At 62.5% G+C, this 48,688-nt stretch carries 38 protein-coding genes and 1 riboswitch; of the genes, 19 read left to right on the forward strand and 19 right to left on the reverse strand.

What is annotated here, in order from left to right:
* Positions 1-173 precede the first annotated feature (173 nt).
* On the forward strand, positions 174-329 hold the full coding sequence (locus tag AC27IO_RS04655; protein ID WP_498737554.1) for a hypothetical protein: 156 nt from the start codon (positions 174-176) through the stop codon (positions 327-329).
* A gap of 493 nt (positions 330-822) precedes the next feature.
* On the opposite strand, the gene AC27IO_RS04660 is transcribed toward AC27IO_RS04655, so the two are convergent.
* Positions 823-3,201, reverse strand: a complete 2,379-nt coding sequence (locus AC27IO_RS04660; protein ID WP_498737556.1) for an AAA family ATPase — start codon at positions 3,199-3,201, stop codon at positions 823-825.
* A 241-nt stretch (positions 3,202-3,442) separates the two neighbouring features.
* A complete protein-coding gene (locus AC27IO_RS04665; protein WP_498737558.1) occupies positions 3,443-4,444 on the reverse strand; it encodes a site-specific integrase in 1,002 nt (333 codons plus the stop codon).
* A gap of 468 nt (positions 4,445-4,912) precedes the next feature.
* On the opposite strand from AC27IO_RS04665, the gene AC27IO_RS04670 reads away from it, so the two are divergent.
* From AC27IO_RS04670 to AC27IO_RS04690, 5 genes are all read left to right on the forward strand, one after another.
* Complete coding sequence (locus tag AC27IO_RS04670; RefSeq protein ID WP_498737560.1) at positions 4,913-6,787, forward strand: hypothetical protein; 1,875 nt, start codon at positions 4,913-4,915, stop codon at positions 6,785-6,787.
* Positions 6,784-8,319, forward strand: coding sequence for a hypothetical protein (locus AC27IO_RS04675; protein ID WP_498737562.1), 1,536 nt, complete (start codon positions 6,784-6,786; stop codon positions 8,317-8,319). Before AC27IO_RS04670 ends, AC27IO_RS04675 begins: the two co-directional genes overlap by 4 nt.
* The gene (locus tag AC27IO_RS04680; protein WP_498737563.1) at positions 8,313-13,727 is read left to right on the forward strand and encodes an FtsK/SpoIIIE domain-containing protein; all 5,415 of its coding nucleotides are present in this window, start codon (positions 8,313-8,315) and stop codon (positions 13,725-13,727) included. Before AC27IO_RS04675 ends, AC27IO_RS04680 begins: the two co-directional genes overlap by 7 nt.
* Complete coding sequence (locus AC27IO_RS04685; protein ID WP_498737565.1) at positions 13,724-14,542, forward strand: DUF262 domain-containing protein; 819 nt, start codon at positions 13,724-13,726, stop codon at positions 14,540-14,542. The genes AC27IO_RS04680 and AC27IO_RS04685 overlap by 4 nt, the downstream gene beginning before the upstream one ends.
* 496 nt (positions 14,543-15,038) lie before the next feature.
* The gene (locus AC27IO_RS04690; RefSeq protein ID WP_498737567.1) at positions 15,039-15,932 is read left to right on the forward strand and encodes a protein kinase domain-containing protein; all 894 of its coding nucleotides are present in this window, start codon (positions 15,039-15,041) and stop codon (positions 15,930-15,932) included.
* Positions 15,933-15,942: 10 nt separating this feature from the next.
* Here the strand turns inward: AC27IO_RS04690 and AC27IO_RS04695 are convergent, their stop codons facing one another.
* From AC27IO_RS04695 to AC27IO_RS04710, 4 genes are read right to left on the reverse strand one after another with little or no spacing between them, the layout of a single operon-like run.
* Positions 15,943-16,785 (reverse strand): phosphoadenosine phosphosulfate reductase domain-containing protein, encoded by an 843-nt coding sequence (locus tag AC27IO_RS04695; RefSeq protein ID WP_498737568.1) that lies wholly within the window; start codon positions 16,783-16,785, stop codon positions 15,943-15,945.
* Entirely contained in the window at positions 16,778-20,107 is a 3,330-nt protein-coding gene (locus AC27IO_RS04700; protein WP_498737570.1) for an ATP-binding protein, read from the reverse strand. Before AC27IO_RS04700 ends, AC27IO_RS04695 begins: the two co-directional genes overlap by 8 nt.
* Positions 20,100-21,062, reverse strand: coding sequence for a DUF4007 family protein (locus tag AC27IO_RS04705; protein ID WP_498737572.1), 963 nt, complete (start codon positions 21,060-21,062; stop codon positions 20,100-20,102). Before AC27IO_RS04705 ends, AC27IO_RS04700 begins: the two co-directional genes overlap by 8 nt.
* Before the next feature lie 57 nt (positions 21,063-21,119).
* A complete protein-coding gene (locus AC27IO_RS04710) occupies positions 21,120-21,533 on the reverse strand; it encodes a hypothetical protein (RefSeq protein ID WP_498737574.1) in 414 nt (137 codons plus the stop codon).
* 42 nt (positions 21,534-21,575) lie between these two features.
* On the opposite strand from AC27IO_RS04710, the gene AC27IO_RS04715 reads away from it, so the two are divergent.
* The 4 genes from AC27IO_RS04715 (at position 21,576) to AC27IO_RS04730 (ending at position 23,607) form a co-directional block, all read left to right on the forward strand.
* A complete protein-coding gene (locus AC27IO_RS04715; protein ID WP_498737576.1) occupies positions 21,576-21,884 on the forward strand; it encodes a hypothetical protein in 309 nt (102 codons plus the stop codon).
* Between the two features lie 142 nt (positions 21,885-22,026).
* A complete protein-coding gene (locus tag AC27IO_RS04720) occupies positions 22,027-22,416 on the forward strand; it encodes a type I restriction endonuclease subunit M (RefSeq protein ID WP_498737578.1) in 390 nt (129 codons plus the stop codon).
* Positions 22,406-23,149 carry a hypothetical protein gene (locus AC27IO_RS04725; RefSeq protein WP_498737580.1) on the forward strand — a complete coding sequence of 248 codons (744 nt, stop codon included), beginning with the start codon at positions 22,406-22,408 and terminating at the stop codon, positions 23,147-23,149. The genes AC27IO_RS04720 and AC27IO_RS04725 overlap by 11 nt, the downstream gene beginning before the upstream one ends.
* Positions 23,146-23,607 carry a hypothetical protein gene (locus AC27IO_RS04730; RefSeq protein WP_498737582.1) on the forward strand — a complete coding sequence of 154 codons (462 nt, stop codon included), beginning with the start codon at positions 23,146-23,148 and terminating at the stop codon, positions 23,605-23,607. The genes AC27IO_RS04725 and AC27IO_RS04730 overlap by 4 nt, the downstream gene beginning before the upstream one ends.
* A gap of 12 nt (positions 23,608-23,619) precedes the next feature.
* Here the strand turns inward: AC27IO_RS04730 and AC27IO_RS04735 are convergent, their stop codons facing one another.
* A complete protein-coding gene (locus AC27IO_RS04735; RefSeq protein WP_498737584.1) occupies positions 23,620-24,084 on the reverse strand; it encodes a helix-turn-helix domain-containing protein in 465 nt (154 codons plus the stop codon).
* Positions 24,085-24,142: 58 nt separating this feature from the next.
* On the opposite strand from AC27IO_RS04735, the gene AC27IO_RS04740 reads away from it, so the two are divergent.
* From AC27IO_RS04740 to AC27IO_RS04750, 3 genes are read left to right on the forward strand one after another with little or no spacing between them, the layout of a single operon-like run.
* Positions 24,143-25,270 carry a hypothetical protein gene (locus AC27IO_RS04740; protein WP_498737585.1) on the forward strand — a complete coding sequence of 376 codons (1,128 nt, stop codon included), beginning with the start codon at positions 24,143-24,145 and terminating at the stop codon, positions 25,268-25,270.
* 37 nt (positions 25,271-25,307) lie between these two features.
* Positions 25,308-26,351, forward strand: a complete 1,044-nt coding sequence (locus AC27IO_RS04745) for a dienelactone hydrolase family protein (protein ID WP_498737587.1) — start codon at positions 25,308-25,310, stop codon at positions 26,349-26,351.
* On the forward strand, positions 26,348-27,520 hold the full coding sequence (locus tag AC27IO_RS04750; protein WP_498737589.1) for a serine hydrolase domain-containing protein: 1,173 nt from the start codon (positions 26,348-26,350) through the stop codon (positions 27,518-27,520). Before AC27IO_RS04745 ends, AC27IO_RS04750 begins: the two co-directional genes overlap by 4 nt.
* A 23-nt stretch (positions 27,521-27,543) precedes the next feature.
* Here the strand turns inward: AC27IO_RS04750 and AC27IO_RS04755 are convergent, their stop codons facing one another.
* On the reverse strand, positions 27,544-28,764 hold the full coding sequence (locus tag AC27IO_RS04755; protein ID WP_498737591.1) for a tyrosine-type recombinase/integrase: 1,221 nt from the start codon (positions 28,762-28,764) through the stop codon (positions 27,544-27,546).
* A gap of 537 nt (positions 28,765-29,301) precedes the next feature.
* Here AC27IO_RS04755 and AC27IO_RS04760 point away from each other — a divergent pair.
* The gene (locus tag AC27IO_RS04760; RefSeq protein WP_498737593.1) at positions 29,302-30,942 is read left to right on the forward strand and encodes a jacalin family lectin; all 1,641 of its coding nucleotides are present in this window, start codon (positions 29,302-29,304) and stop codon (positions 30,940-30,942) included.
* Between the two features lie 327 nt (positions 30,943-31,269).
* Positions 31,270-31,650: a hypothetical protein gene (locus tag AC27IO_RS04765; protein ID WP_317354213.1), complete on the forward strand. Its 381-nt coding sequence runs from the start codon at positions 31,270-31,272 to the stop codon at positions 31,648-31,650.
* A 105-nt stretch (positions 31,651-31,755) separates the two neighbouring features.
* Here the strand turns inward: AC27IO_RS04765 and AC27IO_RS04770 are convergent, their stop codons facing one another.
* The 5 genes from AC27IO_RS04770 to AC27IO_RS04790 form a co-directional block, all read right to left on the reverse strand.
* The gene (locus AC27IO_RS04770; RefSeq protein WP_284428752.1) at positions 31,756-31,935 is read right to left on the reverse strand and encodes a hypothetical protein; all 180 of its coding nucleotides are present in this window, start codon (positions 31,933-31,935) and stop codon (positions 31,756-31,758) included.
* A gap of 284 nt (positions 31,936-32,219) precedes the next feature.
* Positions 32,220-32,666: a hypothetical protein gene (locus AC27IO_RS04775; protein WP_284428751.1), complete on the reverse strand. Its 447-nt coding sequence runs from the start codon at positions 32,664-32,666 to the stop codon at positions 32,220-32,222.
* Positions 32,667-33,464: 798 nt separating this feature from the next.
* Complete coding sequence (locus AC27IO_RS04780; RefSeq protein WP_317357458.1) at positions 33,465-33,884, reverse strand: RNA-binding S4 domain-containing protein; 420 nt, start codon at positions 33,882-33,884, stop codon at positions 33,465-33,467.
* The gene (locus tag AC27IO_RS04785) at positions 33,881-35,341 is read right to left on the reverse strand and encodes a sensor histidine kinase (RefSeq protein WP_498737596.1); all 1,461 of its coding nucleotides are present in this window, start codon (positions 35,339-35,341) and stop codon (positions 33,881-33,883) included. The genes AC27IO_RS04780 and AC27IO_RS04785 overlap by 4 nt, the downstream gene beginning before the upstream one ends.
* Complete coding sequence (locus AC27IO_RS04790) at positions 35,338-36,021, reverse strand: response regulator transcription factor (RefSeq protein ID WP_272563980.1); 684 nt, start codon at positions 36,019-36,021, stop codon at positions 35,338-35,340. Before AC27IO_RS04790 ends, AC27IO_RS04785 begins: the two co-directional genes overlap by 4 nt.
* Positions 36,022-36,151: 130 nt before the next feature.
* Between AC27IO_RS04790 and AC27IO_RS04795 the strand changes: the two genes are divergently transcribed.
* The 3 genes from AC27IO_RS04795 (at position 36,152) to AC27IO_RS04805 (ending at position 39,323) form a co-directional block, all read left to right on the forward strand.
* Positions 36,152-37,111 carry a Bug family tripartite tricarboxylate transporter substrate binding protein gene (locus tag AC27IO_RS04795; protein WP_272563979.1) on the forward strand — a complete coding sequence of 320 codons (960 nt, stop codon included), beginning with the start codon at positions 36,152-36,154 and terminating at the stop codon, positions 37,109-37,111.
* A 134-nt stretch (positions 37,112-37,245) separates the two neighbouring features.
* Positions 37,246-37,812, forward strand: coding sequence for a tripartite tricarboxylate transporter TctB family protein (locus AC27IO_RS04800; protein WP_498737599.1), 567 nt, complete (start codon positions 37,246-37,248; stop codon positions 37,810-37,812).
* Positions 37,812-39,323, forward strand: coding sequence for a tripartite tricarboxylate transporter permease (locus AC27IO_RS04805; protein ID WP_284403549.1), 1,512 nt, complete (start codon positions 37,812-37,814; stop codon positions 39,321-39,323). Before AC27IO_RS04800 ends, AC27IO_RS04805 begins: the two co-directional genes overlap by 1 nt.
* Here AC27IO_RS04805 and AC27IO_RS04810 read toward each other — a convergent pair.
* From AC27IO_RS04810 to AC27IO_RS04820, 3 genes are all read right to left on the reverse strand, one after another.
* Positions 39,313-40,503, reverse strand: a complete 1,191-nt coding sequence (locus tag AC27IO_RS04810) for a PepSY-associated TM helix domain-containing protein (RefSeq protein ID WP_498737601.1) — start codon at positions 40,501-40,503, stop codon at positions 39,313-39,315. The genes AC27IO_RS04805 and AC27IO_RS04810 overlap by 11 nt on opposite strands.
* A gap of 34 nt (positions 40,504-40,537) precedes the next feature.
* Positions 40,538-42,748, reverse strand: a complete 2,211-nt coding sequence (locus AC27IO_RS04815) for a TonB-dependent receptor (protein ID WP_498737610.1) — start codon at positions 42,746-42,748, stop codon at positions 40,538-40,540.
* A 114-nt stretch (positions 42,749-42,862) separates the two neighbouring features.
* On the reverse strand, positions 42,863-43,084 hold the full coding sequence (locus AC27IO_RS04820) for a hypothetical protein (protein ID WP_284428745.1): 222 nt from the start codon (positions 43,082-43,084) through the stop codon (positions 42,863-42,865).
* Between the two features lie 306 nt (positions 43,085-43,390).
* On the opposite strand from AC27IO_RS04820, the gene AC27IO_RS04825 reads away from it, so the two are divergent.
* A complete protein-coding gene (locus tag AC27IO_RS04825; protein WP_498737603.1) occupies positions 43,391-45,526 on the forward strand; it encodes a D-(-)-3-hydroxybutyrate oligomer hydrolase in 2,136 nt (711 codons plus the stop codon).
* Between the two features lie 129 nt (positions 45,527-45,655).
* On the opposite strand, the gene cysC is transcribed toward AC27IO_RS04825, so the two are convergent.
* Genes cysC through cobM form a run of 3 tightly spaced genes read right to left on the reverse strand, consistent with a single transcriptional unit; the run spans position 45,656 to position 47,879 of the window.
* The gene (cysC, locus tag AC27IO_RS04830; protein WP_498737605.1) at positions 45,656-46,228 is read right to left on the reverse strand and encodes an adenylyl-sulfate kinase; all 573 of its coding nucleotides are present in this window, start codon (positions 46,226-46,228) and stop codon (positions 45,656-45,658) included.
* 26 nt (positions 46,229-46,254) lie between these two features.
* The gene (gene hemH / locus AC27IO_RS04835) at positions 46,255-47,061 is read right to left on the reverse strand and encodes a ferrochelatase (protein ID WP_498737607.1); all 807 of its coding nucleotides are present in this window, start codon (positions 47,059-47,061) and stop codon (positions 46,255-46,257) included.
* The gene (gene cobM / locus AC27IO_RS04840; RefSeq protein WP_317356926.1) at positions 47,058-47,879 is read right to left on the reverse strand and encodes a precorrin-4 C(11)-methyltransferase; all 822 of its coding nucleotides are present in this window, start codon (positions 47,877-47,879) and stop codon (positions 47,058-47,060) included. Before cobM ends, hemH begins: the two co-directional genes overlap by 4 nt.
* A 132-nt stretch (positions 47,880-48,011) precedes the next feature.
* Positions 48,012-48,244, reverse strand: a riboswitch (cobalamin riboswitch).
* Positions 48,245-48,688 lie beyond the last annotated feature (444 nt).

Raw genomic sequence — 48,688 nt, forward strand, 5'->3', positions numbered from 1 at the left:
CATCACATCAAGGCCCGTTGCACTGGTTGCGGTCGATGCACAACAGGCTAACACCCGATCTCGCCGTCGCCGGCAACACCTGAGGCTATCTCTATCGTTGTTCGAGGGAGAGGAACCTGCTGCGTGATATCGCCCCAGGCACTCAGAATAAAGTGGTTAGTTCGTAGACGAAAATGAGTCCGGAGCGCATTAAAGAGCGCATCTCTAACGATCTCTCTATTCCGAAATGGGCTTTGAATCTTGAGACGCAACCACAGGTCGATGGAGATGTCGAACTTGCTATCCCGGAGGGGAAATTTTTCGATCTGGAATCGCTGCATGCCGAATGAATCGAGGTTGAACATTAGTCCAATGGTAGTTTTAGGTCGATGGCTCAATAGGCTACTTATTGAAAGCAGTCTTTGAGGAGCCAAAACCTGATGGCCTCTCATGGCGGGTAGTGCGAGTGCATAAATGCGCCAGGAAGCAGAACCCCCGATACACAAGCCCGGCCGGAGAAGTCAGCTGTCAGCGAGGTTCGCAAACTGGCGCTACCGCTCGGGAACGGCCACTCGCCATCGACTGCTTGTTCGAACCTCCTTACCCACGCTCATCGCCGCTGAAGATTGATACAGAGGTCGGCAGCGACGATGACGACGCTGCCGTTGATGGCGTCGGCCATCGCGCGAGTAGTCTGACGCTCAGCAAGTTGAACAAAGTAGCGTCAAACGCCTCGGCTGCCATACCGGCCGTGCTGCCGCCACGGATAAAGGGATCGGTCAACTGCCGTTGAAGGACGCAGACCTGTCGAAGGCTTGAGGCCGCGATCTGATCGGGTAAGGGCTATTGAGAATCCGTCAGTCGGTATCGACCGGTATCGATCTTCACCAGTAGCTTCTGCCCGCACAAGCTGCTGATCGTGCGGCCCGCGAGGCCCTCGATGGAGTCATCCAATTCGCTGGCCACCAACACTTCTTGCAGCCATTGCCCAATCTGGGATTTTGTGGCAACTGTCGCCCCGCGGCGCATCCGAAACTCGACGATCGTGGTGGCGAGGGTCAGAACAGGCACTTCGGTCATCCCACGCACAGTGTCATTCGAGCGCGGAAACTCGAAATCGCCAACCAATGCCGCCACGTTGATCAGTGATTGCCCTCGCGTACTCGATCGCACGACACCCAGTTCGGCCGCCTGCAGAACGATCGCTGAGGTCCTAGCCTCGTCCAATGGCAAGGCCAGGCAAGTCAGACATGTGCCACGCGCGTCATGCGGTGTCGTGGTGTCGCATTCGGCGCAAGGGTGGAGATAGCAGTCGGTCGGCTCGTTGCGCACCTGATCGATCCCGGAGATGGAAAGGCTTGTTGATAGTGAGAGCCACCAACCCCAGAACTGAACTCCGCGGTTAGTCCACCGGGTGCCGCCTTCATATACCCATCGCCTCCATCGACTTGCGTAGAAAAATCCTCCGCCGAAGATTTCGTGCCTTCCGATTGCACCTGCGAATTTCGGCACCTTGTTGGCGATGAATCGCGGGTCAGGATCACAGGCATCCTGATCGAGCACCCTTGCGCGATCGCTCCTCTCCAAGCCCTTGCGCAGGAAATCCGACTTCACGCCGCTCAGACCCACGAGCAATTCGATGGGTACGATGATGTAAGCGCGCGTGGTGGCCCGCCCGAGTGCGCAAGCCAATGTGGTGTCGTCCATGTCGAAGCCCGCCACGACGACGACCACGGGCTTCTCCATGCCTCGATACGCCGAGATCGTGGATCGAGAGACATCGATCCCCTCAAGCGACCAGGAGAACTGACTGAGCACGATCATGTCCTGTGCCATGACACCGGCCTTCGAGAGCTCCGCCGTTAGGGTCTGGATGCTCTTGGAGACATCCCTGCTGATGCTTCTGGACAAGTCCTTGCTGGAGATCGGGCGAGGGCAGTTCACCTCATGTCGTGGTGGCCGCATCTCCATCATCGTCTGAGTGATGCCTCCGGGATTCCGGTAGACCGTCGCCAGATAAAAGAATCGCTCGTCGTAGGTGTCCTCCAGGAATCGATAGGAACTTCCCTTCTCGATACCAGGAAGCACCTGGAGCTCATCGGCAAAGACGAACTTGCGCGCGTTGGCGAAATGGTCGCGCAGTGCCAGGTGATCGGCCTCGTTGAGCGCCTGGGCCTCATCGACGATGAGCACCCCGTACTGGTGATCCACCTTCCCACGCAGGGCCAGGTGATGCTCGTCATAGTTGGGCTCGCCAACGGTGCCGTCCCTGTTCCGCGTGCCCAGGGACTCGCAGTAGGAATGGAAGGTCTGAACCGTGACCGACCGGCCGAGATGGCTCAATTGAAGGGCCACCTTCTGCGTGATCTGGCGGTTCTTCAGAAGGAAGAGCACCTTGAGGTCCCGGGCCGCGAACTGCTCGGCAAGGGAACGCGCAATGAGCGTCTTGCCGCTGCCCGAGAACCCCGCGATCAGCCTCCGATCGGTGTCGAGGCATAAGGCCACCTGATTCGCCTGCTTGTCGTCCAATTGAAGCCACAACTCGCCGTCCGCGACGATCTTACGTCCGAGATGCCCGTCCCGGGCTTCCCGCGGCCAGACGGCCCCGAGGAATCGATCGATCTCACGGCTAAATTCGTGCTGGTTGCCGTAGTTCAGTGCGGCCTTCCAGTGCGCCATCAGTTGCACGATGCGCGAGGGCATGTCCCGACGATGTTTCTGCAGGATCAGGATGCCGTCGGGGAGCGGTCGGTCGAGCGGCACGTACGCGCTGGCGATCTGCGAGCTCTCCAGATCGAAGTCCGGAAAGTGCACCGCGTAGCCGACTGGGCACTTCACCTGCCACGACCGCAGCATCTCGTCGAGGACGAAGGTGTTGTCCTTGACCTGATTCAGGGGATCGATTTCGTATCCGTCACGTTCGTGGATGAACCGAAAGCCCAAAGGCTTGTACAGACCCGACTTCGTTTCGATGCAAAGCATGCCCAGTTCCGCATGCAGGATCACGAAGTCCACCTCGCCGGACAGATGCTTCCTCGCCAAGGAGACCCGCAGGTACTCTTGCAGCTCCTGCGAGTACACCCGCTTGGTCTTGCCTCGCAGCCAAGGCAGCGAGTGGATGACGGCGAACCCATCGTCGAGTGCCGCCAGTTCCTGAAAGAGGGTGAATTCGCCTTTGCTGCGGAATTCCGAGTGATCGAGTGTTGGAAAGAACTTGGCCATGAACGGAGGAAACGCTGTGTCGGTTCAAAGTATCCAGTATGTTGCCGATTGCTTTGGCACAGCAGCTCCAACCGCCTCGGGGCCGGGCTATGGAGGACTAGCTACGCCCTGAGGTACTTGGATTTGGTGATAGTGGCGCTGCGCAGTGCTGCCCCGTCTGCGGTTTGGCGTTGCAAGCCTGGGGCGTGGGGATTTCTGCACGTCACCAATTGAAGATGGGGCGAGCGCAAGAGTTGAGCCATCAAAGCAAACTCGGAATCTTTCTTCGTGCTATTGGGCGTATGTATTTCGCGAGTGTCACATCCGACTTGTGCCCTGTCTGTTCCCGTATCTGCCATGGCTGCAAGCCCTTCTCCGCAGCACTGGTGCAGTAGCCAGCCCTCAGGCTGTGGCCGCTGACTTTCTTCGAGTCACCGCCCACGCGCGCGACCGACGCTTTCACCACCAGCGCGACAGACTGTGCAGACAAACCATGCCGTGCAACGCGGTCGTGGCGGCTGACGGCGCGAAACACAAACCCCTCATTGATTTCAGAAACCTCCAACCAGTGCATCAGGGCACGCACTGGGCAACGCTCTCCGTTGGCGTGTGGGATGAACACTGTGCGGCCCTGAGCCTCTTGGTCAGTCTTGCTGGATCGTAAGAAAATGTCCACCCCGCTGGGCAAGTGCGTGAGATGCTCCACTTGAACAGCCACAAGCTCAGACCTGCGCATGGCCGACGCAAACCCAATGAGCAGCAAGGCTCGATCACGTGCCGCTTTGATGGGCATCTTCTGCCGATCAATCATCACCAACGCTGCCAGCAGATCGTCTTTGACCATCGGCCGAACTTGCCGCTGCTTGGTGCCCAGCGTCCGGCGAATGCCCTGCATCACGCGCTTCACAGTTTCGCTGCGGGCTGGTGATTTCAGTTTCTTTTCCAAGTGCGCCTTGTGGATTGCTGTCACTCGTCGCTCCAAGGTGGCAACTGACAATTTTTCAGCGCATCGGGCCAGGTATTCGGCGAGAACAGTCGGGCTGGCTGGAACACTCCCACCGTCGGCAAAAAAATGTTTTAGATCAGAGGCGTACGCACGCTTCGTAGCTGCCGACTGGCTGGCTGCTATGAACTGCTCGGCGGTGGCCGATAAAACGCTCAAAACGCCCTCTGGCGGTGTTTGCGGTGTTCGGTTGGATGTAGTGGTGCTGCGAGCAGACAAAGCTGCGCCAGCGCCCTCCAGTGGAGTGCGAATTTTCTTCATGGTGAGTCCTATGGACGGGTTTGAAAAACAATAAAAAACGGCCCGCGAAAGGGGCCGCTTTGGTGGTTATCTGGCAGTCGATAACTGTGTCTTATCGCTACCTTAAAATGGAAGAAAGAACCGACAGCACATACACGCGCCGCGAAGCTGCGCATGAATGGTCGGTAGATGAGAAAGAGGTCATGCGGGCATCTCTGATACTAGAGAGATTGGATGCTTGATAGCACCGCCCATGTGAAGGAGCAAGAAAAAAAATCGCTTCATCCACACGATTGTCTCAGGAAATTTTCCTGTGGACAACGGGACTGAAATGCATCGAACTGGAGTATTTCGAACCGGCTTGCCAAAGGTCCACAAGGCGATTTGTTCTTTGCAAAAATAGCCTTGTCCTAGCTTATGCTCCAACAGGAAAGTATGTAACTACTGTTCTTTCTTGGGGGGTGCCAGTTGTCAGATCAGCACACAGGAGTGACCGAAATCGGCATTCCGCCATCAAGCGCTTGGGTGCGTTTCCTGCGCAGCTACGGTCCGACGCCGAACAACCTGACGATGTTCGACGAATACGTGGCCGGAGCAGTGGGCCGGGCCAAGGTGCAGCCCATCGCGCTGAGCACGCCGATGCTCGAGCCGATGAAGGCGCATGTGGCCTCAGGAAAGCCAGGCTCCATGCTGATCGCGGGCACGGCTGGCGACGGCAAGACCTACCACTGCCGCGCGCTCTGGACCTCTATGGGCGGCGATCCGCGCGTGTGGGCCGCCAAGGGCAACATCAAAGAGCATCGCCTGGCCGACGGCCGCTTGGCCGTCTTCATTAAGGACCTCAGCGAGTTCAACGGCGAGGAAAGCGACGCTCCCCTGGCGCGGCTCGAAAAGTCGGTGCTCGAGGGCGACGACAGCGAGATCGTTATCCTGGCGGCCAACCACGGCCAAGTGCTCGACCGGCTTCGCGACCTTGGGCGCAGGCAAGGGCGCAGCCACCCGCTGCGCAAGCCGCTGCAGGAGTTCTTCTTGCAGGCGGGCCAAGAGCCAGATCGCCTGGCCGTTTTCGACCTCAGCCGCAGCGTGGGCCGCATGGCGCTCGAGGAGGTGGTTGCCGCCGTCGCCAAGCACGCCGAATGGGACAACTGCGGCCGGTGCTCGCTGAAATCGGGCGACAAGGTGTGCCCGATCTATGAGAACCGCCAACGGCTTCTTGGGACTGGGGATGGCGCGCAGCTCGGACGTCGGCTGGGCGACTTGGTGGAGATTGCCAGGCTCAATGGGCAGCATTTGCCGGTTCGAGACTTGCTCGCTCTGTGCGCTAACATGATTTTGGGCCATCGCGACGCTAAGGACGGCTTGATGTCCTGCGCCGAGGTCGCGTTGATTCAGGAGCAAGGGGCCGTGGACCGCGGCAGCGTTTATGGCAACGCCTTTGGCGCGAACCTGCCCAAGCGGCGCCTCGCCGAACGGCCGGTCTTCAAAGCGATGGCGGCCTTCGGCGTGGGCGATGAGACCACCAACGGAGCTGACGGCTTGTTGGTCTACGGCAAGGACGATGTGAAGCTCGCGCCGGCATTTGCCCGCTTGATCGCCAGCGACCCGGTCTACGGCGCCACGCCACGGCTGCTGAGCGCCCAGGACAAGTATCTTGAAGGCGAAGAGGCCGCCCGCATCGACGGTGGAGCCGCCGACTTCATGGACCTGCTGCAGGAGCAGCGCCGCCGCCTCTTCTTCACGCTGCCGCCGGGCGAGGAGGGCTACCCCTTCTGGTCGATGACGGTATTCCGCTTCGCTGGCGAATACTTGGAGATGCGCGCGGCATTGCTTGACAAGAAGCCTGTCGCCGAGACAGTGCGCGGCCGGCTGGTGCGAGGCCTCAATCGCGTGATGACGGGCCTCTTGATCGACAACGTGGACCGCATCTTTGTCGCCAGCTCCGGCGGCTTCACGCAGTCGCGCGTCAGCGTGCTGTGCGATACCGAGGCGCCTTCGCGCCGTCTCAATGGCGTGGGCATGGCGGTCAAACTCGAGGCGAAGGCGGGTCGCCCCTGTCTAGACGTGTCCCTGGCTCGAGGCGCTGGAAATTCCGTGGCCTTCGATCTCACGCCCGTGCGCTTCGAGTTCCTGTCGCGGGTGGCCGAAGGCGCGCTACCAGGCAGCTTCTCCAACGAGTGTCTGGAGGACATGTTGGCGTTCAAGGCCAAGCTGCTGCGCAAAGCTGAGCTTATCCGGGGACGTAGCCAGCAGGACGACGACGAGGAGGCCGGCGCCGACAGTGGATCGCTCACGCTCAACTTCATCGATATTGAACAAGGCGGCCACGGGTTCTCTCGGCCCATCACCGTGAGGATTTCGGAATGAGGCAGCGCATTGACATCGACCGCGTCGATTTCGCCGTCGATGAACATATTTGGGGGCACCGCCTGTATGACGAGCAGTTGCCGCATTTGACGGTGCTGGAGTTCCTGGGCGTGCTGGGGTCGAACTTGGACAGCCCGTTGGTTGCCACGCCCAGCGACAAAGTCCGATACCGGCCGCAGCATCAAATTCGCTTGCGCGGCCTGCTCTTCAACAATCCCTTTGTCGAGGCGATCCGCGAGCGGTCCCTCACCGATGATGAGAAGTGGCGCGAGTGGAGCGCCTTGTTCGCCCAGGACGCGACCAAGCTTGGCGATGAGGAAATGGGCTATCTGCGTAAGGCGTTCTCCAGCTTCGACGACTTCGCCAAGGCCATCGAGCTGCTGCGCTCCTCAGCGTTCGAGGCTCGCAGCAACAAGCGCTGGAGCTCCAAGTTTGTCTTTCCCTTCGGCCCGGACGCTTTGTTTGAGGACTTGCGGATCGACTCGGGCGGCGCTAGCAACGACAGGCGATTCTTCGCCCGCACGGGCGAGCTGCTGTATCTCATGCTCAGCCGCGCGGCTCGCGGCCCAGAGCTTGGTGCCCAGCTGTCACACCGCCTATTCAATCGGGCGGCGCCGATGAATCGCTTGGTGCGCGCGCTGCAAGGTGAGCCCCAGCTTGCGTCAAATTCGCGCGACGTGGGCTATCTGCCCCACGCGTCCCATCCTCGTTTTGACCAGCTCTGCGAGGATTGGCTGGCGATCTTGGCCAAGGACATGCCGATCTACGACGCTTTGGAGCACCTGATCGCGTCGACGGGCCTCAATCTACTGTTGTATTTCTTGGAGCAGGCCAAGATCCAAGCCGGCGACGCCGAGCCCGTCGAATTTGTCTGCGAGATAGTCTCCAAAGAACGCACCAAGATCCGGGCTCTGTCGGGCGACAGCTATCAGCTCAACCAAGGCCTCTCAGCAAAAGCTGTTCGCGCGTCCATTGAGCAAGCCCGCCTGTTGCCCGAGTGGGAGGTGGCCTCGAAGTCGGACTACCCCGACGCGGCGCAAGCCAGCGTCATGCGCGAACTCTTTCAGTGGCCGTCGGCAGATTCGGATGACGAAGCCGACTACACGCGCATGTCTGGCGACAAGCTCATCGAGAGGCTGGTTGAGTTGGCCACCGCCCGCCACGAGCAGCACGTCGGAAAGATTCACGCGTCATGGTCGCGCGCCATTGGGCTGAGCTCCAGACGCCTCGCGCGACGCACGCGCTATGCCCCCAACGACCGGCTCATCAAGACGCTGGTGGTGGCCATCGTCGACGACCGGATGCAGTTCGATGAGTTCTTGGCCGAGGCCAAGCGGCGCTATGGGATGGTCATTGGCGACGCGGAAGGATCGCGTCTCGTCGCGGAGAAGAAGGTGGACCAGGAAGTGCTCAGCGAGAACCGCGCCAACCTCGAAGCGCGACTGGTTGGACTTGGGCTCGTGCGTCGGCTGTCCGACTCCTGCTCGTTCGTGGAGAACCCGTTTGGATTCAAGGGAGAAGAAAATTGCTGACCGATCGGATCATTGGGCGCGTCGGCGCTGACATCCTGGCCAAGCGCATCAATGACGCTCGGCAGGCCGACGGCTCGGCGCAGGATTCGGCGGCGCTGTTTCGCCTCGACAAGCTGTCCTCGTCCCAAGTCGCTTCGGTTGCGCGCGCCGTCCTCGCCAATCACGACCTCGCCGCCCGCGTCGATCTTATGATTCCCGAGGCCTTGGTCGAAGGCCAAGGTCTGCCGCCCGAGGCCCTGATCCAACACAACGCCGGTTTCGTGCGCAACAACGCGCAGACGAGCAAAGAGGTGATCCTCACCGCCAACGGCAACGAGCACAACCTGGCCGACACCCTCGGTCACGTCACCGCCTTGGGCGCCAAAGAGCTGCGCGCAAATGAGGAAGCGTGGGTGAACGCTACATGCCATGTCGCCGGCATGGCGCCGGTGCCTGACGACCGCCAGGTGTTCCGCTCGGCCCTCAAGGGCCTGATCTTCTCCAACGACCTCTCCCTCGTGCAGCTCGGCGACTTCTGCTCCCACATCACCGAAGCCATGTCGGCCACGCGTGGCTTGCCGATCCGCGATGCCATCGGTTGGTCGCTGCCCAAGGTGGGGCTGCCTAGGGACACCTCGTTCTTCGCCAGCGCGAAGACCTATGGGGCGTCTTACAAGCCTTGGCGCAAGGCCTTCGAGAAGCTTTTCGCGCACCGCGCGCCGTTGCTGCTGCGCCTTCGGCCCAATGGCCAGCTGCTGGACCCCGACGAGATGCGCCAACGCTTGGATGACAACGCGGCCAACATCACCGACGCCGCCCGCGTCGCCTTGGAGGCTTTCATCAACGCTCCGATGGGCGACAACCAGTCCGCGGCCGACGTGGCCGAGCTCGAGTGGGAGACCGACGGTGTTTGCCACATCTTTGACAAGCCCAAGGAGAAGCTCCAAGGCCTTGCCGAGCACACGCTGAGATTCTTCGAGCACGACTGCGACGATGCTGAAGCCCTTGATGAGAAGTGGAAGCGGCACCTTGAAGACCTCAAGGCGCGTGAGAAGCGCTCCGAGTGGAACGACGACGACAAGGTTTTCTTTGAGCTCCACCGGCGCTTCATGGAGCCTTCGCGGCAGCTCCATGCCCGCTGGGAAAAGGCGATCTTCGGCAAGGCCATCGAGTGCACTGACTTCCTCGACGGCTTCGCGAGCGTGGCCCACCATCTATTGGCCGGCGCCGACGACATGGCTGGCGAGCGGTTCCTGCGCTTCACTGTCAACAAAGGGAGGACCGAGTGGCGCACGCGCTTCAACCATGACGTGGGGTGCTATTTCTCGGCCATGTATCGCGGCATCCAGGAGCTGATGGGCTCGCGGGTGAAGTGGGAAGTCAAGGGCATGGGGGTGGGCAACCTTCCCGACCCGCTCTTTCACTACGAGAAGTTCTTCGCCAAGGAGAGGGAGCTTCGCGGCCCGACTCTCAAGCCGGTCTCTTCGCTGGCTCGCAATGCGGTGCAGATCAAGTTCGACGTGGCGCTTGTGCAGCGCGTCGGCGACCGCGAGACGGTCATCGACAAGACGCAGCTTGTGTGGAGCTACCGCCCCGAGTCCATCGGGCTGGCATTGGTGTCGGACATGCGCCGTCTGCTGGAAAAGGGCGCTGTCGGCTGCACAGAGGTTCCGCGTCGCTTGGTCAGCAAGAAAGGCGGCGTGCAAAGCGTCTCGCTGCTCGACACAGGCACGCTTGAAGCCACTTTCTCGCGCGATGCCGGCTCGCTGGTCCCGCCGGCCAACAAGCTTCGCAGCTTGCGCGCCGAGATCAAAGACCGCATCAAGGAGCTTGCGGCCGAGGGCCGTCTGACCAAAGAGCAGCGCGACGAGCTGCGCGCGGCATGGGATGCCTTCGAGGCCGACTACATCTTGGCGATGAAGGACTTCATCGATACGGGGCTGCAAGGCGAATCCGTCTTGCGCCAGGCCGAGTCGTTCTCTGCGCTGCTCAACGCCTTGAGGGTGCATGCTCGCGGCGATGTGTGCCGCGCCCGCTTGGTGGCCGAAGTGCTCTCCATTGGCACCGCCCGCATTTCAGGCGAGCAGCCGTCGCTGATCATCCCGCCATGGCACCCTGAGCGAATGAAGGCGTTGGCGGTGAAGACCCGCCGTGTAGCTGGCCTGGCGACCCACTTGCTGAACAGCGACAGCGTGCTCTTTGGGCATCGCGACATCTTCTTCCGGGAGTTTTCCGAGGAGCTGGCGCACCCTTTCTATCCGGAGATCGCGGTCATGCAACGAGGCAGCGAGCCGCTATTGGTCGCCGAGAGCAGCACCGTCAATGGATATAGCTTGCTTGAGCGGCCGGTCCGCGGCGAAGAGGACTCAATGACCGATGTCGATCCGACCTCCGCCGCTAAGCAGGCGCGTGAGCTCTTGGAGCGATACATTGGCCTGCAGCCCCACGAGGCTGCCAATCTGAGCGTCTTGCTCTACAACGCCGACGCGGCCGAGCTGCCGCTGGCCACCGTGCGCGAGCTCGCTGGGCTGCAAGCTGAAGATGACTTTCAATGCAGCGTGTCGGTCAGGCATAGCGACCCGGCCAAGCTGCGTCGCGTCTATGCGGAGCTGGTCAACAAGGCGGGCGATGACCCCGACCTGCCGGTGGTCAGCGAGACCTCGGATAACTTCATCTCCAAGCTCCGCATCGCGGTGACGCCAGCCTCGGCCACGCCGGGGCAAGGCGAGGGCGGCTTCAAGCCCTTTGACGTGGCCTTCCTGCACGACGTGGTGTCGCGCACGGCGGTCGAGGAGTGGCTTCCCGTGGATTGGACCAACGATCGGCCCAGCTTAGAGCACGCTCCGTCGCGCTGGTCTTATCGCAGCGTCTCTGGCGAGAACGAGCTCAAATCAACTACCTTCCTGACTTGCCCGTGGCAGACAGCCTCTGGATGGGCCTATGTGGGCGCGGTGGCGGCGGTGCATCGCCAGACCGACGCTCCCGTCGGAAGCCGCTACCTGCCTGCCCGCCGCATTTCATTGCAGCACGAGGCGCTGGCTTCGACGATGAACGACGCGCATGCGTTGGCCGAGTGGGTCGCCACCTATGACGAGCTGCTCGACAAGCGGCAGTTGCAGCACAACGGCATCACGGTCGTTCGGTATCGCCGAGCCTCCACCAACGGCCGCAACATGATCGTCAGCTCGACTTCCGAGCTGCGCCTGCTTGGCGTGTTGATTCGCCGCCGCCTCGGCGAGCTGGGCCTTTCTTTGGGCTCAGACGAACTCGACACCGTAGCCGCCCGCATGAAGAAAGATGCCCTGTCGGTCTCCGGCGATATCGTCCTGCGCGCCGCCAAGCGCGGGGTGTCCGCTGGCGAAATGCTGGGGCTGGTCCTAAGCCGCCATTTGGTTGCCGAGGAGTTTGCCGCGCAGGCCAACGCAGACCAGTCGTTTTGCGTGTTCTTCCTGCTCGACGACTATGCCGATTGGCTGGCCCAGCGCGAAAGCCGCATCGCCGACATCTTGGCCCTTTGTGTTGAAGAGGTCGATGATGGGATTCGGCTGCGCATTGCTGTGGTCGAGTCCAAATATGTTGCCGCCGAGGGCTCAGCCGAGGCCAAGCGCTCGTCAAAAGCCCAGCTCATGGCAACGCTGACCACATTCCGGGCCGCATTGTTTGGCGATCCTGGCCGCCTTGACCGGGACGTGTGGCTTTCGCGCCTGGCTGATTTGCTGATAGATGCCGAGATTCCGCCTGGCCTCTCAGGGCTGCTCGAACGGGCGCGCGCGAAGTTGCGCGAAGGCGATGTGGACATCGCGCTGCGAGGCTACTCGCATGTCTTCGTCCACTCGACTGAGGCGGGCCAGTCCCAATCGGCATCTGAGCAAGTCGAGATCGACAACACTGACGGCGTCCAGGCTTGGCAGGAGGTGTTCGACCGGTCGGAGCTGCGCAAACTGGTGGAGGCCTATGCGGCCGGAGCCGGCGCGACCGCCGTTCGCGCGCAGCTCGGTGGATCAGAGCCTTGGAAATCGGCTTCATTCAGTCGGCCCGCCGCGCGAGTGGCATGGCACGCGCTGATGGAGCAGCTTGGCCAGCAGGACGCAGTGGAGCAGGATGATTCGGGCGCAGTCGAATCGGCTCCCCCGGCGCCGGAGACTCAGACAGCGACCGCTCCCGCAGGAGCTAAGCCCGCGGCTCCTTCGTTTCAAGATGAAGCCGTCACTGCGCTAACACCTGTTGCTGCGGCGGTGGGCGAGCATTTGTCTGCCTTGATTGTTGCCAAGCACGCCGGCCTCGCCGTGGTGGACGACGAGCGCGAAGCGTGGGCGCAGGAAACAACCAAGAAGCTCAAAACCGCATTGAACAGCTACGGCCTGCAGGCTGCCGTGCTGGGCACGCGGATGACACCAAACGGCTGCTTGGTGCGTCTGGCAGGTTCGGATCGTCTCAGGGTCGAGGACATCGAAGCCAAGCGCACGCAGTTGCTGACCACGCACGCCATTAACCTGGTGACGGTTCAGCCCAAACCAGGCGAGATCGTGGTGACGATTGCCGGCTCCAAGCGGCAAGCCGTGTCGCTTTGGGACCTTTGGGCTAAGCGGCAGCTCAATCGCAATGTGGCTGGTATCAACACCTCATTTGTTCTCGGCCTTCAAGAGATCAATGGATCGCTGCTCTACTTGAACCTCGGTGGTGAGTTTTGTGGCCTGTCGTCGCATGAGCCGCATTCATTAGTGGCTGGCGCCACCGGCAGCGGAAAGTCAGTGCTGATCCAAGCAATCTTGTTGGACATCGCAGCGACCAATCCCAAAGAGCTGGCGCAGATCATCCTCATCGACCCAAAGATGGGTGTGGACTATGCGGCCTTGGAAGACTTGCCCCACATGCGCGAGGCCATCATCACCACCAAAGAGCGCTCAACCGAGGTGTTGGACGCGTTGGTCGAGGAGATGGAGAGCCGCTATAAGGCGTTTGCCCAAGCGCGAGCACGGGACTTGGCCACATTCAACGCCAAAGCGGCGCCGGATCTTCGCTTACCGATGGTTTTCTTGATCCATGACGAGTTCGCCGATTGGATGCTCGACGACGCTTATAAGGGCGCGGTGGGCGCTGCGGTGCAACGGCTTGGGGTGAAGGCGCGGGCCGCAGGCATCCACCTGATCTTCGCGGCTCAGCGTCCTGACAAGGATGTGATGCCCATGCAGTTGCGAGAGAACTTGGGCAACCGTTTGATTCTCAAAGTCGCAAGCGAGGCGACCTCGAAGATTGCGCTTGACCGTTCAGGAGCCGAAATGCTCCTTGGTCGTGGACACATGGCAGCGAAGCTCAACGGAGAACAGGGGCTTGTCTTTGCCCAGGCTCCGTTTCTGTCAGACGATGAGATTGGCTTGGCGGTGCAAGCCATTCGGCTCGATAACATCAGTCCGAAGAGGTCAGAATGAAAAAGTGGAATTCAAGCCCCCATCCAATTTCTGACATTCGCGATTGGCAGCGGACAGGAAGGTTGGAGATTCGTCCAGATTTTCAGCGCCATGAAGTATGGAGCGATGCGGCAAAGATCATGCTCATGGACACAATCCTGCGAGCTATCCCTATGCCGAAGGCATTTGTTTCCTCTACTATTCGTGATGGTCAGGTATACAGAATTGTCATTGATGGACAGCAGCGCATCAGCTCAATACTCGCGTTTTTGGAAGATAAGTTTTCGCTTGAAGCCCCTTATAGTGGAGAGCATAAAGGACTAGCGTTTTCACAGCTTTCAGAAGACGTTCGCAACGAATTCCTTCAATATCGAATTGACTTCAATGAGGCAATTGGGTTCTCAGATGATGAATTGAGAGAGACCTACTCCCGCCTGAATAAATATGCGGTTCCGTTGACGAAGCAGGAACTCAGGCGGGCCGACTATCCCGGGGCCTTTCTTGAGCTTGCGGAAGATTTGGCCGCGCATGACTTTCTGGATGCGGGCAGGATATTTAGCGTCGCCAATCGGCGGCGCTTCGCTGACGTGGAGTTCGTCTCCGAGCTTCTGGCAGGTTTGATTGGAGGTCCGCAAGAGAAGCGAGAGACGCTTGACTCGTATTACCTTAAATACACGGCCTGGGACCAAGCCGAGGTGAGAAGCACCGAAGCGCGCTTTCTGGCATGTCTTAATGACCTAGCGCTTCTGTTTCCGCCTGACCGACCAATCAGCTCTACGCGATTCAAACAGAAGTCAGATTTTTATTCACTGCTTCTGGCTATTGATGAACTTTGAGCCGAAGGCGGTTCTCTTGACGGGGTTAACGCCGGGGCGTTGAAGATGGACCTCCGGATGCTTGATTTTTTGATAGCGCCCGAGTCTCCTGCTCCCGACTGCCGCGACTACGCAATTAAATGCGTGTCGCAAGCCAACACTCATGGCAGCAGACGGTGGCGGATGGACTTCTTGAAGGCAATTTTGGGAGGCTCCTATTTCCGGCGTCCTCCCACTGGTGATGGCGCAACGCTGTTCTACCGCCTCGCAACTGGAAATCACGGTCCATTCGGCGAACCTTCGGTGATCTCGTGCGGTGTTTGCAATGAGGAGGTGGCGAGAACAGAGGCGATTGCAGTGGGGTGGAAAAAGGATAGCGAGGTCTTTCAAGTCCACAACGCATCCCACTTGCATACCTGGTGCATAAGCCCAGGCCAATGGAGTGTGATCGTAGCACCTAGTTCGGACGCCTCTCTCACGTTTGCTCACGGGCACGCTCAACAGCCCCTGATTTGACATGAGCCGCGATTATGTAGATGTTCTCTTCGGCAAGCAGGGTTTCAGAGTTCCTTCGAGAGTGAAGGGCTCCGACGGCCATGTCTACGCCGTGGAAGAGCAAATCGGTTCTGGGGGCAATGCGGTCGTGTGCCAGTGCGCGGACGAGCGCGACGGAACCATCTATGCCATCAAGTTTTTGGCTAGCTCGAAAGACGCGAATCGGTTGCCGCGGTTCCAGCTTGAGACGCGCATCATCGAAAAGCTCACTGCAACGCGTCATGACCACCTGATCAGGTTTGTGGCGAGTGGGGTGGCGGAGAGCCTTTCTTTCGACCGTCGAAGGCGCCAGTACGTTCCGAGCGTCATGCCTTTCTTCATCATGGAGCGCGCGTCAAACACTCTTCGTGGGTTTCTTGCAGCCTCAAACGGTCCTGTCGCGCAGGAAATCTACCAGGCTCAATTTCGCGGGCTCGTTGGTGCTCTTGAGATATTGCACGAGCACGCCATACACCGAGACATTAAGCCTGACAACATCTTAGTGGTAGGCGAGCGATGGGCAATCAGCGACTTTGGCTTGTGCGAACCAGTCGGGGACGATGAGGGGAAGGACCTCACCCGAATTGGTGAAATTCCAGGGCCGCGTTTTTGGCTTTCGCCGGAAGCGAACAATCGGTCCGTGGGCTTGCAAGAGGAAATCTGTTCGGCCTCGGATGTCTTTCAGTTGGCCGCGGTCTTCTGGTGGGTTGTCACCCGCCGACATCCCAGCGGAATCTTGACCCGGGAAGATTGGACAGGGGCAGAAAGGCTTTTCGGGCCAGTTTCAAAAGCGTTGCAGCATTCCCTAAATCGTCGCTATGAAAGTGCAAGCCAGTTCAGCAAGGCCGTCATTCGGGCGATTGATGAGCTGAGCTAACCGCGACTTATTACTTGTGACAAATCACGCAAGACCCGTTGCCTTCGTCTTCGCCATAGACATCGTCGATGTCCTCGGGGCATGAGCGGATTGGGCGAAGCGGGTTGATCGGGATCACCGCGCGGGAGCGCTCCCTGCGCTTCTCAAAGTCAGCAACGATTTGGGCGACCCGCTCGGGTTGCTCCAGTTCGGACAGCGACTCGCCAGAGGACCAGGTGAATGGAGAGCCGTGCTCCAAGGCGTCTTTCTCCAGCGCCTTGGCCTCTTCGAACTTGTCGGGGTGGCGTTCTTTGAGGCGGACCCATTCGATCTTCTGTTGGAAGAAGCAGAATGTGCAGCCGCTTCGCGAGCGCCACTCGTAATACTTCGGGTAGCCCACCCCGGACGATTCAAGGATGTCCATCACGCCAGCTTTGTCAATGCCAGCGGTTCGGAAGGGCAGAGAGACGCTAAGGCCATCTTGTTTGGACGAGTAGCCCTCACGATAGTCCTCATCAGCTCGGATGGCCACATACGACGTGACCCTGTCGCCGCCCGCGATCATGGGCCGGACCCATTGTTCAAACGGCGTCAGCTTAAGCTTGCGGGTGCACCAGCGCGTTTGAGGCGAGGGCAAAAAATGATTGTATTCGCGCAGCCAAAAGTCAAAGTCGCGCCGAGGGTTGAGGCGCTCAATGGACTTGCCGAGGTAACCCTCGAGGCGGCCCAAGAACTCATACACCTCAGGCAGCTCTTCGCCCGTATCGGTGAAGAAATACTCGATATCGAGCTCGGGGTGGGCTTGCCGCATGTGCACGGCAAGCGCCGCGCTGTCCTTGCCACCCGAGATTCCGAGAACGTGGCGCTCAGCCATGGTTTTCCTCCTCGTCGGCCGTCAGTCGCATGCCCGCCTTGGCCAGAATGGCGAGCAGCACATCGGTTCCTAAGCCTTGCTTTCTGAGTTGGGATGCGATTTCGTCGGCCTTTGATTCCACGGCCTGGCGGTGTCGGTCGGTGATGTCGAACGAGCGCGAAATCATCTTGGCGCCAGCGCCAGCGCCGATGACCACTGCAAAGGCCTCGCTGTTGGGCTTGCGGCCCTTGACCGAAACAAAAGCCTCGGCCTGCCTAAACCGCAACGCAACCTTGGAAATCTCGAGCGTCGCTGCATCGATGTCGCGGTCAGTCCAGTCGCGCGGTGGTTTGTTGGCCGCCAAGCTCAAGATGCCCTCAATACTGACCATGCTGCCGTCATGCTTGGCCAGGCGCGTCGCGAAAGAGTCTTGGCGGAGGTCGCCAGTGATGCCGGCAACGGCCTCGGCGCGTGCCCGCAGTCGGTCGAGCTGGGTTAGGGGCGCGTCTAGGGCTTCGAGCATGGCCGAGTCAATGCTTCTAAGCATGGCCTCGTATGCGCCCGCCAATTCGGCAATGGGGCTGCGCAAGGCCTCCACATACGCGTCGCCATTGCTGGTGTCGAGCAAAGCCACCAGATCGACAAACAAGACCTTGTGGGGGTCGCTCGCTTTGAGCAACGTGTCTCGAATGGCTCGGGCACCTTCGGTAAGCTTATGAGTGCGCTGGGCCCACACCGGCAGGTTGAAAACGAGCGCAACCAGGCCGCGCGCTGCTTCAAGTGGGTCACGCGCCTCGGCGGCGTGTCCCACTTCGGCCAGGATGTTGGCGATACCACTCAGAATGCGGGCCTTCTCCTCATCGATTACGACCCAACGCAGCGAGAAGCGGCTGGCGTCTTGCAGGTATTCATCAATGTCGGCATCGGTCAGGCGCGGAATGAACATCCCGTCTTTGTAGACAGCGACATTGGATTGATGCGCAAGGAGGAAGGCGACGAGGATGACGGACTGAATTCCCGTCTTTACGCCAAAGGGGGGCGCTGACCAGCGCTCGAGGATGTCGGAGGCTTTCACCCGGGACGACGAGTCCACGAACATGTCGCGAGTCGCTTGCCAGATGCCGGCAAAGCGCGTTTCGCCGTCCGAGTCGGGAGGCACGAAGCGCCACTGGCCCTCACTGACTTCACGGTGCAAGCCGGTGGTACGCAACAACGTCTCGTAAAGGCCACGCTCAGCGGGGAATCCTTCAATGCCAAGATGCTCGGCCCTCTCGTGCGAAAGCATTCGGTGCAGCAGATCGCGGCGCGCCTTGACGCTGTTGCTCGATACGCTGTCGCGATTGACTAATTCACTCCAGACCAGCGGCGAGCTTCCATAGATTTCGTCGGCGAGGTCGGACGCGATGGGGGAGAGTCGCGCACCGACTTCGATGGAATCTTCGCTTCCGTCAAACCACTGCACGTCAGTCACTGCGGCTTGAAGCTGCTCCTCGAGGTTCGCTTTGACTGCCGCCAAGCGCGCATGGACTTCGCGGCGCGCGACGGCGTCGCCTTGCAACTCGTGCCGTTCTTTGACCGCTTCAAGGGCCATCAGTTCTGCGCCAAGCTCCTCAATGCGAGCATGGTTGCGCGGGATGCCGACCAACACAGGCCATGGGGCAAGCCGGGAGGCTTCGTCTGCTCTGCGATGAGCAGACTTGGCGCCCACGCCTCGTCCGGGTAGAGCGAGGGCGAATAGGCCGAACTCTCCCTTTGATGGTGTGTACTTCTCTGCCATGCGCTCGGCTTCGTCGAGCTTGCTCAGCGAGAGGTTCATCCAGCGCATCGTGCCGGTCTCGTGATAGTGGCGCTTAGCCACTACCGGGTGCAGGCCCATGAGTTGGGCGAGGTGGTTGTAATCGACGCCAGGCGAGGCGGCCAGTGTCTTGGCGATAGCCGCGTCGATGTCGAAATCGCTGCCCTCAAAAACGGACCAAGCTCCAATGTGCTTCTTGAAGAGGGCCACGCGCATGCGTGCAAGCTCTTCGAGCCCCTTCTCGATTTCCGTTAAGGGTAGTTTGTAAAAGATCGCGCCCAGGACCGCCATGTCGGCAGCCAAGCCCGAGCCGTTGCGGAACAAATCAATGACGGCGATGTTCTTGATCAATTCGACCAGAAACGGATTGCCTGTCTTGGCTTCGGTGCGCTCGATGGCTTCAACCGCTTGCGACCAACGATGGCCGTCGGGCGAGGCGAGGATCGCGGGCTCCAGATTTGAGCGCAGATAGTCCCAGTAGTTGTCCGGGCGATACCAAGTGGCGGACTTGATCGGCGTAGCTTGCAAGTAGGAATGAAAGCCGTGAGGTTCCACTGATGCCAAAAAGCCGAAGGTGCTTCGTTCGTTTTGCCCAAACTGTCGCTTGGAGATTGGTCCAAGTAGCGCGGCCATGGCCGGATGCAGCGGCCAGCAAGTCGCCAGCGCGTCGGCAAACTTTGCACCGACAGCGGGACGGCGCGAGCGGATGGAGTCGGCAATGGTGTTGGACGCGTCGAGCATCCATTCAGGGCGACGCTCGGCCTCGATGGCTCGGCCAATGAGTTCCACGACCTCGTCGCTCGCGGCGACAAAAGGCAAGTCGATGTAACGGCCCTGGACCTTGGCCCACTCGTCGCGGGTGTCGGTGCCCAGCCGCGCACCATATTGGGCGAAGGATTGGTGCAGCACGCCGACGACGACCAGCTTGCCATTGGCGCGGGCCGCGGCCTCGGCGAGCTCTTGGAAGAAATAGACATCGTCACCATGCCCGAGCGCCGAAGCCTCGAGGAACTTGCCCATTTCGTCGAGGATGATTAGCACCCCATCTTGCGAGCGATCCTCAGCCGTTTGAACTAGCTCATTGATCAAGTTGGTCGGCGACACCTTGCGGTTGTCCGTGCCCTTACCCTTTGCTTTTCTGAGCGCGGCGTTGAGCTCAGCGATAACGCTTCCACGCTTACCCACCACCGGCACCAAAAGCCACCCCTTCCGAACGGGGAATGCCTTGTCGAAAGAGGGCATCGAGCCTAGCTTGAGTGCAGTGCGGGCTTGGGTTCTAAGGTTCTTTTCGGTATGCAGTGCGCTCGCTATAGCCACGGCAAGCGAAGACTTTCCGCCTCCAAAAGGTCCAGTCCAGGTGAACGAGCGTTGATTGGTCTCCGTCACCTGCCGAGCCATGTTCTCCAAGATGGAGGTGGCGGTCGAGTGGCAGATGTAGCCCGCAAGGGCATCGAGGCGGCCCAAGTCCGCGTCCACGCGGATCGAGCGTTGGTAGTGGCGGGATATGCGGACGAAGTCCGATAGCAATTGGCCTTTGTCGTCAGTCATAGGCTCTTCGAATCATGTCTCGGCGCGTCTCTTCGGAGTCGCCGGGTTTCTTGTGGACTTGGCGCAGGCCCGCTGTGTCGGTCCAAGCCAGGAAGTCGTCCGTGAGGTCGGCAAGGCCCATCAGCCGCTCTGCCACCGAATCTTCGTCGAGCTTGAAAACACGGCCCGGCGAGCCATCGCCATAGGCAATCGTCTCGAACGCCATGGAGCTCAGGCCTTCTGCTGCGCTGTCCCAATAGTCGAGAAGGGCATAAGCAAAGAGCCCGTCGTGCAGCGTGACCTTGGGGCCTCGGCGGAAAGCATATTGGCCTTTGTGGACCTCTTGCAACAGGCCAAGCTCTCCAAGTAGAGGTTCGGCAAAATCTTCGGGGGAGCCGCCTGCAAAACGCGGGGCGTAGCTGCGAAGGCAAGTCTCCAAGTCGCGCGAGAGCGTTGAGGCCGATAGGCGACGCTTGGGATCGAGCTTGCGTGCGAAGTCTTCTAGAGGGCCCTCAAGCTCTTGCCGCGTGAAGGTTGGGGCGGTTACGTTATTGAAAAGCCATCGCCATGTGGTGGCTCTATGGCCTTTGCCTGCGAGCCACCAATGTGCGTGCCACGCTGTTGACGGGTGTTCTGCGTATGGGTCTAACCCATCGTCTGCGAAAACTAATTCCGCGATCGGGGAGACTTTAAAGGCGCGCGAATCGGTCTCTGAGTCGCGTAGCACATCACAGGCTATTGCCCAATGACGAATTGAAGCAACCATGTTTTTGCCCACCCCGAATGAGGCAATCGCGTCTTCGTCAGTGAACGTACTTTTTGATACGAACCCTCCGACGGATTGATCGAATGCTTTCTTCAACCACATCTGTCGAAGCGGAAAAGTCTCATGTCCTGAAAAATGCACAGAGCTCGCGAAGTTGGCGGTCGTTCTCATTGAATGAGTGTAACTGGTGGAGTCCACCAGTTCGTTCATGCGAAGAAATATATGTGAATTTATACAGTTAAAGAGCAAATCAGTGCAGTATTTATCTCATTTTATGATTTTTTCGTTATAAAAATCAAATATAATATAACTTTGCCATATTTGCATCCAATGCGTACAGCGGACTCGGTGAATGTCGCGCTCCATCGTCATAGCATGAGCGTGCTGTTGCTTCGTATCGGTTCTGTACTGCCCTCGTTGCTGAATGGTGAAAAATTGATCTCCGCCAGTCGCAGCGTTGAGCAGATGTGCTGGCGCGAACTCGGCTACAAAAAAAATGCCGGTCTTCGCCGACGACCTTCCTAACTTTCTGCAGAGGGACGGAGACGGAAATCCTGTTGAGTTGTCGATGCCAAAAGCCCCTGCCGTACTGGCAGCTTGCTTCGAGAAGATCACACGACCTCCACTAGCAACTAGGTCATACATTGCCACGAATCTTGATTCGCTGACGAGCTTGCTCAATCTCACGCCGTTGAGTTTCAATGGCTACTTTGGTCGTACTGCGTGCGACGCTTCGGCCAAGCGATTTTGCCGGTCATCCCCCTGCGCGACGCGACCCATGGCTGCTACGTGCTGGCGCTTTTGTGCGAGATGCCCGTGGATACTGTTCGTGATGCTGTCGCATCGCGCCGGTTGCATATCTGGGGCTTCCTTGATGGCATGTCTACTGATGGAGAAATTCCATCACTTCTGAGCGGGTGGCTGTCGGCCACAGACCGGTTTGCAGACTGGATCGAGCAACCCTACGTTTCGGACCTTCATCTGCTGACCGCGCTGTGCCAAGCGCATGTTTCATTGACGGCTTCTCGCTGAGGCTTCTTCTCTCTTCGGCTGCTGGTCTGCGGCCGCGCTGATTTCTCTTACCTGCGTTTTCTATCCGGTACTCGTTTGCGGAGGACTACGCACGCCCGTTTGTTTCACCGTTCTGTTTCGTTCCCTACCTACGGAGGTTTTTATGACCACAACACCCGATTCCAGATCCAATGCGGCGGCTCCCAAGCCGACCGCGACGACCATCATCTACTCCAGCAGCGCCCGGTTTCCTCTGGGTCAGATCGTCGCTACGCCCGGGGCTTTGGAGCTACTTCAGAGGGCCTGCATCAGCGCGGCCGCTTTGATCAGCCGCCACGTGCAATGCGACGGCGGCGATCTTTGTGAAGAGGACCGCGCCGAGAACGAATTTGCCGTCACCCGCCGCCTGCGGGTTCTGGGCTGCTATCGGCTGGTGGATGCAGAGCGGCTGGTTGCAACGCCCAGAGAAAAACGCTCTTCGCTTCCCACGGTATGCATCATCACCGAGGCTGATAGAAGTGTGACCACGCTGCTTCGTCCAGATGAGTATTGAAATGCCCAAAGCGATACCAATGAATCGCCCGGCTGTGTCCTATCGGTTCCAGCGAGTACATCCGGCTCTGATCACCGGACACGCCCTCACGGTGAAGGCTCAGCGAGCCGAGCCGGTGCAGCCCTTTGTGCAGCAGTCACCGCTCGATAGTGCTTGCGGAGTGCATGTCATCGCAGCCATTCTCAGCATCACAACGCTTGCAAAGCCGAGTGCGCTAGCCAACATGAGTCACAGAAAGCACGGAGTAGCAGCCGCAGTCTGGAGAGCGTTCGGCGACACATTTTTCTCGGGAATCTATGCTCCAGATTGGGTGGAGCGCTTCGAGAGCCTTGGCTTGCCCCTGGAACTCACGGCGAAGTACGGCCCTCACGACGCCGTGGATGCCTATGTACTCGACTGGTTGATGCAAGGCTCGCTGGTGGCGCTGGTGCTGCATTCTGTGCGGCATGCACGCACCAAGCATTGGACCCTAGCGGTAGGGGCGGAAGGGGCCTTCGTGGACCAGCGGCACCAGGTTGATACTGTGCTGTTGCTCGATCCGGCCACAGACGGCCCCGTCTTCGCGGCGCACAACGCACGGCTGCGGCTCAAAGGCCATGCCGTGCCGAAGCGACCAGCCAAGTCCGAGAAGACCGGCAGACCGCGTCCGGTGACTTGGCTCTATGAATCGCTGGCCTGGCACCCAGAAGAGGTGCATCTGCAGGCCGCGGTGCGCGTGCGAAGGACGCCATGACGGTCAATCGGCGCCAATGGCTGAAGATGCTGGCGCTGTCCGGCATACCCGCTCACGTGGCAGGCTGTTTTGCGCAAGTCCACCAAGATTTGTTGGCGGCGACGGAGCCAGACGCCATGCCTGCTTTGGACTGGGGTGATCTGCGTCGTGCACTGGCCGAATGGGGGCACTCGCCTTGGAGCTATGTCGCCACGGGCCGCGGCCGTGATTTGCGGACCATGATCAATGACTGCTGCGATGCCATTGCGCAGCACGAGCAGTCAGTGCATCTGGCGACGGCTATCGTGGTGCTGCGCGGCGATGGTCTCAGACTGCAGTTGCAACACTGCGCAGCGGTCTCCAGCGCGATCAATGGTGCATTGAGTTCACGCCCGACCAACCTGTGGTTTGCTGCGGCGCCTGACCCGGCCCTGGTGGACGTGATGCGACTGACAGTGGTCATGAATGCCAGCGGCTGACTGTTCTCGCACTTATGTGGTACCGGCCTTGGGCCTCCCTTTGGAACTCTGGCGGACCTGCGGCTTTTTGTCGAGCACAGCTTGATTGGCTCTGCGTAGTGGTCCTCCTTCCGTGGTCGGCGGATGCGCAAGTCGAATATCGGCAAATAGATCAGCCAGCGTGATGCCCAGTACGTGGCAGATCGTAGCCACGGTCAAGACACTGGGATTTACCAAACCAAGTTCCAGCTTCGAGATGCGTGTGCGCTCCACCTCGGCCGTCATCGCCAGTTCCAGTTGTGTCATCCCGTGTTGCTCACGGAAGTGCCGCAGGTTTTTGCCAATAGCTTGGGTGATGGTATTTGGTATGTGCCGCACTTTGCGGCGGCGCTGAACCAGCAGTTCGCTGTCGGCATCTTTTTTTCTGTTGAGCAGTCCGTGACATGCGCCACAGGCTCTCGAAATGCGCCTACCGAGGAAACGTCTTAAAAGGAGCATTGCATGCCAAAATGTTCCTTGAGAGGCACAATTACTTACAACCTTCAGGAAGAGAAAAATGAGCTATCGGAGAAGTTTTGCAGTGACGTTCACCGCAGCACTTGCCGCCATCTTGGCGGGCTGCGGTGACAAGACACCCTCATGCGCGGACTCGGCTACCGTGTCACTCGTCCAGCAGATTTACCAGCAGAGTTTTGACAAGGAACACGCCAGCATGAGCCCGGAGCGGCAGCGCCGCGTGCAGTTCACAAGTAAGGACACCAAAGTCACGGTGGAGGCTATCACCACGGCCAGCACCGATGAAGCGGCAGGCAAGAAAACGTGCACTGCGGTCCTGACCACGGTGATGCCGCAAGACGCAATCCCCGCCGATCAACGCATGCTCAACCACTTGCGAGGCACCTATGAACCGCAAGGGGCCGGGCTGGATGGCAACACGATCAAAGGCAACGTGACCTACACCGTGCAGCGCAGAGAAGACAGCAAGGAGGTTCTGGTCAAGCTCACAGGTCATCTACCGTTCATGGGCCTGTTCCACGATCTGGCGATGCTGAGGGTTTTTGACAAGAGCGAAGCCGAGTTTGACCAGATGGAAGGTGTTGCGCCGAAAGCCGCTGAGGCCAAGACCGCAGAAGCACAGCCGGTTGCGCAACAGGCACCGAGCGTTCCGCCACCAGCAGCACCTGAGACGTCTGCGGCCGTACAGCAAGCCGAAGCACAGGCGCCTGCTGCAGTTATCGCCGCAGCTCCTGCAGGCACCGTACCGCATCTGTGCACGGCTTCGGAGACGCCCATCTTCGCGTGTTCTACCGGCAAGAAACGCGCTTCGGTCTGCAGCAGCCGCACTGCCACGGCCGAGCAGTTGGTGTACCGGCTCGCGCCATCGGAGGGTGTACCGGAGATGGAGTATCCGAGCGCCGGGGCTGCTGCGGCCTTCCAGCACGGCGCGCAGACAGCGCCAGATGGCAGGCCGGTGAGCTTTGTGTCGTTCGACAAGGGCAACTACCGCTATGTGGTCTACGCAGGTGAAGGCGGCGACTCTCCACGCCGGGGAATTCTGGCGGAGCAGAGCGGCAAACGCATCGCTGACCTGCGCTGCCAAAGCGATGCCATGTCCAGCTTCAGCGCTGCGCAGTTCCAGAAGATGGGGCTGAGCCAAGACAGCCGGGGCCTCTCGCTGCCCTGAGCCAGCACAACACTTCTGTGAAAAACAAAGGTCAAGAATGACAGCAAGAGTTTGGTTTAGATCATTCATCGCGGCGACCGTAGCCGCGTGCTTTGCAACCGCCGTCACTGCCGCCCCCCTCGCGGACCTCAGTGGCGGTCAATCCGGCCGCATCGAGTTCACCTCTTCCACGCCCGACCATCGGTGGGCTCTGATCCGTGGCCGACTGGGTCCCGAGGTCACGGTCTTCGGTGATCTGCTGATGCCGTCAAAGTCAGCGGACGGCAAGGTGCCAGCGGTGGTGTTCTCACACGGCAGTGAGGGCGTCAGCAGCGTGTACTTCGATGTATGGGCCAAGGCGCTGAACAACGCGGGCTATGCCGTGTTCGTGGTGGACAGCTTCAAGCCACGCGGCGAGGACCGCGTGACCGGCCCCACCAAGCAGTTGAGCTGGAACACCATGGCGAACACCACGGATGCCCTATACGCCCTCAAGCTACTGGCAACCCATCCGCAGATCGACAGCAACCGCATCTTCCACATGGGCTGGTCGCGTGGCGGGCAGGCCTTGATGGATGCCGCATGGCCGACCTACCAGCAGCATGTGCTGCCCGCCAATGTGAAATGGGCGGGCGGCGTGGCGGTCTATCCCGGCTGCAACATGCGCTACCGGGTGGATCAGCACAGCAAGCTACCGGCTCCTATCTTGATGGTGCTGGGCGAGAAAGACGACATGACCCCCGCCAAACCCTGCATGGAATTAGCCGACGAGTACGCAGCGGCAGGTCATCCGGTCAGCTACAGGGTCTATCCGGGTGCCACGCACGTCTTTGACCGGCTCAACCAGCCCTGGAAGAAGTACAACGAAGGCAACGTCAATCTCTGCTCGATGGATGTGCGCATGCCCTATGGCGCCAACGACCGCAGCAGTTGGGGGCCAGCGCACGACAAAGTCTCGGGGAAGACGTTCACCGACGACAAAGAATGGAACGCCTACATGCCAAAGTGCAAGCAGACCTCCTGGATCACGGTGGAGAGCAACGACAAGGCCCGCGAGCAAGCTGTGAAAGACGTTCTGGCATTTCTGAAAGGCATCCAATGAAGCTCGCCACCAAACACTCCCTGCGGCTGCTGGCGGCTGCAGCCATGGCTTTCTGCGCACAGGCCATGGCGCAAGTCACTCCGGTGGCTGATGGTGGCGCCGCAGCACCTGACGAATGGCTGCTGGCCAAGACCGGCCCGCGCTGGTTTCAAATCACGCAGCCCAGCCCGACCCCGAGCACGCTCAACACCCGCGCGCCATCGGCTGGAGAAAAGGCTCTTGTGGACCGCGCTCGCGCCCTGGTTGGCCAACGGCCTGCCAAAGCCTTTGCACTGATGGACGGCAACTCCATCGTGTACTCTGCGTTCAACGCCCCGGCCGACTCCGAATCGCTGTTCTTCGGCATGTCCATGGGTAAGACGGTCACGGCGATGGCAACGGGGCAAGCCATTTGCGCGGGCAAGCTCACGCTGCAGTCCAAGGCCGGCGACGTACTGCCGGAACTGCAGGGCAAGGCGCTGGGCAACGCCACGGTGCACGATCTGCTGCGCATGGCGTCGGGTGCAGCAGAGCAGAACGGGGACAGCACCATCTGGACGCCGGAGCAGACCAAGGATTGGAACCAAGGCTTGCTGAATCTCGCTGAGTTGATTGCTACTGATCGCATCTCCAAGGCTGCGCGTGGTGCGTTCTCCGAGTACAAGCCCGGAGAGGCGTTCGCGTACAAGTCCACGGACCCCATGACGCTCGGCCTCATGGTCAGCCGCGCAACCGGCATGCCGCTGAGCCAGTGGATTCAAGAGCAGGTGCTGAACCCCATGGGCGCCGCTCACCCGGGGCTGTACTCGCAAGACCGTGCCAAGAACGGCCTGGGAGACTCCGGTATGCGGTTGCGCATGGAAGATTGGATGCGGTTTGCCGTATGGGTAAAGGAGTCGTCCAAAAAGTCAGATTGCTTTGGCGACTTCGTCAAGGCCGCGATGACCAAGCAGATCAGCAACGATCGCAATCCTGCGGCCCGCAAGCATGGACGGATGTTCGGGGGCTATGGCTACCTCATGTGGACGGAAAACAGCACGGCGCCGGGCTCGGCATGGGCCACTGGCTGGGGTGGCCAGCGCATTGGCTGGAACTATGGCAATGACCGGATGGTGGTGGTTTTCTCCAGCCGGGAGGCGTGGATGCCGGAGGTGTATGAGCTGGCGCGAGACTGGGGGCGGGGGTATTGACGCGCTCGCTCCTCGCCAAAGAACTAAGTTTCAGGCGCCTGCAATGCTGTATCTCTAAGATAGTTTGCCCAGTCCTGCATGAGATGGCGGCGCTGCTCAACGAATGTTGTTCGCGCGTACGCTTCTTCAACTTTGTCCATGATGTTGTGGGCCAAGGCTAGTTCGCACACCTCCCGTGGATAGGTGGTCTGCTCGCCGGCCCAAGTCCGGAAAGTGGAGCGAAATCCATGCGCCGTATACGGAACTTTCAAGTTCTCGCGCAAGACTACCTTGGTGAAGGCTTGATCGCTAAGTGGCTGGTTACTGCTCAGATTAGGAAACACCAACGCGCTGTCTGGCGCGAGGCGAAAGGCTTGTTTCAAGACATCAATTGCTCGATCAGACAATGGTACGGAATGGGCTTTGTCCATCTTCATTCGGTTGTCGGGGATGACCCACATCTTGGCGCCGAGGTCGATTTCTGATTTCAAAGCGCCACGTGCCTCTCCAGAACGAGCTGCTGTCAGCACGGTGAACTCAAAGCACAGCTTTAAGGTATCAGAGACGTTCGACTGTCGCAATGCCGTCATCAATGCACCTGCCTCACTATACGGACACGACGAGTGGTGTACTTCCTTCTTCTTCGGCCGGCCAGGGAGCAGGTTTAGCAATTCTTCCCACATCTTTAGGTCATAGCCAGGGTAGTAGTCGTGTGCAGAAGCCCACCCAAGCACCAGCCGTATGCGCTGCAGGACACGGCTTGAGGTCTCTTGCTTCTCAAGCCATACGGGCTCAAGAACCTTCGCTACTTCTTTTTTTCCTACGCTCGCGACGTTCATTGATCCGATGACCGGAAACGCATAGTTCTTCAACGTGCTGATCCACTGAGCCTTGTGCTTTGCATTTTTCCAAAGCGTGTGCTTGTCTTCGTGGCACGCGATTGCGCATTCCTCGAAAGTCTTGCGGTTGTCTCGCTCCTCTTTGCGGGCCTTCTGTTCTGCGAGGCGGTGCTCTATGGGGTCTCGTCTGTCGTCTACTAACTGGCGGTATTGTTTTGCGCGCTCCCGGGCTTCAGCAAGAGTCCAGTCCGCGAGGGGGCCAAGCCCCATATCTCGGGTTCTCTTGTCAATGGTGTATCGCAAAATCCAAGACTTGGTTCCAAAACGACTGACTTGTAAATACAGGCCTCCGCCGTCGTGATAGAAGCCTGGCTTGCTCAAATTCCTCACAGCCAAGGCTGTAAGGCGGTCCCGTGCTCTGCTCATAGTTATGTCCGTCAATCGAATGCGTGATCATAACCATGGTTCTAACCATAATTGGCGATTAGACAGTGCGTTATGCAACGAGATTTCGTGAGGCGGCGTTTTTTCGCTCGCGACTGGACATAGATTGGCTTGCAATGGTTTTTTGAGTCCACGCGAGTCGCTACGGTATATCTTGAGATGTGTCTGGAAACGGTCTCCGTTTCCGCCAGATGCAAAAGCCCCAAGTGATTGATTCACTTGGGGCTTTTCTCTTTGGTGCGTTGGGCCGCACATCAGGCGGCCTGAATTGAACCTGGATCGAGTGTGTGGTGTGAGTTGGCGACACCCCAAGCGATAGGTTCCCGGCGGCAAGGTTGGACGCTTTGGCAGCATTCGGAATCCATTTCGCATAGTCGCGCCACATGACCTGGACACTGTGCCCGTGCTGATTCCTCCCTGTATCCATGACCCCTCTATATGATCGTCAGTGACGCATCCGGTTAAGAAAATCGGAGGGTCACCACTCGCGAAAGCGCTCTATCTAAAAGGGAGAAACCAATGGCTACTGACGGTTGCTGGGTGCAGTTCTACGACGGAGAGAAAATGAGCGGCGGAACGAAGCGTTTCGACGGTCCGCTAGAGGTGTCAGATCTGAACGATTACATATTCTCGACGGGCGAAAAGGGGGGCGACGAAACCGATTCCCTTGTACTAGGCTCGAGAGCGTGGATTCAGGTATTCAAAGATGATGATTACGGCGGCAAGACGGCCTATTTCTATCCCAACCAGACGATTGAAGACTTGGACGTGTACGGAATGGGCGGCACTATCGACAGCTTCAAGCTCTACGATTATCAACCGGCGTCCTTTCCTGCACCGACAACGGTGACCTGGGCCGTTGAGGACAACGACGGTGTGGTCTCAGCCTCTACCATCAACAACTTCTTCCGCACGGCTCTCGGCTCGGCGTTGATGCTGGTCCCCGTCGTGGGCGCTGCGCTCAAGACCATGGTGTACGGTCTTTGGCCCGATCCCCGAACCAACAAAGAGCAGGCTTGGGCCAGCTTTCAAAACTACATCAGTCAGGTGGTCGGCACGGTGTATGACCAGCTTATCGATAAAGAGCTCACCATTAAGCTGCAAGGCCTCTACAACGTGATGCGCAACTATGTGGAGTCGACAGAATCGGAGCGTGCAGGAAATTTCACAGCGCTGATTAACACGCTGGATTTCCTGGAGCCGAGTTTTCTTGACGTGGAGGATCCTCAGAAAACCCTCAAGTTCTCTTTGCCCTTCGGCTCGATCATGTTGCTCACCATGCGGGAGGAAATCCTGTTCCATGAGGAAATATTTGGTGACCCGCTTAGCCCTGATGAACGCGCTAAACGAGTACGCCGGTTGCAGGAGAAGATTGATGCATACCAAGCGGCCATCGCCGCAGCACGTGCTGAGCTGCTGGCGCTGCGGTCAACCATGATCAAGCTGCAGGACAATAGCTCGATCACCGTCGATAAGTGGACGCCGTACGACACTTACAGTGGATGGCGAGGTGTGGAGGAATACAGCGGTGGAGCCAAGAGGCGTGCCGAGTACGCGGCAGCTAAGCACACTGAGGTGGTGACAAACGAATTGGCTTGGCAGATCGATCAGAACACCGCTCAGACTCAGCTCTGGAGTTGGGCTAATCCCGACAATGTCACACCCATTCGAGCGCCTGAAGTGGTTTATCTGGATGGGCCATACGGCGATTTTCAGGAAAGTGCGAGGTTCAGCGCGGTAGCGGATGATGGCAAGCGGATCACTCAGGTGCGAGTGCGCGCGGGTGACCTGATCGATTCGTTGGAGGTGTTTATAGACGGCACCTCCACCGGTGTGCAGGGCCGCACTGGTGATACGAATGCCGCCCCGTTCGAGGTCACACTGGCCGCTGGCCAGAGCATCATTAACTCAAAAGGTCGCTCTTCCACTTTGATCAACGCGTTGGGCTTCACGGCTGATAACGGACAGAGCTTTCTCGCCGGAAGCCCTGGAAATAGTGGGTTCGACTCCCATCCGCCTGAAGGAACGGCCGACGGCCGGATGGTTGGACTGTCGGGGTACAGCTTGAACGGCACCACTGCGGGGTGCAATTTGAAGGTGCTAACTTTCCACTGGTACTGCACTTTGCCATTGCCGGAAAAGCCCGTTCTGCTGAACTGACGCGGTTTTTTCGTTCCGGCGGGAGGGCGACGTCGTCGCCCATTGCGCAACGCTCAGCCCATAAGGCCGTTCGGTTCGCGCGCTCACGGAATGGATTCGAAAGAGTGGTACTACAGCGGCTTTGGGTACAGTTCAGGAGCTGGGTAAATACTGCGCGTCGAGCGCATGCGCAGCCAGAACTGACCTGAGTCAAGTGATTTGCCGCGATTGCGTGTCGTCCGACATCCACTCGGTGTTCGGGACGGCGAGGCGTGGGGGACGGGCTCTTTACAACGGAATGGCAGCGGGCATTTCGCCTGCGAAGCGACCACCTCAAAGGAGCCCACCATGAACGCATCCCATACGCCCCTGGCTGAAACAAGACCTGCCGGCTCTGACCTGGCCGAGCAGGCCCGTCCCGGTCACGGCATTCCTTCGCAGGACCCGGCCGTGGCCGCCCAATATGCGCTGTCGCCTGAAGAGGCCGAGCGCGAATCGAAATCTTCGCTGATGGGCGGCGGTGTCATGGCTGGTACGGCCGCAGGCGCGGCCGTTGGTGCAGCGGTGGCAGGGCCTGTCGGCGTGTTCGTGGGCGGCACTGCCGGTGCTGTGGCGGGCGCGTTGGGCGGGGCTGCTGCGGGAAGTCTGGTCGAGCCAGATGCCCCATCAGCCGATGAGCAACCGACGCATGACGCGGGCAAGACCCCCAATACCGTTTTGCCGCGCTGACTCGGCGCGCATCTGAACCCCATGGGCAACCACCATCAATCGGTGGCCTGTCCACTGGTAATGGGCGGCTCTGTAGGCGCGCAGAGCGTGTTGGCGTCGTTGTGCTCAGTCGCTCCGGGGGGCGGTTTCCTGTTCCAACTCCTCCAGAACCTGGATCGCTCCGCGGATGCGCATCAAGGTATGGCTGAGTTCAGATTGCCGTGCTTCCAATTGCCGGAGTTGCTGTTCGCCCGCAGAAAGCTCGCTCTTGAGCTGTGCAAGCCGTGCTGTCAGTTGTTCGCGCATCGAAATGGAGTGGAGAGTGGTTGAAGCCTTGCATTGTGGAGTTGCTTTCTCCAACCACAAAAAAAAGACAGGGTGAGTGCACCCGGCGCGCGCGCGCTGAGCACAAACGCCTTCACCGCGAGTGGACACGGCGTTGGCCTGAGACCCCGTCACCTGGCCAGGCGAAACGATGATAGTTCGAGGGGCCCGATACACCCTGTGAGATGCGGTAAGTGAGGCCAGCGCATGTCAACTCCACCGATTGACCGCTGGCTTTCCAAAAGTTTTCAGCGACCGAAAATTCATCAGGTGGCAGATGTCAGGTATAGCGAGGCCGCGTCCGTTGCCAAGGCATTGAGCATCCCATCCGCGCCAATGCGAAAGTGCGCGCCGGTGGTGTTTGCAATCGCGGCATAGGCGGCAAAACAATGGGCCGGAAGTGTCATCATGCCGATCGCATCGCCCGACAGAATTTCGAACGCAGGCGGCGGCACTGCTGCATCCAGGGTGAATCCGATCATCAGCATGGTGCCGTGCACACCAACTTTTCCCCCGGTGATCTCGATGCAGCCCGCTGCATTCTGTACCGTGTAGCCGTTGGCCGAGTAAGCGGCTTGGCCGGACAAGGCCACGATTCGGATGCCACGGGCTTTGACCACGTTGTACTCCGCCCAGTCGGTGGAGAGGTTCAAGGGAGTGAACTGTTGCATGAGGCCGCGATGTTTCGCGCTCCTTGCCGGATAGTTGTCCATGGTATGGAGTGGGGTTGCTGCAATGGCTGGAGCCTCTTGGCCCGGCTTCATTCAGTGGAATAAAAAAAAGAGGTTCAACGCGCCTGCGTTTTGCTCGGATGGTGGGGGCAGCAGCTCACCTTTCATGGCTTGGCGGAATGAACCCATGTTTCGATTGGCTGCCGACTTCGTTCGTCTTCCGAAGAATGGTCAATGGGCATCGCTGTTTCCTTGGGTCTCTCTGGTGAACAAACAAATGCACTTGAAACGCCTTCTGTGCATTCAAGGTTGCGCTTTCACCACGAAACAGTGCGTAGGAGAAACCTGAGTCGAAAGTCAGGCATGCATGGCTTTGTGAAACCATCTGCTTCTTTTGTGACAATTCGATAAATCTGGAGCGCTCTGCACATTCGTGGCGGCAAATCAGCGCAGTTGACAAAAGTCGTGTCGAAGGTGCATTGATTTGCGAGGCCATGAAGCCAGGATTAGCATATTTCTCAAATTCCGACAGGCGAAACGATAGACTTGCTTTTTTTATGCATGAGCGCGTTATGATTCATCCCGTCGGCACCTCCAGCCGACACCTCCCTTTCTTGCTCTTTAGCAAGTTTTGCCCGCCTCGTGCGGGCATTCTTTTTTGTGCTGTCAGCGGAGAGTAAGGGTCGTGCTCAAAATGGATTCCACCGGACGGGGCATCGCCTCCCCTAAGGAATTCGGGCTGTGACCAGGCCGCAATGCCTGCCCGACTTTGCCCGCCCCTGTGCGGGCATTTCTTTTGGCGCAGTGGGTTTCCTCGGCATGGCGCCGGGAAGCCATCGGTCAATCGTCGGCCGACGCGCTCCAGCGGCTGCCCCAATCACGCGCCTGATCGATGCTGCGGCGATCCCGCTTGGTAGGCCGGCCTTCGTGCAGGCTGGCGGCGGGTTCGGGCGCCAGGCGGCGCTGCTCCGCGGCGTTTTCACGGGCGGCGATGCTTTCCACCGTTTCTTCATAAAGCAGTTGTGCCACGGGCGCGGGGCCACGCATACCGCTCAGTGCGCGCACCCGCACGGTCCGATGCGTGGGGCCCTGGCGCAGGTCGACGGTATCACCGGCCCGCAGTTCTCGGGCTGCCTTGGCCGCCTGGCCATTGACGGTCACGCGGCCTTTGCCGATCTCTTCCACGGCCAGCGAGCGGGTTTTATAGAAGCGGGCACACCACAGCCATTTGTCCAGGCGCATCGATTCGGGAGCGTTCATGCGGCCATTTTCTTCCGATCGGCGGGCTGCGGATTGTCGGCCGATGCCAACGGAAGGCGCACCACCGCATCCAGCCCGACAACCCGTGTGCCGTCCATCCGGTTGGACAGCTCGATCTGTCCGTCCAGCGCCTGCACGATCTCCTGGCAGATGGCCAGTCCCAGGCCGGAGCCGGTGCGCACGTCGCCGGCCGAGAACGGCTGGAACAGGCGCTGCGCCAATTCGGCATCGATGCCCGGGCCGCTGTCGGCCACGGTCAGCGCCACGTGGCGCCCGTCCGTGCGCAGTTCGACCGACAACATGCCGGACACCGGTGTATGTCGGATCGCGTTGTGCAGCAGATTGCGGGTGAGTTCGCGCAGCATCCATTCGTGCGCCTGCACGGGGGCGGGGTCGGTGTGGATGCCGAAGTCCAGGTCGCGCTGGGCGATGAGGGGCGACAGTTCCAGGGCGATTGCCCGCAGCTCGTCATCCAGCCGGGTGACGGGTGGGGCGCTTTGCTGGCGCAGTTGCTCGACCTTGGCCAGCGCGAGCATCTGGTTGGCCAACTGGGTGGCGCGCTCGACGGTGTCGCTGATCTCATGCAACGCCTGCTCCGGGGGCGCGTCGCCACGCAGCGCGGACTGCACCTGGGTCTTGAGCACGGCCAGCGGCGTGCGCAACTGGTGCGAGGCATCGCGCACGAAGCGTTTCTGGTGCGCCAGCAGGTACGACAACCGCAGCATGACGTGGTTGGTGGCGTCGATGAGCGGCTGCAGTTCGCGCGGCGCGGATGGCGCGGAGATGGGGCGCAGGTCGTCCTCGGGCCGGTTCTGCAGCCGCGCGCTGAGCTGCCGCACAGGGCGCGTGGCCTGTTGCACCACCAGCACCACGATGACACCGATGGCCACCACCAGCAGTGCCTGCCGCGCCAGCGTGGTCCACAGGATCTGCAGGGCCAGGGTCTGGCGCAACTCCAGCGTTTCCGCCACCTGGATCACGGCCATGCCGCGGCCCTGGGGCGTGGCCACGGGCTGCAGCAGCACGGCCACGCGCACGGGGCGGCCGCGGAACTGGTCGTCGTAGAAGTCCACCAGCGCGGCATACGGCGGACGGGCAGGAATGCTGCCGTGCCAGAACGGCAACTCGGCAAACCCCGATACGAGTCCGCCGTGCAGGTTGGACACACGGTAGAACATGCGACTCTGGTTGTCTGCCTCGAAAGCCTCCAGCGCAGAGTACGGAACGATGGCACGCAGCTGGGCCGCGTCGTCGTAGCCGGTCACGTCGATCTGCTCGCTGATGCTCTTGGCCGAGGCGAGCAGCGTGCGGTCATAGGCGGTGTGCAGCGAGGCCAGTGTCTGCCGGTACAGGCTGTGTGTGTTGTAGGCGATGAACAGCGAGGCGGGCACCAGGATGCCCACCAGCAGTTGCCGGCGCAGCGATCGCGTGCGGGGGCGCGCGTCGGCGCGCTTCATGCATCGGCCTTGAGCAGGTAGCCCAGCCCCCGCAGGGTCATGAGCGTGAGGCCGGTGCCCACCAGCTTCTTGCGCAGGCGGTAGACGACGACCTCGATGGCCTCGTACTGCACGTCGAGCTGCCCGGGAAAGACCAGTTCGTACAGGCGCTCCTTGGTCACCGCATGGCCGGGCTGGGCGAGCAGGGCGTGCATGAGGGCCAGTTCGCGCGGGGTGAACTCCATGACCTCGTTGCCCAGGTAGATGGCGCCGCTATCTTTTTCGTAGCGCACTGCCGCGATGTTGATTGTGCTGGAGGCCGATTTGGCCTCAGGTGCCTCGCCGGTCCGGCGCACCAGCGCGCGCAGTCGCGCCTCCAGTTCGTCCAGGTCGAAGGGCTTGGGCAGGTAGTCGTCGGCGCCGGCGTTCAGGCCCAGCACCCGGTCTCCCACGGTGCCGCGTGCGGTGAGCAGCAGCACCGGGGTGCGCAGCCCCTTGGCACGCGCCTGCTGCAGCACCTGCAGGCCGTCGAGGCCGGGCAGGGTGAGGTCCAGCACGACGGCATCCGGGGCACGCGCGGTCCATTGCGCGAGGGCGGCGCGGCCATCGCCGAGGGCCGTGACCTCCATGCCGCGGCGGGTCAGGGAGCGTTGCAGCGTGGCCTGCATGGCCGGGTCGTCTTCCACGAGAAGCAGTTGCATGCGCGGCACCTTAGCACCGCTCGCAGCGGCGCCGAAGATGGGTGTTTACCCTGAGCGCGCGGACAGCCGTTTGACAGGAACGGCGCGCATCATCAGCCCGTTCGTACAACTATGAATCCAGGAGACAACGATGCGCCGTGACACCTTCCTCAAATCCCTGGCGGCCCTGGCCGCGGCCGGCGCGCTGCCGCTGTCGGCCCGCGCTGCCACCGCCGTCAAGATGATGCTGCCGGCCAACCCCGGCGGCGGCTGGGACACCACGGGCCGCGCCCTGGGCCGCGCGCTGCAGGACGCCGGCGTGGCCTCGTCCGTCACCTATGACAACAAGGGCGGCGCGGCCGGCGCCATCGGCCTGGCGCAGTTTGTCAACTCCAGCAAGGGCGATCCGAACGCGCTGATGGTGATGGGCTCGGTGATGGTGGGCGGGATCATCACGGGCAAGCCGCCCGTGAACCTGTCGCAGGCCACGCCGATCGCTCGGCTGACCAGCGAATACAACGTGTTCGTGCTGCCGGCCAGCTCGCCCTTCAAGACCATGGGTGACGTGATCGCCCAGCTCAAGAAGGACCCTGGCAGCGTGAAGTGGGGCGGCGGCTCGCGCGGCTCCACCGAGCACATCGCCGCGGCGATGATCGCCCGCGAAGCCGGTGTGGACCCGGCCAAGATCAACTACGTGGCGTTCCGCGGAGGCGGCGAGGCGATCGCGGCCATCCTGGGCGGCAACGTGACCATCGGCGGTGGCGGCTACAGCGAGATGGCCGAGTACATCAACACCAAGAAGATGGTGCCGGTGGCGGTGACCTCGGGCCAGCGCCTGAAGGGCTCTTCGGTGCCCACGCTCAAGGAGCAGGGCATCAACGTGGAGATCGGCAACTGGCGCGGCGTGTACGCCGCCCCGGGCATCTCGGCCGAGCAGCGCAAGGGCCTGGTGGACATGGTGGCCAAGGCGCTCAAGAGCAAGAGCTGGGCCGAGTCGCTGGAGAAGAACGACTGGACGCCCGCGTGGCTGGCCGGCGATGAGTTCGGCGCGTTCGTCGATGCCGAGTTCGCCAGCCTGCGCGCCACGATGGTCAAGGCCGGCATGGTCTGACCCCCGGTGTTGCCCACGCGGTGCGGCGCCCGGCCCGGGTGGCGCACCGCCGTGACCTGCGCGGCCGCCGAACCCCAGCGCTGAAATCAATGCACCCCGTGCCGGTGGCCCCGGGGGATGACGAGGACACAAGCATGTCGGAGCCTATCGCATCTTCCCCCCCTTCCCTGGCCGAGCCCGACCCCGGGCCCAGCACGGTGCCCGGCACGCGCATGCAGGCGGCCGTGGGCGCCGCCGTGGTGCTGATCGCGGGCGGCCTGGCCTTCGGCGCCGTGAGCATTCCCTCGAACGCGGGCTACGGGGGCGTGGGGCCGAGCTTCCTGCCCTGGCTGGTGGCCGGCGTGCTGGCCTTGTGCGGCGGGGTGCTGCTGTGGGAGGCACTGTCGGGCGGCTTTCGCTCCATGGACGAGCCTGGCGGCGCCGCGCGCGCCAACAAGGTGGCGTTCGTCTGGGTGTCGGCCGGATTGCTGCTGAATGCGGCGCTGATCGCCACGGTGGGCTTCATCCTGAGCTGCACGCTGTGCTACGTGCTGGCGGTGCAGGGGCTTCGCCGGGCGGCCGGTCAGCCGTCGGCCGGTGCGGCGCGCACCTGGGCGATGGATGTGCTGACCGGCGCGCTGATCTCGGCGCCGGTCTATTGGGCTTTCACGCAATTCCTGGCGATCAACCTGCCGGGCCTCACGCAAACAGGGTGGCTGTGATGGAAATCTTCGACGCATTGCTGGCGGGCTTCGCCACCGCGGCCACTCCGGCCAATCTCCTGTGGGCCCTGGTGGGCTGCGCGCTGGGCACCGCCGTGGGTGTGCTGCCCGGCATCGGCCCCGCCGTCGCGGTGGCCATGCTGCTGCCCATCACGGCCAAGGTCGAGGTCACGGCCTCGATGATCTTCTTCGCCGGCATCTACTACGGCGCGATGTATGGCGGATCGACCACCTCCATCCTGCTGAACACGCCCGGGGAGACGGCGAGCATGGTCACGGCCATGGAGGGCAACAAGATGGCCAAGAGCGGGCGCGCGGGTGCGGCGCTGGCCACGGCGGCCATCGGCTCGTTCGTCGCCGGCACCATCGCCACCGTGGTGGTGACGCTGTTCGCGCCCTACGTGGCCGACTTCGCCGTTCGCCTGGGGCCGCCGGAATATTTCATGCTGATGGTGCTGGCCTTCACCACCGTGAGCGCGGTGCTGGGCAAGAGCACGGTGCGCGGCCTCACGGCGCTGTTCGTGGGCCTGGCCGCCGGCCTGGTCGGTATGGACCAGATCTCCGGCGCGGCGCGCTACACGGCCGGCCAGCCCGAACTGCTGGACGGCATCGACATCGTGCTGGTGGCCGTGGGCCTGTTCGCCGTGGCCGAGGTGCTGTATGCCGCCATGTACGAAGGCCGGGTGGTGGACACGCAAAACCGCATGGGGCGCGTGCACATGACGGCGCGCGACTGGAAGCGCTCCATTCCCGCCTGGCTGCGCGGCACGCTGATCGGCACGCCGTTCGGCTGCATTCCCGCCGGCGGCACGGAGATCCCGACCTTCCTGAGCTACGCCACCGAGAAGAAGCTGGCCAAGGGCGATGACAAGGCCGAGTTCGGCAAGGAAGGCGCCATCGAAGGCGTGGCGGGCCCCGAGGCCGCCAACAACGCCACGGTGACGGCGGCGATGATCCCGCTGCTCACGCTGGGCATCCCGACCTCCAACACGACGGCCGTGCTGCTGGGCGCGTTCCAGAACTACGGCATCAACCCCGGCCCGCAGCTGTTCACCACGTCGGCCACGCTGGTGTGGGCGCTGATCGCCTCGCTGTACATCGGCAACGTGATGCTGCTGGTGCTGAACCTGCCCATGGTGGGCCTGTGGGTCAAGCTGCTCAAGATTCCGAAGCCCCAGCTGTATGCGGGCATCCTGATCTTCGCCACGGTGGGGGCCTACGGCATGCGCCAGAGCGCGTTCGACCTGTTCCTGCTGTATGGCATCGGCGTGCTGGGCGTGCTGATGCGCCGGTTCGATTTCCCCACCGCACCGGTCGTCGTGGGCATGATCCTCGGGCCCCTGGCCGAAGCGCAGATGCGCAATGCGATCTCGATCGGCGAGGGCAGCTGGTCGATCTTCGTCACGCGGCCCATGTCGCTCACGCTGATGGTCATCGTGGTGGCGGTGCTGGTCGTGCCCCGCCTGATGCGCGGGTGGGCCGCGCGGCGCCTGGCCCTGGCTACCGCTTGATCGGTGCGCGTGCCGTCGTCAGCGGGGAGGCCAGGGCGGCTTCTCCGCTGGCGGTTTTTCCGGGGGAAGTGGTCGCCGGGCTGGCGACCCTGCGGCCCAGCCAGAGGTAGAGCCCGCTGCCCAGCACGATGATGGTGGCGATGTCCAGCAGCGCCCAGAGGATCTTCATCGGCATGCCGCCGTAGTCGCCGAAGTGCAGCGGCTGCGACACCAGCAGGGCCACGAGGTACCAGGGCAGTTTGGGCGCGGCGGTCACCTCCGCCGTCTTGGCATCCACCAGCACCGGCTGGAGCAGCCGCGACGTGAGCGGCTCGTTGCCACGCAGGAAGAACGTGTGGTGGTGCGGGCTGGAAAACGACGTGCCCGGAAACGCGATGAACGACAGCTTGGTGCCCGGTGCGCGGGCCAGGGCCGCGTCCAGCGATTTCTGCACCGAGGCGCGCTCGGCCACGGGCGTGATCGGCTGGCCGTTGTAGGGGGCCAGCAGCGCGCTCAGTTCGTCGTACTGCCAGTATTTGACGAGCAGATCGGCCCAGGTGTTGATCATGCCGGTGCCGCCCACCACGAAGGCCCACACCAGCGTGACGATGCCCAGCAGGTTGTGCAGGTCGAGCCACTTCACGCGCGTCGAGCGTTCGCGCCGCACCTCGCCGAAGCGCAGCTTGCGCATGAAGGGTGCATACAGCACCACGCCCGTGACGATGGCCACCAGCAGCAGCAAACCCATGAAGCCCAGGAACAGCTTGCCCGCCAGGCCCGCGAACAGGTCCACGTGCAGCTTGAACATCACGTACATGAACCCCTCGTCGAAGCGCGGCTGCGCCAGCAGGGCGCCGGTGCGCGCATCCACCGCCACCGAGCGGAAATCCTCGGTGGGGGCGGGCGTGGGCGTGAGGGTGGCGAACCACAGGTCGGTGCTGTCCTCGGGCTGCGAGGCGAACTGCACCACGCGGTCCGGGTGCTGTGCACGTGCCACGTCCAGCACGCGGTCCAGGCTGACGTGCGGCGTGCCGGCGGGCATGGGCGGGGCTTCCACCTCGGTGCCCAGCAGGTGCCCGATCTCGTGGTGGAAAATCAGCGGCAGGCCTGTGAGGCACAGCAGCAGCATGAACACGGTGCAGACCAGGCTGCTCCACTTGTGCAGCCAGGTCCAGGTCTTGAGGGAGCGTGCGGTCAGCATGGTCGGGGCAATGGATGGGTGCGTCGCGGCGCGATCAGAAATCCACGCTGGCGCTCAGCGTGAACGTGCGGGGCGCCGCCACCACGAGGTAGCCGGAGCCCGGGTAGCCGCCGGCGGAGGCCCAGTAGTTGCGGTCGGTGGCGTTGTCCACGCGGGCGCGCAGGGTGACCAGGCGGCCGCTCCACTCGGTGGCGTAGCGCACGCCAAGATCCAGGCGCGTCCAGGCGGGCACGCGCAGGGTGTTGGCGTCGTTGGCATAGGTGGCGCCGGTGCGCACCACGCGCGCGTCCAGGGCCAGGCCCTGCGCGCCTGGCACGTCCCATTCCGCGCCCAGGTTCGCCTGCAGGCGCGGCACGCCGATCACGCGGTTGCCATTGAGCGCGGCATTGCCGGTCTCGCGCTGCTTGGCATCCAGCCACGTCATGCCGCCGAGCACGCGCAGGCCGCGCGTGGCCTCGCCGTACACGTTGAGCTCCACGCCCTGGTGACGGTCCTTGCCGGACGAGGCGAACACGTTGGCCGCGTTGACGATGGCGCGCGGCTTGGTCGTGCTGAACAGCGCCAGCGAGCCGCCGATCCGGCCAGCGTCGTACTTGAGGCCGATCTCCTTTTGCTTGGCGACGTAGGGCGACAGCTGCTCGCCGCGGTTGACCACCGGCGTGCCGTTGGCCGTGGCGGGCGCGGTTTCGCCCTTGCTCAGGCTCTCGACATAGTTGGCGTACAGCGACAGCTGCTTGCTGGCCTTGAACACGGCGCTCGCCAGGGGGCTGGTGCGGCTTTGCTCGTAGCGGTTGGTCAGGGCCGAAGTACCGTAGGCATAGTCGGCCACGTCGAGCTTCTGGTGGCGCAGGCCCAGCGTGACGAGGACGGTGTCCTGCACGAAGGACATCGTGTCGCCCACCGCGAAGCTGGTCATGCGGGTGCGGCCGGTCAGGTTGGGGCTGGCGAGCGTGCCGCCATAGCCCGCATTCGCGCTGAAGGCGGGCTGTGCGTAGGGTGTATAGGCATAGAGGCTGCCCGGGCGGGTGTTCAAAAAGTCGAATGCGTAGGCGTTGTCTTTCTCGGCATCGAAGTACGAAGCCGAGGCCACCCACTCATGGCCCACGCTGCCCGTGCGGGCCTTGCCGCGCACGCCCAGCTCGCCCGTGTTCACCCGGTCCTTGCGGGTGTTGTCGAAGCGGTAGGTGCTGCCTTCGCCGGTGGTCGAGTTGCTCACGCTGAGGTTGGCCAGCGAGTTGGACTCTTCGCTGCGGCGCAGGCCCCAGGCGCCCCACGCGGTCACATCGGGGCTGATGTCCACTTCGCCGCGGAAGGTGCCGAACAGGTCGCGCTCGTTGGAGTACGTCCAGGGCTGCGAGAAGTTGGCCGAGGCGTCTGGCGCGGCGGGAATGAAGTTGGCGTTAGCGCCGTTGAGGGTGACGTTGGTGCGCGTTCCTTTGAGCTTGTTGTCCTGCCAGCCGATGTCGCCCGACAGGCGCACGTCGCGGCTGCGCCAGTCGAGGCCTACGGAGACCAGGCCCAGCTGGCTCTTTTCATGGTCCACGGCGGTGTCGCCGTCGCGGTAGGCGGCATTCAGGCGGATGCCGGTGCTGTTGTCGGGGCCGAAGCGGCGCGCGATGTCGGTGGACACCTGGCCGTACCCGCCCGAGCCCGTGCCCACGGTCACGCGCGACAGCGGCTCGTTGGGCGCTCGCTTGGGCAGCAGGTTGATCGCGCCGCCGATGCCGCCGCCGTTGGGCGCCGCGCCGTTCAGGAACGCCGAGGCGCCGCGCAGCAGCTCCACGCGCTCGAAGAGTTCGGTCGCGATGTACTGGCGCGGCAGCAGGCTGTACAGGCCGTTGTAGGCCACGTCGTCCGAATCCAGCAGAAAGCCGCGGATGAAATACGTTTCCTGGAAGTTGCCGAAGCCGCGCGCCAGCCCCACGCCGGCATCGTTTTGCAGCACCTCGCCCACGCTGCGCGCCTGCCGGTCCTGGATCAGTTCGTTGGTGTAGCTGGTGATGCTGAAAGGCGTCTCCATCGCATCGCGCGTGCCCAGGATGCCGGCCCGCCCACCGCGGGCGACCTGGCCGCCGGGGTAGGCGGGCGACAGGCCCTGCGCCGATGCGTCCGCGCTGGCGCCCACCGTCACCGTGGGCAGGGTGGGGGCATCCGCCGAGGTGGCCGTGGCCTGGGCATTGGCCTGGAGCCCGAACGTGGCGAGGGCCAGTGCGACGGCCAGGGCGATGGGGGTGTGCTGGTTCATGGGCATGGGAGGGGCAAGGTCAGGAAGGGCGTGAATGAATGAAAGGGGCGGCGCGGCGTGGACAAGTCCGTCCAGGAGCCAAGTGCATCGGGCCAGGGAAAATCGGGATCGGGCTCAAGCTGGGGGCGGGCGGCGGCGAAGGCCGAACCAGGCCATGGCGGCCACCGGCACCCCCAGCGCCACCCAGGACCAGACGTCTCCCCAGCCATCACTGACCAGGGCGCTCAGCAGGCCGGTGGCGGTGAGCACCCCCAGCGCGATGGGCCAGCCCCACAGCGGAAAGAAGCCGCCAGGGGTCGGGCGGAGGTCGGACGGTGGTTCGATCGGTGGTGGCATGGGCGCAGTCGGGAGGGGCGGTGGCGACGGCAGGGGCCGCCACGCAGGGCCAGCGAGGCGCAGCGAGCGCCCCGGGGAGAGGCTCTCCCCGGGGCTCCCCACCAGGGCGCTGTTTTTCAAGGCGGCATGTTAAATGATATTGCGAATGGTTCGCATTGTTTTTGGTTGAGATTCCTCACCGTGGCATGATCCGCACTTGAAAACATTGCAACGCCTTGTGGATGCCGCCATTGGCAACGCCCCGCACCGCCATTGCATACTCTCCACGACAATTTCATTCCGTTTCCCCGCTGCAGGAGATTTCCGATGCGACCGCTCATTCCCCGCGCCATTGCCCTCGCTGCCCTGACCGCCGCCCTCCTGGTTGCCTGCGGCGGCGGCGGCGGCAACACCGTGGACTTCGATTTCAACGTGCGCCCGTCCTACCTGGCCAGCCTGCGCCAGGCGACCTACGACGGCGTGGACGACGATCTGCTGACCGCCGGCCTGGGCCGCACCGGCCTGGCGGACCCCGATGCCCCCGGCTACGAAGGCGCCCAGCCCACGGCGGCAGAGTTGCGCCGCAACGCCATCTATACCAATTACCGTGCGCTGCTGGACATGACGGCCGCTGGCGGCTACGGCACGCTCTACGGCCCCAACGTGGATGCGCAGGGCCGCGTGACGGCGGGCGAGGGCAAGATCGCGGGCACCGAAACCATCGCCTACTACGACGATGGCTCGGGCCGGCAGAACGTCACGCTGATGGTGCAGGTGCCCGACACCTTCAACCCCGCCAGGCCTTGCATCATCACCGCGACGGCATCGGGCTCGCGCGGCATCTACGGCGGCATGTCCACCGGCGAGTGGGGCCTCAAGCGCGGCTGCGCCGTGGCCTACACCGACAAGGGCACGGGCGCGGCCCCGCATGACCTTCAGGCCGACACCGTGCCGCTGATCGACGGCACCCGCACCTCGGCCACCTCGGCCGGCACCAGCGCCGCGTTCAACGCCGGTCTGTCGGCCGCCGACCTGGCCGCGTTCAACACCGCCACGCCCAACCGCTTCGCCTTCAAGCACGCCCACTCGGGGCAGAACCCCGAGAAGGACTGGGGCCTGGCCACGCTGCGCGCGGTGGAGATGGGCTTTTACGTCATCAACGAACGCTTCGGCGATCTGTCTCCGGGCGGGCAGCGGCTGCGCACCTTCAAGCCGTCCAACACCATCGTCATCGCCTCCAGCCTCTCCAATGGCGGGGCCGCCGCCATCGCCGCGGCCGAGCAGGACACGCAGGGCCTGATCGGCGGCGTGGCCGTGTCGGAGCCCGCGGTGGAGCTGCCGGCCAACCCCGGCGTCACCGTGCGCCGGGGCACCACCGACGTGGCCGTGAACAGCCGCACCCTCATCGACTACACCACCTACGCGCAGCTGTACCAGGCCTGCGCCGCGCTGGCGCCCTCCATCAGCGACAGCCCGTACGCCAGCACGTTCGCGGTGGGCTTCGCCAGCCCGTCGCTGCCGATCGCCTCCAACCGCTGCGAGGCGCTGCGCGCGCAGGGGCTCATCACCGGCGGCAGCACCGTGGCCCTGGCCGAGCAGGCGCTGGCCCGGCTGCGGGCTTACGGCTGGGAGGCGGAATCGGTGGCGCAGTACCCGTCCCTCGCCGGCTTCGAGGTCGTGCCCGCCGTGGCGGTCACCTTCGCCAATGCGCTCTCGCGTTCGAGCGTGAAGGACAACCTGTGCGGCTACAGCTTCGCGGCGACAACGGCGCAGGGCGCGGTGACGCCGCTGGCGCCCGCCGCGCTGGCCGACATGTTCGCCACCGGCAACGGCGTGCCGCCCTCGGCGGGCGTGCAGCTCGTCAACAACCGCAGCCTGGGCGGCGCCACGCGCGACGTGCTGTCGCAGAGCGCCACCGGCGCGCGCGACTGGAACCTGAGCGGCGCGCTGTGCCTGCGCAACCTCGTGACGGGCACCGACGACGCGGCGCAGCGGCTGCAGGCCGGCGTGGACGAAACCCGCCGCAGCGGCAACCTGCGCGGCAAGCCCGCCATCATCGTGCACGGCCGCTCGGACGCCCTGCTGCCGGTCAACCACACCTCCCGCCCCTATGCGGCCCTGAACCGCCGGGTGGAAGGCGCGTCCAGCCGCCTGCGCTACATCGAGGTGACGAACGCACAGCATTTCGACAGCTTCATCGGCCTGACCGGCGTGCTGCCGGGCTACGACACGCGCTACATCCCGCTGCACGTGTACCTGAACCGTGCGCTCGACGCCATGTACGACCACCTCGCCAACGGCACCGCCTTGCCCGCCAGCCAGGTGGTGCGCACGGTGCCGCGCGGCGGCCAGCCGGGCAGCGCGCCCGCGATCACGGCGGCCAACGTGCCGGCCATCGCCGCCACGCCGGTGAACGGCAATGCCATCACCGTGACCAGCGGCGCGATCAGCGTGCCGGAGTGAGCGGGGCCGCACTGCGGCCCGTGGCGGGTGGCCCGTGTCGCATGCGGCCAAAGGTTGCTATTGAATCAATAGCATGATGCCGGCGATTTGATTGCGCTGAAGGCCTGTCGGACTGTGTTGCCGGGCCCTTCAGCGCTCGGCGGATCGCGCCGGCCCCTGCTCGGTGGGAGGCGGGCCATGCGTGGCCCACAGCGCCTCGACGCAGGCCTGTACCGACGCCCCCGCCGTATCGATCTCGAAGTCCGCATCCCCGGGCTCGTCGTAGGCCCCGCCCACACCGGTGAACCCCGGCAACTGGCCGGCCCGGGCCCGCGCATACAGGCCCTTGGGGTCCCGGGCCTCGCACACGGCCAGGGGCGTGCGGACCCACACCAGGCGGCAGCGGTCCTCGCCCACGATCTGGCGCATCCGCTGGCGGTCGCTCTCCTGGGGCGAGATCAGGGCGGCGACCACCCACAGCCCGGCCTCGTTGAACAGGCGCGCCACCTCGGCCGTGCGGCGGATGTTCTCGCTGCGGTCGGCGGCGCTGAACCCGAGCGAGGCGTTCAGGCCGCCGCGCAGCACATCGCCGTCCAGCACCGTGCAGGCGATGCCGCGGGCCTGGAGCCGGCTGGCGAAGGCCTGCGCCAGCGTCGTCTTGCCCGCGCCCGACAGGCCGGTGAACCACAGCGTGCGGGTGGCGGAAGGGGCGGAAATCTGCATGGCGGGCCGTCCGTGCTCGGCGTGCCTCAGTGCCCGTCCCAGCCCTGCAGGTGCTGCTGGGCGATCTGGCTGAGGCCGGTGATCCAGGCGTTGTCGTCGTTCATGCAGGGGATGTAGCGGAACGCCTGGCCGCCCGCGTGCAGGAACGCCTCGCGCGCTTCCTGGTTGATTTCCTCCAGGGTTTCCAGGCAGTCGCAGGGAAAGCCCGGGCACATCACGTCCACGCTGCGCGTGCCGGACTGGGCCATCTGGATGAGCGTGGGCTCGGTGTAGGGCTCCAGCCAGCGGGCCTTGCCGAACCGCGACTGGAAGGTCACCCGGTACTGCTCGGGCGAGAGGCCCAGGGCCTGCGCCACCAGCGTGGCGGTGGTCAGGCATTCCTGCTGATAGGGGTCGCCCAGCTGCACGTTGCGCGCGGGAATGCCGTGAAAGCTCATCACCAGTTGCTCGGCCCGGCCACCCTCGCGCTTCCAGTGCGCGCGCACGCTCTGCGCCAGGGCCTGGATGTAGCCCGGGTGCGCGTGGTAGCTGTTCACGAAGCGAAACTCCAGCAGCCGCCGCTGCCTGCGCGTCCAGGCCTGCACGTCGTCCACCACGCTGGCCGTGGTGGTGGACGAATACTGCGGATACAGCGGCAGCACCAGCACGCGCTGGCTGCCCTGCGCGGCCTGCAGCAGGCCATCGTGCAGGCCGGGCGGCGCGAACTCGATGAAGCACACCTCGATGCGCCAGGCCGGCTGGCGCGCGCGCCATTGCGCCACGAAGGCGTGGATCTCGTCGTTGCCCTCGGGCTCGCGCGAGCCATGGCCGATCAGCAGGATGGTGGTGTTCATGGGGCACGTTCCAGAGGGGGTTGGGTGGGGCGGGCGGGCTCGCTCGCCCGGCGAAAGCGGTGCGTGAAGGTGGGGTCGTACAGCTTGGACTTGGCCAGCTCCGTCCACTGGCGGGCGCCCAGCGTGGGGCTGGCGATCACCATGGCCTGGCTCACCACCTGGGCCTCGCGGCAGCGGTCGCGGATGTCGGCGAGCGTGCCGCGCACGATCAGCTCCTCGCCCGGCCAGCTCGCCTTGTGCACCACGAGCAGGGGCGCGTCCTCGGCCCAGCCGGCCTCGCGCAGCCCGGCCTGCACCTTGTGCAGCAGCGTGATCGACAGAAAGATGCACAGCGTGCAGTGGTGGCGGCCCAGCTCGGCCAGCGACTCGCCCGGCGGCATGGGCGTGCGGCCCTCCACGCGGGTGAAGATCACGCTCTGCGTGACCTCGGGCAGGGTGAAGCTCTCCACCGCCGCCGCGGCCGAGGCCATGGCCGAGGACACCCCCGGCACCACGCGCAGCGGCACGCCCGCGGCGTCCAGCGGCTGCACCACCTCGATCAGCGCGCCGTACAGGGCCGGATCGCCCGTCTGCAGGCGGATCACGGTGTCGTGCTTTTGCGCCTGCAGGATGAGCCACGCGGCCATCTGCGGCAGCGTCATGTCCTTGCTGTCGGCGATGGTGCAGCCGGGCGGCGCCCAGCGCGTGGCCGCCTCGTTGACGAGCGAGCCCGCGAACAGGATGGCACCGGCGCGCTCGATGAGCGCGCGGCCCTTGACGGTGATGAGCTCGGGATCGCCCGGCCCGGCACCGACGAACCAGACGGTGCCCGGCGTCATGGCCGCGGGGCTGGCGCACGCGCCAGCACAGAGAAGATTTGCATGGGGACCACAGGAATGCATTCGCCCGGACCCCTGCCTCCCCGCAGGTTCCGTGAAATGGGCCGCGCGCTCCAAGGCCTGTGCCTTGGGGCGCGCGGCCCCCTGTCGGCCGGTCTCCGGGCTGGCGAAAACCCGTGGGCCCTTCCCAGATGCCGAGGCATCCAGTGGGCACGATTCCACGGGGTGAAGGCGAGGCCTTCTTTCGCTTACCGTTGCGGGGGCAGCCCAGGTTGGGGCGCGGTCCGTCGGACGCGCCCTCCCTGGTTCCCGTTTAACTGCGCGGTCGCAATGACCGCGCGAGCACCAACGGGCGGGAGTATAGATCGATTGCAAGCCTTTCAGGCCTCACGCCCTAGTGAAACATGCCTTGGCAGCTATTATTTCAATAGCAAACATGACAGGCCAGGCCAAGGATTCCAAGGAGCTGTGACCACAGGTAACGCCTTGCACACGGCACCCTGGGCCGGCACCGCCACCCCAGAACGATTCAGAAGGCTTCAGGCGCTGCGGCGGCCCGGGGCCCGCGCTTTCTCCAAGAATGGAGCCGCCCCCCCGCCCGGGAGGCGCGACACACCGATCCATCGAACAAGAGAGGGAGATTTCCATGCGACGACCCCCTTGCGCCCGACGCGCCCTGCTGGCGCTGGCGGCCCCCGCCCTGCTGTGCCTGGGCGCCCCGAACATGGCCGCGGCCGCCACGGCACCGGCCTGCGCGAGCGGCACCACCGTCACCATCGCCGGCGCGCCCGCGGCGCCCACGCTGTGCG

The sequence above is a fragment of the Acidovorax sp. KNOB132 genome (assembly GCF_057541515.1).

Bases quoted from the DNA above. Each gene is read 5' to 3' on its own strand.
- AC27IO_RS04655 (WP_498737554.1), top strand. From the start codon at position 174: ATGAGTCCGGAGCGCATTAAAGAGCGCATCTCTAACGATCTCTCTATT.
- AC27IO_RS04660 (WP_498737556.1), bottom strand. From the start codon at position 3,201: ATGGCCAAGTTCTTTCCAACACTCGATCACTCGGAATTCCGCAGCAAA.
- AC27IO_RS04665 (WP_498737558.1), bottom strand. From the start codon at position 4,444: ATGAAGAAAATTCGCACTCCACTGGAGGGCGCTGGCGCAGCTTTGTCT.
- AC27IO_RS04675 (WP_498737562.1), top strand. From the start codon at position 6,784: ATGAGGCAGCGCATTGACATCGACCGCGTCGATTTCGCCGTCGATGAA.
- AC27IO_RS04685 (WP_498737565.1), top strand. From the start codon at position 13,724: ATGAAAAAGTGGAATTCAAGCCCCCATCCAATTTCTGACATTCGCGAT.
- AC27IO_RS04690 (WP_498737567.1), top strand. From the start codon at position 15,039: ATGAGCCGCGATTATGTAGATGTTCTCTTCGGCAAGCAGGGTTTCAGA.
- AC27IO_RS04695 (WP_498737568.1), bottom strand. From the start codon at position 16,785: ATGGCTGAGCGCCACGTTCTCGGAATCTCGGGTGGCAAGGACAGCGCG.
- AC27IO_RS04700 (WP_498737570.1), bottom strand. From the start codon at position 20,107: ATGACTGACGACAAAGGCCAATTGCTATCGGACTTCGTCCGCATATCC.
- AC27IO_RS04705 (WP_498737572.1), bottom strand. From the start codon at position 21,062: ATGAACGAACTGGTGGACTCCACCAGTTACACTCATTCAATGAGAACG.
- AC27IO_RS04720 (WP_498737578.1), top strand. From the start codon at position 22,027: ATGACCACAACACCCGATTCCAGATCCAATGCGGCGGCTCCCAAGCCG.
- AC27IO_RS04725 (WP_498737580.1), top strand. From the start codon at position 22,406: ATGAGTATTGAAATGCCCAAAGCGATACCAATGAATCGCCCGGCTGTG.
- AC27IO_RS04730 (WP_498737582.1), top strand. From the start codon at position 23,146: ATGACGGTCAATCGGCGCCAATGGCTGAAGATGCTGGCGCTGTCCGGC.
- AC27IO_RS04735 (WP_498737584.1), bottom strand. From the start codon at position 24,084: ATGCTCCTTTTAAGACGTTTCCTCGGTAGGCGCATTTCGAGAGCCTGT.
- AC27IO_RS04740 (WP_498737585.1), top strand. From the start codon at position 24,143: ATGAGCTATCGGAGAAGTTTTGCAGTGACGTTCACCGCAGCACTTGCC.
- AC27IO_RS04745 (WP_498737587.1), top strand. From the start codon at position 25,308: ATGACAGCAAGAGTTTGGTTTAGATCATTCATCGCGGCGACCGTAGCC.
- AC27IO_RS04750 (WP_498737589.1), top strand. From the start codon at position 26,348: ATGAAGCTCGCCACCAAACACTCCCTGCGGCTGCTGGCGGCTGCAGCC.
- AC27IO_RS04755 (WP_498737591.1), bottom strand. From the start codon at position 28,764: ATGAGCAGAGCACGGGACCGCCTTACAGCCTTGGCTGTGAGGAATTTG.
- AC27IO_RS04760 (WP_498737593.1), top strand. From the start codon at position 29,302: ATGGCTACTGACGGTTGCTGGGTGCAGTTCTACGACGGAGAGAAAATG.
- AC27IO_RS04765 (WP_317354213.1), top strand. From the start codon at position 31,270: ATGAACGCATCCCATACGCCCCTGGCTGAAACAAGACCTGCCGGCTCT.
- AC27IO_RS04770 (WP_284428752.1), bottom strand. From the start codon at position 31,935: ATGCGCGAACAACTGACAGCACGGCTTGCACAGCTCAAGAGCGAGCTT.
- AC27IO_RS04775 (WP_284428751.1), bottom strand. From the start codon at position 32,666: ATGGACAACTATCCGGCAAGGAGCGCGAAACATCGCGGCCTCATGCAA.
- AC27IO_RS04780 (WP_317357458.1), bottom strand. From the start codon at position 33,884: ATGAACGCTCCCGAATCGATGCGCCTGGACAAATGGCTGTGGTGTGCC.
- AC27IO_RS04785 (WP_498737596.1), bottom strand. From the start codon at position 35,341: ATGAAGCGCGCCGACGCGCGCCCCCGCACGCGATCGCTGCGCCGGCAA.
- AC27IO_RS04790 (WP_272563980.1), bottom strand. From the start codon at position 36,021: ATGCAACTGCTTCTCGTGGAAGACGACCCGGCCATGCAGGCCACGCTG.
- AC27IO_RS04795 (WP_272563979.1), top strand. From the start codon at position 36,152: ATGCGCCGTGACACCTTCCTCAAATCCCTGGCGGCCCTGGCCGCGGCC.
- AC27IO_RS04800 (WP_498737599.1), top strand. From the start codon at position 37,246: ATGTCGGAGCCTATCGCATCTTCCCCCCCTTCCCTGGCCGAGCCCGAC.
- AC27IO_RS04805 (WP_284403549.1), top strand. From the start codon at position 37,812: ATGGAAATCTTCGACGCATTGCTGGCGGGCTTCGCCACCGCGGCCACT.
- AC27IO_RS04810 (WP_498737601.1), bottom strand. From the start codon at position 40,503: ATGCTGACCGCACGCTCCCTCAAGACCTGGACCTGGCTGCACAAGTGG.
- AC27IO_RS04815 (WP_498737610.1), bottom strand. From the start codon at position 42,748: ATGAACCAGCACACCCCCATCGCCCTGGCCGTCGCACTGGCCCTCGCC.
- AC27IO_RS04820 (WP_284428745.1), bottom strand. From the start codon at position 43,084: ATGCCACCACCGATCGAACCACCGTCCGACCTCCGCCCGACCCCTGGC.
- AC27IO_RS04825 (WP_498737603.1), top strand. From the start codon at position 43,391: ATGCGACCGCTCATTCCCCGCGCCATTGCCCTCGCTGCCCTGACCGCC.
- cysC (WP_498737605.1), bottom strand. From the start codon at position 46,228: ATGCAGATTTCCGCCCCTTCCGCCACCCGCACGCTGTGGTTCACCGGC.
- hemH (WP_498737607.1), bottom strand. From the start codon at position 47,061: ATGAACACCACCATCCTGCTGATCGGCCATGGCTCGCGCGAGCCCGAG.
- cobM (WP_317356926.1), bottom strand. From the start codon at position 47,879: ATGACGCCGGGCACCGTCTGGTTCGTCGGTGCCGGGCCGGGCGATCCC.